Origin of the sequence: Rathayibacter sp. AY1A3, from assembly GCF_002930975.1 — a bacterium.
GTDB lineage: Bacteria > Actinomycetota > Actinomycetes > Actinomycetales > Microbacteriaceae > Rathayibacter.
In genome coordinates this window covers 1-57,671 of record NZ_PSTO01000003.1, presented here as the reverse complement: position 1 = coordinate 57,671, position 57,671 = coordinate 1, and the positions used below count along the sequence as shown (strand labels likewise).

The following is a 57,671-nucleotide window of genomic DNA, read 5'->3' as shown; positions in this document are numbered from 1 at the left end:
GGAGACCCGATGAAGTACATGCTGATCATGCGCGCGACCGATGCGGCGAAGGAGGCCTACGCCTCGATCCCGTTCGACGAGATCATCACCCGGATGGGGCAGTACAACGAGGCGATGATCGAGGCGGGCGTGCTGCTCTCGGGCGACGGCCTGGCCGACGACGTCGACTCCTCCGGCTTCGTGGTCGACTTCTCCTCCGAGCCGCCGACCGTCGTCGACGGCGCCTACGGCCCGACCGAGTCGCTCTTCAACGGCTTCTGGATCATCGGGGTCGACTCCAAGGAGCAGGCCCGCGAGTGGGCGCTGCGCTGCCCCCTGGTGCCCGGCAACCGCCTCGAAGTGCGCCGGATCACCGACGAGAGCGACTTCGCGGAGTTCGCCGACAACGAGTACGTGCAGAAGGAGGCCGGCTGGCGCGAGGACGAGGCGGCCCGCGCCTCCGGGGACTGACGCGGCGGCGGGCGTCACGCCTCCGTGACGACGCCCGCCTCGACGTGCCAGTGCCGCGTCAGCTGCACCGTCTCGAGCATCCGCCGGTCGTGGGTGACCAGCAGCAGGGTGCCCTCGTACGCCTCGAGCGCCTCCTCCAGCTGCTCGATGGCGACGAGGTCGAGGTGGTTGGTCGGCTCGTCGAGCACCAGGAGGTTCGTGCCGCGGGCCTGGAGGAGCGCCAGGGCGGCCCGCGTCCGCTCGCCCGGCGACAGCTCGCCGACGCGGCGGCCGACGTGATCGGCCTTCAGCCCGAACTTCGCCAGCAGCGTGCGGACCTCGGCGGTCGGCCACTCGGGCACCAGCGCCTCGAACGCGTCCGCGAGCGGCACCTCGGCGGCGAGCATCCCGCGGGCCTGATCGATCTCGCCGATCGCCACGCTCGCTCCGAGAGAGGCGCCGCCCTCCTCCGGCTCGGCGCGGCCGAGGAGGAGCGACAGCAGCGTCGACTTGCCGGCGCCGTTGGGCCCGGTGATGCCGATCCGGTCGCCCGCGTCGACCTGGAGCGACACCGGCCCGAGCGTGAAGGCGCCGCGGCGGGCGACCGCGCCGTTCAGCGTCGAGACGACCGAGCTCGAGCGCGGGGCGCTGCCGATCGTGAAGGCGAGCTGCCACTCCTTGCGCGGCTCCTCGACCTCCTCGAGCCGCGCGATCCGGCTCTCCATCTGGCGCACCTTCTGCGCCTGCTTCTCGCTCGACTCCGCCGAGGCCTTGCGGCGGATCTTGTCGTTGTCGGGGGCCTTCTTCATCGCGTTGCGCACGCCCTGGCTCGACCACTCCCGCTGGGTGCGGGCGCGGGAGACCAGGTCGGCCTTCTGCTCGGCGAAGTCCTCGTACTTCTCGCGGCGCTGGCGGCGCGCGGTCTCGCGCTCCTCCAGGAACGCGTCGTAGCCGCCTCCGTAGACCCGGTTGGTGCCCTGCGCGAGATCGAGCTCGAGCACGCGGGTCACGCTGCGGGCGAGGAACTCCCGGTCGTGGCTCACGAGGACCGCGCCGCCGCGGAGTCCGCGGACGAAGGCCTCCAGGCGCTCCAGGCCGTCGAGGTCGAGGTCGTTGGTCGGCTCGTCGAGCAGCACCACGTCGAAGCGCGAGAGCAGCAGTGCCGCGAGGCCCACCCGCGCCGCCTGCCCGCCGGAGAGGGAGGTCATCGTCGAGGAGGCGGCCGCGGCGCCGAGCGACAGGCCCAGGTCGGCCAGGACGACCGGGGTGCGCTCGTCGAGGTCGGCCGCGCCGCTCGCGAGCCAGCGGTCGAGCGCGAGGGCGTAGCGGTCGGCGATCGAGCCGTCGGGATCGGGGTCGGCCAGGGCGGAGGCGGCGGCGTCGAGCTCGGCGGAGGCCTCGGCGCAGCCGGTGCGGCGCGCGATGTAGCCGGCGACGGTCTCGCCCTCGCGGCGCTCGTGCTCCTGAGGCAGCCAGCCGACGAAGGCGTCGCCCGGCGAGAGCACGACGGAGCCCTCGAGCGGAGCCGTCTCGCCCGCGAGGATGCGCAGGAGCGTCGACTTGCCGGCTCCGTTCGCCCCCACGACGCCCACCACGTCCCCGGGGGCGACCGTCAGGTCGAGTCCGTCGAACAGGGTGCGGTGCGCATAGCCTCCGGAGAGGCCCTTGGCGACGAGGGTGGCGGTCACCGGTCCAGCGTAGGCGCGGGCGACTCGCTAGACGGCCTGGTGATCAGCCGGTCTAGGATGTGCGGATGAGCGACACGAGCCTGCGGAGCGGCGCCGGGTACTGGTACCCGGACGAGTCGTCCACCCGCCGCGCTGTCGAGGTGCTGAGCGCGATGCGCACGTACCGCGTCTCCGAGGTCTCGATGCGCCGCCGCACGCGCGAGCGGATGGCGATGGGCGAGACGGACCTGATCGCCATCCAGTACCTGCTCCGCCAGCAGCGCAAGGGCGAGCTGGTGACCGGCAAGGACCTGGCCTCGCACCTCTCCATCTCGTCCGCGTCGACCACGGTCCTCATCGACCGCCTGGTCCGCAGCGGCCACCTCGTGCGCAAGCCCAACCCGACCGACCGGCGCGGGATCGTCGTGGAGGCGACCGTCGACAGCGACGACGAGGTGCGCGCCACGCTCCAGGAGATGCACCGCCGGATGCTCGAGATCGCCGAGGACCTGGACGCACCCGAGGCCGAGGTCGTGGTCAACTTCCTCCGCCGGATGAGCGCGGCCGTCGACGAGATCGACGCGGAGCACGGCGACGGGCACGATACGGACGAAGCGGACGACGCGGAACCCTCCGCGGCGAAATAGCTAGACGGACTAGTAATAAGCCGAGGGGCCTATAGTCTGGCGGCATGGGTCAATTCCTCTACGGCACTCCTCCCGCCGTCATCGAGATCGAGGACCGGACCCTGGCCCACCTCCAGATCGTGATCTACGCGAAGTTCCGCCGCGACGAGCGCTTCAGCCTCACCCTCGACTCGATGCCCGAGGGCGCGCGCGGCCGCCACTCCTTCTGGATGAACCCGAACATCGCCCTGCAGTTCCACTTCGCGGGGAGCCGGCAGCCGACGATCAACCCGACCTGGGTCGAGCTCCTGATGGACGCGGCGAACAGCGGCGGCGGGCTGCGCCTGCTCCCCGAGCCCCCGTCCTGACCCGGTCCCGGTGAGGCCGACCCGGTCCGGACGACCGCGGAGCTCCCTGCACGAGGGTGGATCCGCAGCACCGCCCTCCTGCGACAGCGCACGTGCCCCCGGCCGTCCCGTCTCCTAGGGTGGAGCGGGCGCCGCGGGGCGCGCGGAGGGCGGGGGACATGCGCAGGACGGTCATCGGAGCGACGGTACTGGCCGGGGTGCTCGCGCTCGCGGGGTGCTCGGCGCCCGCCCCGGCTCCCACGGTCACGGTCACCGTGTTCGCCACGGCGACGCCGACTCCGGTGCCGGACCCGACCGTCACGGCGGCGCTCCCGCAAGCGACGGCCACGGTCTTCGCGCCGGTCCCCGAGGCGACGGTCACCTTCACGCCGAACGCGACGCCGGACATCCCCGAGACGGCCTTCGCGGTCGACAACGGCGCGGTTCCCGGAGCGAACGGCGAGCCGACCCGCGACGGGGAGGGGGACATCGTGAGCTACACCGTGGTGCAGGACGACACGTTCTTCGACATCGCGCAGCGCTTCGGGATCCCGGTGCAGCAGCTGCTCCGGATGAACCCGACGATCGCCGGAGCCGGCGAGGCGGTCTACATCAATGCAGTCGTCAACCTCGACGCGAGCACGCTGAGCTGAGCGGCGAGCCGCGGAGGCGGCCGCCCGGAGCGACCCTGCTACTGCGACTTCGGCAGGACGTGGAACGCGACGGCGAGCGATCCCGAGATCATCAGGATGCCGCCGACGAAGAGGAACCCGGCGATGTCGGGCAGCAGGAACGAGTTGCCGAGAACGAGGATCCCGCCGAGGAACAGCACGAACGAGAGGACGACGCCCAGACCAGTCATGCCCTCATCGTACGCAGGTCACGGGAGCAGGAGGTCCGCGAGCTCCTCGGCACCGGACACCAGCGCGATCGTCCCGACCGCCTCGAGCGGCGATCCGTATCCCCACTCGACCATGATCGTCGGCACGCCGTGGGCGGCGGCGCCCTGCACGTCGTGCTCGCGGTCGCCCACCATCACCGGTGCCGAGAGGTCGACGCCGAGCTCGCGGAGCCGGCGCAGCGCCTCCTCCACGACGTCGGCCTTGGCGCTGCGGACCTCGTCCTCGGAGGCGCCGCAGATCACCGTGAAGTACTGCGCCAGGCCGTAGTGCTCGAGGATGCGCGTGGCCGCCGACTCCGGCTTGGAGGTCGCGAGCGAGAGCGGCACGCCGGCCTCGGCGATGCGCGCGAGCACCTCGGGCAGCCCCGGGTAGACCGAGGAGTCGAACAGCCCGCCCGCGTTGTAGCGGCGGCGGTAGACCACGAGCGCGGCCTGCGCCTCCTCCACGGTCATCCCGCCGAGCTCGCGGAACGCCTCGAGCAGCGGAGGGCCGACGTAGGCCAGCAGCTCGGCCGGAGCGGGCACGGGTCGGCCCAGCTCGACGAAGGTCTCGACGAGGGTGCCGGTGATGCCGGGGGCCGAGTCGGTGATCGTGCCGTCGAGGTCGAACAGGATGCAGGACCAGGTGCCGGCTCGCGCGTCGAGGCCGGTGGCGGCGAGGGTCGTGTCGGACATGGCGGGCTCCTGACCTCGGAGGACGGGGTGACGCCGGCGCTGCCCCGCCGGGGGCCACACTCTACGGCCGTTCGGCGTCCAGAGCCCGTTCGACGAACGAACGGGTGACGACCTGGGCGATCGAGCCGGGGTCGAGCTGCACGGCGACGAAGTCGGCGGTGCGGATCAGCGCGAAGGCCTCGCGTCCGGGGAGGACCAGCATCTGCACCCGCGGATGCTGCTGCCGGGGGACCGCGGTGCGCACCTCGTCCGTGGAGGTGAACAGCGGCAGGACCTGCTCCCCGGTGGTCGTCGCGACGGTGCGGACGTGCGGCACGCCTCCGGGCTGGGAGCCCGTGACGTCGACCACGAGGGAGCCGTCGAGGCAGGCCTCGAGCAGCCGGTCGACGGCCTCGGCGGTGGGAGCGGCGACGAGCGCCTCCAGTGCTTCCCGAGCCTCCGCATTGCGGTACGGACCGGGTCGCGCCGGGCGTGCAGGGGGTCCGCCTCGTCGTGCCATGACTCCACGCTAACGAAGACCGGGGCGTGATCGGAATCGCCGGGTCCGGTTCCCGGGAATGCGCGCGATCGGTGTCCGGAATCGTTACGGCCGTCTGCGGACACCGTGTCCTCTATTCGACGGCTGGTGGCGAACAGCTCGATTCCGCCCTGATTGCCTCCGCTTATCCTGAACATTCCCCTCGACATGGCGCGAGAAAGGGACGAATGGCGCCATTCATGGCGCACTCGATTGTGAAAGGGGGTAATGTCTCTTCCGGTCCGGGTCGAGACAGTCCGGTCCCGCGAACTCCAGGAGGAAAAGTGGCCCAGAAGATCACGCTTGTCGACGATATCGACGGAACCCTTATCGATTCCGGTGACGGCGGTACCGTCCGCTTCAGCATCGAGGGCGCCAACTACGAGATCGATCTCGGCCCCGACAACATCGCCGAGCTCCACTCGGCGCTCGAGAAGTTCGTCTCGAGCGCCCGCCGCGTCGGCTCGCGCCCCGCGGCCGCCACGAGCGTCGCGACCGCCTCCAAGAGCGACCCCAAGCAGCTCAAGGCCATCCGCGAGTGGGCGAACGCCAACGGCCACCCGGTCTCCGACCGCGGACGCATCCCCTCCGAGGTCCAGGCCGCCTACCAGGCCGCCCACAAGTAGCGGCCGCCGGGCTCTCGGCCCGGTGAGACGCCGCATTCCCGGGCCTCGCGCCCGGTGAGCGGAAGGCCCCCGTGATCCGATCGCGGGGGCCTTCGCCGTGCCTGTCGCCGCGTCTTCGCCGTGCCTGTCGCCGTGCCTGTCAGAACAGGCGCGTGTGGGAGTCGTCGGTGCCGCGCATGGCCTCGTAGTCGAGCACCACGCAGCGGATTCCGCGGTCCTCGGCGAGAGTCCGCGCCTGCGGCTTGATCTCCTGAGCGGCGAAGACTCCCGTCACCGGGAAGAGGTGCGGATCGCGATTCATCAGCTCGAGATAGCGGGTGAGCTGCTCGACTCCGTCGATCTCGCCGCGGCGCTTGATCTCGACGGCGACGGCGGCTCCCGAGGAATCGCGGGCGAGGATGTCGACCGGGCCGATCGCGGTCATGTACTCGCGCCGGACGAGAGTGTGCCCCTCTCCGAGGAGGCCGATCTGCTCAGCGAGAAGGCGCTGGAGATGCGACTCCACTCCGTCCTTCACGAGTCCCGGATCGACGCCGAGCTCGTGCGCCGAATCGTGCAGCACCTCGTGGATCGAGACGACGAGAGCGTCGCCGGTCTTGCGGTGCGCGACGGTCCACTGCTGCGTCACTCCCGCGGCGCGCGCCTCCTCGTCGGGCTCGCCCGTGATCAGCGTGCAGGGCGGGCTCATCCAGTTCAGCGGCTTGTAGGAGCCGCCGTCGGAGTGGATGAGGACGCTCCCGTCGGCCTTGACGAGCAGGAGGCGGGTGGCGAGCGGGAGGTGGGCGCTGAGACGGCCGGTGTAGTCGACGGAGCAGCGCGCGATGACGAGACGCACCCGTCGAGGATAGACGGCGCGGCTCCGGCGGGCTCCCGGCTCAGCGCGCGGCGACGGGAGGCCGGCGGCCGAGCGGAGGAGCGGGCGGCGGCACCGAGAGCGAGGCGCGCAGCGCGACCGCGAACTCGGCCGGCGCCTCCGCCCACGGGTGGTGGCCGCTCGACTCGATGACGGCCAGGCTCGCCTGCGGCAGGAGCGCGGTGAGCGCCTCCAGAGCGGCGACGCCCGTCACCGGATCGTCCTCGCCGCCGAGGACGACCGCGGGGCAGTCGAGGCGCTGCAGAGCGTCGCGGATCGCCGCGGTGTCGTCGGAGCCGGCGGGAGGCGTGGGACCGGCAGCCCGGTCGTCGATCCCGAGCCAGGCGGTGCCGGGGGCGATCAGGAGCAGGTGGGCGATGCGCTCGGGCGCGTCCACGGCGGCGAGCAGGACGGCGCGGCAGCCGGAGTCGTGCGCGGCGAGATCGAGCTCGTCGACGCCGAGGTGGCGGCGCAGGTCCTCCACGTCGGCGGCCGTCGTGGCCGGGGGAGCGGGAGGCAGCTCCGAGGAGTCGCCCACTCCGCGCGGGTGCAGCACGAGGACGCGGCGCGTGCAGGCGATCGAGGCGAACGAGCCGAGATAGGAGGGGTGGCGCTCCGGCTCACCGGGGACGACCACCAGGGGCCGCCCCTGACCGGCTCCGTGCTCGTCGACGTGGAGCAGGGCGCCGTCGCGCGCTCGGTACCGCATCCGCTCCCCCTCCGCCGCCGTCCCGGGAAGCCTAGGGGGAGGCGCGCCGGGGCGCCCGGGCCGCATGGGGGCTTGCGGAGGCGCGTGGAGCGGGGCGGTCAGCTCCGCCGGCTGCGGGCGGCGGGGGAGGCGAGCCCGGCCACGACGACCAGGGCCAGCACCAGGAAGAGGGCGTTCAGCAGGCCGTAGTGCTCGCCGAGGAAGCCGATCGCCGGCGGTCCGACCAGGAACGCGACGTAGCCGAGCATCGCCACCGCGCTGACGCGGGCGGCCGAGTGCGGCCCCTCCGCCGCGGCCGACATGCCCACCGGGAAGCCGAGCGAGCAGCCCAGACCCCAGGCGACCGCGCCGACGACGACGAGCGCGTCGACCGGGGCGAGGATGAACAGCAGGATGCCGACGATCGCGAGCCCGGCGGAGGCGCGCAGCACCGGGACGCGGCCGAAGCGGTCGAGCACGGGTCCGCCGATCACGCGTCCGACCGTCATGGCGGCGACGAACACGCCGAACACGACGGCGGCGGTCGTCTTGTCGGTGCCGTGGCCGTCGACCATCGCCAGGGTCAGCCAGTCGTTCGCGGAGCCCTCGGCGAAGGCCATGCCCAGCATGATCAGGCCGATGAGGACGAGGCGGCCGTCGCGCCAGACGCCGAGGGAGGCGGCGACGCGCTCGCGGACCGGCGGCTTCACCGTGGTCGCCGCGCCGGAGGTGTCGAGCTCCTCGCGGACCGGGACGAAGCGGATCGCGATCACCGCGGTCACGGCGATCACCACGGCGATCGCGCCGAGGTGGACGGCGACGGGCACGGCCAGAGCGGAGGCGCCCGCGCCGATCAGTGCGCCGGCCACGGTGCCGAGGCTGAAGAAGGCGTGGAACAGCGGCAGGAGCGTCTTGCCGAAGGCCTTCTCGTTGGCCGCTCCCTCGACGTTCATCATCACGTCGACCGCTCCATTGCCGAAGCCGAGCATCGCCATGCCGGCGAAGGCCGCGGGGAGGACGCCGATGACGTCGGCCGAGACGCCCAGCACCGCGAGCCCCGCCGCCGAGACGGTGAGACCGAGCGCCATGCCGCGCCGGGCGCCGATCGCGCCCATGACCGGCGTCGAGAACGCGAGTCCGACGATCGCGCCGATCGACATCGAGAGGATCAGCAGGCCCACTCCGGCGGTCGAGAGCTGGAGCTCGTCGCGGATGGCGGGGGTGCGCGAGACCCAGGTGGCGATCGAGATCCCGCTGAGGACGAAGATCGTGAAGACGGCGTTTCGCCAGGCGACCAGCTGCGGGCGCGTGAGCGCGGACGTCGAGGTCATGGCGGTTCTCCTGGTGCGGGCGGGATCCGGACACCGGATCGAGAGGCACGGTCGAATCGATTCGAAGCGAGCCGGTCTAAGCTATCCGGAACCCCGGGGCCGGTCAACCGACGACGAGTGCGCCGCCCCCACGAGGAGGAACGTGGAACCCCGCAAGAGCCCCCGGCCGACGCTCGCCCGCGTCGCGAGCCGGGCCGGAGTGTCCCCCTCCACCGCCTCGCTGGTCTTCAGCGGCTCCGGCCCCGTCTCGGAGGCCACGAAGGAGCGGGTGCTGCGCGCGGCGTCCGAGCTCGACTACGCCGGCCCCGACCCGCGGGCGCGCTCGCTCCGCCGCGGCCGCTCGGGGATCGTGGGGGTCGTCGTGGACGAGCGGATGCTGCACGCGTTCCGCGACCCGATCAAGATCGCCATGCTCGACGGGATCGCCGACGTGCTCGGCGGGGTCGACGCCGGGATCCTGCTGCTCACCGAGACCGGCGACGGCGCGGGCCTGCTGGCGACCGCCCCGGTCGACGCGATGATCCTGGTCGGCTGCAGCCCGTCGGTCGACGACTCCGTCGCCGTGCTGCGCCGCCGGGGGGTGCCGGTCGTCGTGGTCGAGGGCCTCTCGGAGCTGGGCGGCGCCGTGATCTCGCTCGACAACCGCGAGGCCAGCCGCACCCTCGCGGAGCACCTGCGCGAGCTCGGCCACGAGCGGGTCGCGGTGGTCTCGCTCCCGTTCGCGAAGGACCGCCGCCGCGGCGCGATCCCGCCCGGCTGGCGCTCGAGCCCCAGCATCACTCCGGTCGACCGCCTCCTCGGCGTGCAGGACGTCTTCCCGGACGCGTCGGTCGTCGCCGCCGCGGCGAGCTCGGTCGAAGAGGGCGTCGCCGCGGGCCGCACGCTGCTCGAGGGGGCGGAGCCGCCGACCGCGGTCGTCGCGCAGAGCGATCTGCTGGCCGCGGGCGTGATCCTCGCGGCGGAGGAGCGCGGGCTGCGCGTGCCCGAGGACCTCTCGGTGGTCGGCTTCGACGGCGTGCAGGTGCCCGGTCTCGCGGCCGAGTACGACCTCACGACGATGGCCCAGCCCGCGGTCGAGAAGGGCCGTGCGGCGGGACGGGCCGCGGTCGCGCTCCTGGCCGACGAGGAGGCGGAGGCGGTCTGCTTCCACGCCGTCTTCCACCGCGGGAACACCAGCGCACCGCCGCGCTGACCGGAGTTGTCCACAGGCTTCTCCACAGGGGAGGAGTGCGGTCAGCGGAGCCAGACGTCGCTGCGGACCCGGAGCCCGAGGGTGACCGCGCGGGCGCCGAGGAAGCCGACGGCGAAGGCGAGCCAGAGCGCGAGGAGGCGCCATTCGGCGGGCGCGGCGGGGGCGAGCAGGGCGAGCGGGACGAAGATGGCGAGGTTCGCGAGGCCGCTGAGCGCCAGGTAGCGGCCGTCGCCGGCGCCGATCAGCACGCCGTCGAGCACGAAGACGTAGCCGCCGAGCGGAGCGGTGAGGCCCACGACGGCGATCGCCGCGGGCAGCAGCCGCAGCACCTCCGGGTCGCTCGAGAAGACGTACGGCAGGACACCGCTCAGACCGGTGACCAGCGCTCCGAGCACTGCACCCGCACCGATTCCCCAGGTCACACAGCGTTTCGTGACGGCGCGGGCCTGCTCGGCGTCGCCCGCGCCGAGGAGGCGGCCCAGCAGCGCCTGTGCGGCGATCGCGACCGCGTCGAGGGCGAAGGCGACCGTCGAGAACAGCGTCATCGCCACCTGGAAGGCGCCCAGCTCCTCCGCCCCGAGCGAGGTGGCGGTCGCGACCGCGAGAAGGATCGCCGCGCGGAGGCTCGCGGTGCGCAGCAGCATCCAGCCGCCGGATCCCGCGGACGAGGCCAGGCCAGCGAGGTGCGGCCGCAGCGGCGCGCCGACCCTCCGGGCGAGCCGCAGCGCGACTCCCGCGTAGGCCGCGAGCATGGCCCACTGCGCGATCACCGTCCCCAGTGCGGAGCCGGTTATCCCCAGGCCGGCCGGGTAGATCAGCACGGCGTTGAGAGCGGCGTTGAGGGCGAATCCGCCGGCGGCGATCACCAGCGGAGTGCGGGTGTCCTGGAAGCCGCGGAGGAGCCCGGTGAGCGCGAAGACGCCGAGCATGGCGGGGATCCCGGCCATGCTCACCGCCAGGTACCGCACGCCCGCCTCGGCCACCGCCGGTTCCGCGCCGAAGAGCGCCACGACGGCCGGAGCGGTCAGCGCGCCCACCACGGCGATGCCGGCGCCGAGGAGCAGGGCCAGCCAGCCGCCGTCGATCCCGGCCGCCACGGCCCTCCGCTCGTCGCCCTCGCCGAGGGCCCGGCCGACCCGCGGAGTGGTGCTGTACGCGAGGAAGACCATGAGGCCGACGATCGTCTGCAGCACCGTGCCGCCCAGCGCGAGCCCGGCGAGCGGGACGGCGCCGAGATGGCCGACCAGGGCGGAGTCGGTGAGCAGGAACAGCGGCTCGGCGACCAGCGAGCCCAGCGCCGGGACGGCGAGCCGGAGGATGCTGCGGTCGAGGGCGGAGGTCACCGCTCGACGCTAGCGGCTGCCGCAGCCCCGGGACGGGCGTACCGTGGGCGGGATGCAGCGCTTCGGGATCGGGCTGGCGGCCGTGGGCCGGCCGGCGTACATCACGGCAGGGCGCGACGACGACCTCGGCCCTGCGGCCGAGCGGAGCGTCGACGCGCTGCGGGAGCGCACGCACCTGCTGCTCGACGCGGCGTGGGACGCCGGCGTCCGCTTCCTCGACGCCGCGCGCTCCTACGGGCGGGCGGAGGAGTTCCTCGGCGGCTGGCTCGCCCGGCATCCGGAACGGCGTGCGGCGCTCACGATCGAGTCGAAGTGGGGCTACGAGTACGTCGGCGGGTGGGCGATGGACGCGCCGGTGCACGAGCGCAAGGAGCACTCGGTCGCGATGCTCGACCGCCAGTGGCCGCTCACGCTCGACGCGCTCGGCTCGGCGCCCGACTCCTACCTCGTCCACTCGATCACTCCCGAGAGCCCGGCCCTCACCGACCGCCCGCTGCTGGACCGACTACGCGGCCTCGCGGGCTCCGGAGTGCGCGTCGGCCTCTCCACCAGCGGACCCGAGCAGGCGCGCGTGATCGAGCTCGCCCGCGCGATCCCGGAGTCGCCGTTCAGCGCGGTCCAGAGCACCTGGAACCCGCTCGAGCAGTCCGCGGGCCGGGCGCTCGCCGCCGCGCACGACGACGGCTGGCTGGTGGTGGTCAAGGAGGCCCTCGCCAACGGGAGGCTCGTGGCGCACCCGATCGAGCACGCCGGCGCCGCGCCGGACGCCGTCGCCCTGGGGGCCGCCCTCGCGCAGCCCTGGGCCGACGTCGTGCTGAGCGGCGCGGCGACTCCGGAGCAGCTGCGGGCCAACCTGCGCGCGCAGCCTGTGGAGCTCGCGGATCTCCCGGCGCTCGCCGTGGATCCGGCCCGCTACTGGGCCGAGCGCTCCGCTCTCGACTGGACCTGAGAGCACTCGAACGAAGTGAGGCGTGCGCTCCGGCGCCGCACCGGATAGCGTTCCTCTCAGCGCCCCGTCTGCCCTCTCTGCGAGGGCTGGCGCGCGGATCGGCCCTCGTGATATCGCCCGAGGGGATCCGCCCCGGCCCGCCACCCCTCTTCGAGTGCGGGCGAATCGAGCTTTCCTCCGCGCCCTTCCGAGTACCCCCGCCGGTCCTAGCGTGACGCGCAGGTCGTCGATGCGGCCGGCTCGCCATCACCCCCAGGCGAGCGTTCGATCCTCGATCCGACGCCCAGCGGAGTGCCCCCATGTCCCGTGCCCGAACAGTCCTCCTCGTCACCGCCGCCCTCGTCGCGGGCCTGCTCACGGCGCCGAGCGCCGCGTCGGCCGCGACTCCCGGGACCACTCCCGTGACGGGCTTCGAGAGCGGCTCGCCCGCGCTCGCGACGGTGACCGGCACGGCCTCCACGGCCGTCTCCGACGACAGCACGGAGGGCGACTCGTCGCTCGAGGTCGCGTACGACGTCACCGGGGGGCTCGCCGAGCTCGGCTTCGACCCGCTGCAGGCGCCCGTCATCCCCGCGCCCGCCTCGGCCCTGACGGTCGACCTCCGCGGCGACGGCTCCTACAACACCGTCTACCTGCGGGTCCGCGACACGAGCGGCGAGACCTTCGTGCACCGCGTCGACGCGATGCGCTCGACCCAGTGGCAGACGCTCACCGTCGACCTGACCGCGGAGCCGGTGGCCCGCGACGGCGGCGACGGCAACGGAGTCATGGACGCGCCGCTCACCGTGGCCGGCGTCCTCGTGGTCCGCAACGGCGAGCAGCCGCCGACGGGCACGTTCGCCCTCGACGACCTGCGCGCGGACACCACCGGCTGGACCCTCCCCGTCGCCGCCTCGACCTACGTCGCCGCCGGGGCGAGCGCCGCGCTCTCCTTCGACGCCGGATCCGCGGGCGACTGGGAGCTGCGGCTCGCGGACGCCGCCGGGCTCTCGCGCACCCTCACCGGCACGGCCGCCGCGGCGGGTCCCGTCGCCGTCGACTGGGACGGACGCGACGACTCCGGAGCCGCGATGACCGGCGACGTGCGCGCGGTGCTCCGCCAGGACGACTCGGCCGACGGCTCCCTCGCCGCCGCGACGACGACCGGCGTCCCGTTCCTGCTCACCCTGGCCGCGGCCGACGACCCCGACGCGACCTCGGTGGTCGAGGCCTTCGACGGCGGAGACGCCGGCTGGGGAGTCGCCACCGGATCCGCCACCCTGCGCCGCGCCTCCGCGGCCGGGGGCGGCGCGACCGGCACCGAGGGCACCGACGCGCTCGCCGTCGACTACGACCTCACCGACGGCATGGCCGGCATCACGCGGACCGCTCCGCTCGACGTCGCCACCGGCCCGGTCACGGGGCTGAAGGTCGACCTCAAGGGCGACGGCAGCTACAACACGGTCTACCTCCGCGTCACCGACGCGAGCGGCGAGGCGTTCACCTACCGGATGGACGCGATGCGGCAGACCACCTGGACCACGGTGCCCATCGACCTCACCCAGGACCCGGTGCTCGCCGAGGGGGGCAACGCCGACTCCGTGCTCGACATGCCGCTGACGCTGACCGGCTTCTACGTCGTGCGCAACGGCGAGCAGTCCGCCACCGGCTCGCTCGTGCTCGACAACCTGCGCGCGGTGAGCAGCCGGTGGACGATGCCGGTCGCCGACACCGAGTTCCTCGTGCCGTCGGAGGGCGGAGTCGCGAGCCTCGCGTTCTCGGCCGCCACGGCCGGCGACTGGATGATCGTCCTCCGCGACGGCACCGGCCGCAGCCGCTCCCTCACCGGCACCCTCGCGGAGCCCGGCGAGACCGCCGTGCAGTGGGACGGGAAGGCCGACGACGGCCAGGAGATGGACGGCCCGATCCGCAGCACCTTCCTGCAGGACTCGACCCCGGACGGGCAGTTCTCCGCGTCGCGGACCCGCTCGGCGACTCCGACCCTGCTGACCGTCGCCGCGGCGCAGCCGTCGACGACCAGCGTGGTCGAGGGCTTCGAGGGCGCGGCGTCGGGCTGGAGCGTCGCGATGGGCTCGGCGGCGGTCTCGCGCACCAGCGCGCAGAAGACCCAGGGCTCCTATGCCCAGCGGATCGACTACGACGTCTCGTCGGGCCTGGTCGAGACGGTGCAGAGCACCCCCGCGACCGTGATCGCGAAGCCGGCCTCCTCGCTCCGGATCGACCTCAAGGGCGACGGCACCTACAACACCGTCTACACGCGCCTCCGCGACGCCTCGGGCGAGACCTTCACCTACCGGCTCGACGCGATGCGCTCGACGGCGTGGGCGACGATCGACGTCGACCTCACCGCTCCGGCCGCGCTGATCGAGGGCGGCGACGGCGACCAGGTGCTCGACTTCCCGGTGAAGCTCTCCGGCGTGATCATCGTGCGCAACGGCAGCCAGCCCGCCACCGGGACCGTCGTGCTCGACAACCTGCGCACCCTCGCCACCGGCTGGTCGCTGCCGACGGCCGCGACCGCGTTCTTCACCCCCGGCGCCTCGGCGACCACCTCGTTCTCCTTCACCGCGGCAGGCCCGGGCGACCACCGCCTCGAGCTGCGCGACAAGGAGGGGCGCGTGAAGACGATCACCGGGCGTGCGGCCGCGGCCGGCCCGGTCACCCTGACCTGGGACGGCTCGGACGACTCCGGGACCCGCATGCGCGGCGACGTCAGCGGCGTCTTCTCCCAGGACGGGACGGACGACGGCGTCCTCGCCTCGAACGCCACCCGCAGCGGGATCCCGCTCCTGCTGACCCTTGCGGAGATCGACGCGGACGCGAGCCTCGCGCAGTCCTTCGACTCCGCCGGGACCGACTGGGTGCAGGCCGCCGGCACCGCGACCCCCTCGACCTCGGCCACCCGCACCGAGGGTTCGGGCGCGCTGAAGATCTCCTACGACCTCTCCCGCGCCGACGCCGAGATCGAGACCGCGACGACTCCGGTGCCGCTGCTGACGCAGCCCGCGACCGCGCTCAAGGTCGACCTGCTCGGCGACAGCAGCTGGAACACCGTGTTCCTCAAGCTGCGCGACGCCACCGGCGAGATGTTCTTCTACCGCGTCGACGCGATGAGCCTCAGCCGGTGGACGACCGCGACGATCGACCTCCGGTCGCCCGCCGCGAACACCCACCTCGGCAACGACGACGGCGTGCTCGACTACCCGGTCTCGCTGGTGCGGATCAACGTGGTGCGCAACGGCGCCTCGGCCCCCGCCACCGGCACCGTCGTGCTCGACAACCTGCGCGTCCTCGACAAGGACTGGACCCTGCCGACCGCGAGCGCCGCCCGCTTCTCCCGCGAGAACGCGGCCACCACGACCGTCCGCTTCACGGCGGGCGGGCCCGGCGACTACGCCCTGGTGCTGCGCGACAGCGCCGGCCGCACCCGCACCTTCGGCGGGACCGCCGCCGCCGCGGGCGAGATCACCGCGGCCTACGACGGCACCGACGACAGCGGAGCCGCGATGGCCGGCAGCATCGCCGGACGCCTCACCTGGGACACGACCGCCGACGGCGCGCTCTCGGGAGCCGCCACGGCGACCCGCCCCTACCTCACCGGAGTGAGCGCCCGGGTCACCGAGGCGTCGCCCACGTCGATCAGCGGCATCAACAGCTTCCTCACCGAGCAGGACTCGCCCGTCGAGGCCGACCGGCAGGCCGCCCTCCTCGAGGACGCGCAGGTGCGCTGGGCCCGCGAGGAGTTCGAGTGGAAGCGCGTCGAGCCGCGGAAGGGCTTCTACGACTGGGCGAAGTTCGACCAGGCCGTCGCGATCAGCCAGGCGCGCAACGTCGACATGATCGGGAAGCTCGCCTACTCCGCGCCCTGGGCCTCGTCGGCCCCGGCCGGCACCGCGGCGGAGGACGCCCAGTACTACCCGCCGCGCAGCAACGCCGACTTCGCGTCGTACGCGGCGGCGACCGTGGCCCGGTACAAGGACCGCGTGAACGTCTGGGAGGTGTGGAACGAGCCGAACACCGACTACTACTGGCGCGGAGGCGCCACGGCCGGCCAGTACGGCGAGATGCTGAAGGCCGCGTACACGGCGATCAAGGCCGTGGACCCGACCGCGACCGTGCTGGTCGGCGGGCTCGACCAGTTCAGCGACCCGTTCATGGCGGGCGTGCTGGCGGCCGGGGCGGGCGACTCCTTCGACGGACTCGCGATCCACACGTACACGGTCGACGGAGCGCCCGAGACGGGAGCGATCCCGACCTACCTCGACGCGGCGCAGAACTTCCTCACCCGCAGCGCGCCGGGCCGGAGCCTGTGGATCACCGAGGTCAGCTGGGCGACCTGCACCACCTGCACCGGCGCCACCAGCGAGGCCGATCAGGCGTCGTACCTCTCGCGCTCCTACCTCGACGCCGCGGCCCGCGGGATCAAGGCGATCGCCTGGTACAACCTCGTCGGAGGCCCCGACCCGCAGGCGCCGCTGGACACCTTCTCGGTGACCGAGCGCTCCGGCCGGCAGAAGCCCGCGTACGCGGCGCTGAAGGAGGTCGGCGCGGTCCTCGCGACCGGCACCGCGGTCGGCCGGGCGAGCGCGACCGCCTCCGCCTCGCCGGTGAAGGTCGACGACCTCGCCTCCACGAGCGGATGGGCCGTGGCGCCGATCGGCGGCGGGACCGCCTCGCTGGCCGCGACGTCGACCGGCTACTCCGGCTCGGGTGCGCTGAAGCTGACGTACGACTTCTCCGGCGCCTCGAAGGGCGCGCAGCTGCACACCTCGCGCACCCTCCCCGGCTCGCCGACAGCGGTCTCGGTCTGGGTCAGCGGCGACGCGAGCACCAGCCCCGTCTACCTGAAGCTGCAGGACGCGACCGGGGAGACCTTCCAGGGCCTCGTCGGCAACGTCGGCGGCTCGCCGTGGCAGAAGATGACGCTGTTCTCGGACGGGCTGAACGCGAACTACACGCACTCCGGCGGCGACGGGGACGGGGTGTGGGACTACCCGGTGAAGCTCGTGGACGCCTTCGTCTACAAAGCGATGTCGGGCATCTCCTCCGGCACGGTCTCGATCGACGACGTGACGGCCGACTACGGAGTGAATCTGCACGGGACGGTGCTGCAGACGCCGACCGAGACGGTGCAGGCGCTCTACACCGCGGGCCCGTCGACGGCCTCGGTGCAGGTCTCGGGGGCGACGGCGTCGATCCGGACCACCGCGGGCAGCACGGCGCTGACCGTCGCCGACGGCCACGCGACCGCGACGCTCGGCCGGACGCCGGCGTTCGTGGTCTCGGCGCCCGCGGTGACCCGCCCCGGCGGCACGACGACGCTCGACTGGATGACCGGCGACGGTGCGACGACCAGTGTCGCGGTGCTCACGGCGTCCGGCGGAGTCGCGAAGCAGCTGACCTCGTCGATCCGCCACCTCGCGGGCCGGCAGACCCTCGCCTGGGACGGACGTCTGACGAACGGCGCCGTCGCCCCGGCCGGGTCGTACAGCATGCGCATCACGACGACGACGCTCGACGGACGCACCAGCGTGCAGAAGGTCGCGTTCACGCAGCCCTGACGCGGATCGCTGCGGGACGGCCGCTCCTCGACTCTCCAGAAGTTGTCGCACTCGGGTGTCGAGTGCGACAACTTCTGGACAGTGGGGGAGCGGCGGCCGGCGCTCAGAGGGCGGCGAGGATGGCCGCGGCCGTCGCGGCGTCCGTCACGAGCGTGTTGATCAGCGAGCCGCGGACGGCGCCGATGATGCTCGCGGTCTTCTCCGCCCCGACCGCCACGCCCACGGCGTGCGGCACGGCGGCCAGGTCCTCGCGCGAGACGCGGACCATCCGGTCGCTGCCCGGGAACTCGAGGGCGCTCCCGTCGGCATGGAAGAAGTTGAGGCAGACGTCGCCCGCCGCGTCGTCGAAGAGGCCCTCGTCCGAGGGCAGGCCCGACGACAGGTTGTCGCGCGTCGCCGTCGGTGCGCCGATCCCGAGCAGAGCGCCCTTCGCGGTGCTCCACAGCTTCCGCACCTCGAGGAAGGCGGGGTCCTCCTCGAGGCCGGAGCGCATCGCGGGACTCGGGAACGACTGGGCGAAGAGGAAGCTGGACCGCGCTCCGCTGGCTTCGGCGGCCATCCGGGTGATCTCGTTGGTCTGGAACCAGGGCTGCGGCTCCGCCTGCCCGCCCACGGCCGGGACCATGGTGACCCCGGGGAGCCGGGGGAGCAGGCCCGACCGGGCGATGTCGTGCACGGTCCGGCCGAGGGACATCAGCAGGGCGTCGCCGCTGCGCAGCTCCATCTCGGCGAGGGCGGCGGCCACGGGGACCGCGAGGTCGCGGCCGAGCGTGGAGGCGTGCGTGACCGCGGCCAGGTGGACGGAGCGGAGCCCCAGGGCGTCGCGCAGGGCGTCGGCCGTGCCGGCGGTCGCGTCCTCGAACGGGTCGACGACGGTGATGCGCACGAGGCCGAGCCGGCGGGCCTCCGCGATGAGGCGGCTCACCGTGGGGCGGGAGACGTCGAGGCGGGAGGCGATCTCGACCTGGGTGGCATCCTCCACGTAGTACATCCGCGCCGCCTGGAAGACGACGTCGAGCGGGAACCTCTCGTTCCGGGACGACGGGGAGGGCGGAGTCACGTGCGACATTCTCTCCTGTTCCCGGCCGCTCCGCAGAGGGGCCGTCGGCCGCGACCGCCGGCCCGGAGGGGGGCCGGGCCGGCGGTCGCGGACGTCATTCGGTCGGGATCACTCCGAGAGGGTGAAGGGCTCGGTGACCTTGTCGGCGTTGTCCTTGGTGATCAGGATGCAGTCGAAGGCCTGCTTCTCCTCCGAGGCGCCGGTCTCGCCGGTGCGGAGGAAGGAGTCGGCCTGCTTGACGGCCTCCGCGGCGAAGGTCGCGACGGGCTGGAGCACGGTGTACTGCAGCTCGCCGGCCTTGACCGCGTCGATCGCGTCGGGGGAGCCGTCGAAGCCGCCGACCTTGACCTGGTCGAGCTTGCCCGCCTCCTTGAGCGCGGCGATCGCGCCGAGCGCCATCTCGTCGTTGCCGGAGATGACGCCGGTCACGTCGGGGTTCGCCTGCAGGATCGACTGCATCTTGTCGTGGCCCTGCGTGCGGTCCCAGTTGCCGACCTGGTTCGCGACCTCGACGAGGCCGGGGTACTGCGAGATGACCGTGGCGTAGCCGTTGGAGCGGGTCTGCGCGTTGTTGTCGGAGGGGGATCCGAACAGCTCGGCGTAGTTCCCGGTGTCGCCCACGTCGGCCACCCACTGCTGGGCGCCGAGCGCGGCTCCCTGCGCGTTGTTCGAGACGAGCTGCGCCTTCGCGAGCCCGGTCTCGTTGATCTCGGCGTTCACGAGGATCACCGGGATGCCGGCGGCGTCCGCCTTCTTCACCGCTCCGACCGATCCGTCGGCGTTCGCCGGGTCGAGGATGATCGCGACCGACTTGTTCGTGATGGCCGTGTCGATGAGCGTGCTCTCGGTGTTCGTGTCGCCCTTGGAGGCGCCCACGTTCGCGGTGTAGCCCAGCGACTCCGCCTCGGACTTCGCCACATCGCCCTCGGTCTGCCAGTAGGGGTTGGCGGGGTCGTTGACGATGATCGAGATCAGCCCGCCCTCCGAGGAGCCCGTGCCCGCGGAGGACCCGGAGGAGGAGGCGCCCGAGTCGGAGGAGCATCCGGAGAGGACGAGGGTGAGCCCCGCGCCCGCGGCGAGCACCGTTGCCAGCTTGCGGTTCATTGTTGTTCCTTTCACTGTGGTCCGATCGGCGGTGGCCGATCGAGGTCTTCTCGGGCGGATCGGCCTAGGCGGCCGGGGTGCCCGATGTCTGGGGGACGGGCAGGGGTGCGCCCGAGTCGGAGGCGGGCCGCGGGCCGGAGCCGGCCCCGCCGCGCCGGGGCCTCCCGCGGTACTGCACCGCGTTCAGCAGGACGGCGAAGACGATCACCGCGCCGGTGAAGACGGTCTGCCAGTACGACGAGACGCCGATGATCACGAGGCCGTCGGAGAGGAAGCCGATGACGAACGCGCCGAGCAGCGTGCCGCGGACCGTGCCGACTCCTCCGGTGAGCGCGGCGCCGCCGATCACGACGGCGGCGATCGCGGTGAGCTCGTACGAGCTGCCGGCGGTGGGGCTGGCGCTGGTGAGCTCGGAGGAGAGGATGAGCCCGGCGATCGAGGCGAACAGGCCCGACAGCACGTAGACGCGGACCTTCACCCGCTTCACCGGGACGCCCGAGAGCTCGGAGGCGCGCTCGTTGCCGCCCGAGGCGTAGAGCCAGCGGCCGAACACCGTGCGGTTCAGGAGCAGGCTGACGACGACCGCGACGACGATCATGATCACGACGCCGATCGGCAGGCCGAGCAGGCGGTTGAAGCCCAGCCAGTCGAATCCGGTGTTGCCGAGCTCGGGCTGCCCCGCCAGATCGTTGTAGGTGAGCCCGTCGGTCATCAGCAGGCCCACGCCGCGGACGACGTAGAGCATGCCGAGGGTGGCGACGAACGGCGCGACCTTGAACCGCGCCACGAGGACGCCGTTGACCAGGCCGATCAGCGCTCCGGCTCCGCAGGAAAGCACGACGACCACCCAGAGAGCGGGGTAGAGCGTCACTCCGCCGATCTGCACCCCCTGCATCAGGAATCCGGCGATCACGCCCGAGAAGCCCAGGGTGGAGCCGACCGAGAGGTCGATGCCGCCGTTGAGGATGACGAGGAGCATCCCGATGGCGAGGATCGCGTAGACCGCGACGTGCGAGGACATCGTGAGGAGGTTGCCGACCGTGAAGTAGTTCGGCGAGAGGATCGAGAACACGACGATGATCGCGATCAGGGCGAAGAACGCGCGCCCCTGCAGCAGCAGTCGGCCGAGGTCGAACCCGTCCTTGAAGAGCGCGGGGCGTCGCTGCCCGGTCGCGGTGGAGGTCATTGAGGGCTTCCGTTCGGTAGTGGTCACGAGATCACGGCCTCACCGGAGGCGGCCATGATGTCTTCTTTGGAGACGTCCGAGCCGAACTCGGCCGAGATCCGGCCGCGGCTCATCACGACGATCCGGTGGGCGATGCTCAGGCACTCGCCCACCTCGGAGGTGGTGTAGACGACGGCGAGGCCCTCGCGGGCGCGCTCGGCGAGGAGCTTGAAGACCTCGGCCTTGGCGCCGATGTCGATGCCGCGGCTGGGCTCGTCGAGGAGGATGACGTCGGGGCGGGTGGCGAGCATCTTGCCGATGACGACCTTCTGCTGGTTGCCTCCGGAGAGGGAGCCGATCATCGCCTCGCCGCCCGCGGTCTTCACGTGCACCGTCCGGATGGAGTCGGCGACGAGGTCCGCCTCGCGGCGGGGGGAGAGGAAGAGGCCCCTCACGAAGGAGCCGATGCTCGCCAGCGAGAGGTTCCGCCCGACGGTCATGGTCTGCACCAGGCCGTCGCGCTGGCGGTCCTCGGGCACGAGGCCCAGGCCCGCGTCGATGCGCTGCGCGATCGACATCCCGGCGAGGTCCCGGCCGTCCTTGGAGACGGTGCCGGCCGTCACGGCGGTGCGGCCGGCGACGGCCTCGAGCAGCTCGGTGCGCCCCGCCCCCATCAGTCCGTAGAGGCAGACGATCTCGCCCTTGCGGACGTCGAGGTCGATCCGGTCGACGACGTCGCGGCCGGGGACGGACGGGTCGGCGACGCTCACGCCGCGCACCGAGAGGGCGACGTCGCCGAACGCGTAGCCGGTGGGCGGGGAGCCGAGGTCGAAGCCCTCGCCGACCATCGCCCGCACGACCCAGGCGAGGTCGATGTCGGCGGCCGGCGCGGTCGCGGTGACCGAGCCGTCGCGGAGGACGACGGCGTGGTCGGTGATCTCGAGCGCCTCCTCGAGGTGGTGCGAGATGTAGACGATCGAGACGCCCCGGGCGGTGAGGTCGTGGATGACGGTGAAGAGCACCTCCACCTCGGCGGCGCTGAGAGCGCTGGTCGGCTCGTCCATGATTAGGATCCGCGCGTCGACCGAGAGGGCTCGGGCGATCTCGATCAGCTGCTGCTGGCCCAGGCGGAGGTCCGAGACGAGCGTCAGCGGGTCGATGTCCTCGCCCAGCTCGTCGAGGACGGCGCGGGCACGGCGGGCCTCCTCGGCGTAGTCGACGCCGGAGGGGCCGGTGATCTCGCGGCCGAGGAAGATGTTGTCGCGCACCGAGAGGTTGGGGGCGAGGCTCAGCTCCTGGTGGATGATCGAGACGCCGTGCTCGCGGGCGTCGACCGTGTCCTCGAAGGCGACCGGGACGCCGTTCAGGACGATCCCGCCCGAGGTGGGCTGCTCGACTCCGGACAGGATCTTCATCAGCGTCGACTTCCCGGCGCCGTTCTCGCCGAAGAGGGTCGTGACCTGGCCGCGGTGGACGGAGAAGCCGACGCCCTTGAGCGCGCGGGTGGCTCCGTAGGTCTTGACCACGTCGACGGCCTCGAGCACGACCTCGCCGATGCCGGCGACGGGGGCCGGCGCGCTCACTGGACCACCAGCTCGGACGGCGTGACGAGCCACCCGGCGGGGTTGATCAGCTGGAAGGCTCCGGTCACCTGGATCGTCCTGCCCTCGAGCGCGGTCGTGTCCACCGGGCCGAGGACCGTGGTCTTCAGCTGCTCGTTGAGGGCGCTCGCCGCGTCCTGGTAGGCGATCTGGTTGGTGAACTGGCCGAACTCGATGGTGCCGGTCGCGTCGCGGAGGTCGGTGCCGTTGATCGCCGGGCCGGTCTGCACGCGGATGAGCACGTCGGCGGGGACGCCCTCGACGGTGACGGGGTAGATGCCGTTCTGTCCTGCGCCGACCGTGCCGGTGAAGGTGGTCGAGAACTCGGGGCCGGTGCCGCCCGGGACTCCGTACTGCGCGGCGGCGGCGGTGCTGTCGGCCGCGATCGCCGCGGCGAGGGTGGGGGCGTCGATCGCGCGCTCGGCGATGCCCTCCTGGACGACCGGGAAGTTCTCGGCGGCCCACGCCTCGGCGGAGAAGGCGGCCGGGCCGGCGCCGAGGTCCGAGTCGGCACCGACGACCTTGGTGCTGAACGCCATCGCGGCGATCGCCACGACGACGACGCCGCCGAGGATCAGCGTGCGGCGCGGGAGGCGGCGCGCGCCCCGGGCCGGGGCGGCGCTCATCGCCGCACCGCCGTGATCGGCGAGCGTCCGCCGATCGGGAGCCGGCTCGGGGCGGGAGGGAGTGCACGCATCATCGCGGAGGTCCATTCACTGGTCGGGGAGTGCTGCAGCGACGACGTCCGGGGGGCGGCTCCGTCGCTGCGGGAGACCGAGCGCGTCGGCCTCCGACGAAGAAATTATGTTCACCACACAATTTCCGCAAGGTCCGAGACCGGATTGCTCCTCGATCCGCAGGTCGGATCCAGGAACAGAAATTCTGTTCTTGACAACTGTTCCGGATCGCGTAGGTTCTGGAAGGCCGCGACGAAGCGGCCCCGCGAACCGACGGAGGCTCCCCCATGACCACCACGACCCCTTCCCCGCAGACGCTGGGAGACACCGGCTCCGACGTGCCCGACACCATGCGCGCCGTCGTCGTCCACGGCCCGGAGGACTACCGCCTCGAGACCGTGCCCGTGCCGGTCCCCGCCGAGGGCGAGCTCCTGCTGCGCGTCGACGCCGTCGGCGTCTGCGCGAGCGACCTGAAGTGCTACCACGGCGCCGCCAAGTTCTGGGGCGACGAGAACCGCCCCGCCTGGGCCGAGCGCGACCGGATCGCCGGACACGAGTTCGTCGGCACGGTCGTCGCCGGCGACGACGCGGCACTCGCCAAGCGCGGCGTCGCGCTCGGCGACCGCATCGCCTGCGAGCAGATCGTCCCCTGCTGGGAGTGCCGCTACTGCCTGATGGGCGCCTACTGGATGTGCGGACCGCACGACATGTTCGGCTTCAAGGGCTTCGACGGCGCGATGGCCGAGTACGTGCGGGTCCCGACCCGCGCGCTCACCCACCCGGTCAGCCGCGACCTCGCCCCGCAGGTCGCCGCGTTCTGCGAGCCCCTGTCCTGCGCGATGCACGCGGTCGAGCGCGGCGGCATCACGTTCGGCGACGTCGTCGTCATCGCCGGCGCCGGCCCGATCGGCCTCGGCGCGATCGCGGGCACCCGCCAGAAGAACCCGAAGCTCGTCATCGCCCTGGACATGAGCGACGACAAGCTGGCCCTCGCCACCAAGGCGGGCGCCGACATCGTGATCAACATCACGAAGCAGGACGCGGTCGCCGTCGTCAAGGAGCTCACCGGCGGCTACGGCGCCGACGTCTACATCGAGGCGACCGGGCACCCGTCGGCCGTCTCGCAGGGCCTCAACCTCCTGCGCAAGCTCGGCACCTACGTCGAGTACTCGGTCTTCGGCTCCAACGCCTCCGTCGACTGGTCGATCATCAGCGACGACAAGGAGCTCAACGTCCTCGGCGCCCACCTCGGCCCGAACTGCTGGCCCGCCGCGATCAAGCTGCTCGAGAGCGGCGTCCTGCCGATGGACGAGATCTGCACGCACCAATTCCCGCTGGAGCAGTTCCAGGAGGCGCTCGACCTCGTCGCCGACAGCGCGGGAGGGTCGGTCAAGGTCTCCATCGTGCCGTCGCTGACCGAGGCGGTCGTCGCGGCGGATGCGCGGAGCTGACCCGCATGACGACGATCTACGACGATCCCGACGAGTTCGCCGAGGACCAGCTCGCCGGCTTCCTCGCCCTCTACGCCGACCGACTCCGAGGAGTGCCGGGAGGCGTCGTCACGCACCGCACCGAGGGCGCCGCGCCCCAGGTGGCGGTCGTGATCGGCGGCGGTTCCGGCCACTACCCCGCCTTCTGCGGCACCGTCGGCCCGGGCCTGGCGACGGGCGCCGTGGTGGGCAACATCTTCACCTCGCCCTCCGCGGCGCAGGCGTACTCCGTCGCGAAGGCGGCCGACCAGGGCCGGGGCGTGGTGTTCAGCTTCGGCAACTACGCCGGCGACATCATGAACTTCGGCATCGCGGCCGAGCGCCTGCGCAAGGAGGGCGTCGACACCCGGATCGTCGTGGTCACCGACGACATCGCGTCAGCCGAGGAGATCGAGAGGCGCCGCGGCATCGCGGGCGACTTCTCGGTGTTCAAGGCGATGGGAGCCGCGGCCGCGGAGGGTCTGACCCTCGACGAGGTCGAGCGGGTGGGGAACGCCTGCAACGCCGCCACCCGCACACTCGGCGTCGCGTTCTCGGGCTGCACGATGCCCGGTGCCGCCGAGCCGCTGTTCAGCGTGCCGGAGGGGCACCTCGGCCTGGGACTCGGCATCCACGGCGAGCCGGGCATCCGCGACGTCGAGCTGCTGCGCGCCGCCGATCTGGCCGACCTCTTCGTCGACCGGCTGCTCGCCGACCGGCCGGAGGGAGGCGCGACCCGCGTCGCTCCGATCCTGAACGGGCTCGGCACCACGAAGTACGAGGAGCTGTTCCTGCTCTGGCGCCACATCGCGCGGCGCCTCGAGGAGGCCGGCGTGCAGACCGTCGAGCCCGAGGTCGGCGAGCTCGTCACGAGCCTCGACATGGGCGGCGTCTCGCTGACCCTGCAGTGGCTCGACGACGAGCTGGAGCGCTTCTGGCGCGCCGACGCGTACACGCCGGCGTACCGCCGCGTCGCGGCTCCCGTCGCCGCCCTCCTCGTCCCCGCGAGCGGCGCCGACGCCGAGGCCGGAGCGGAGGAGTCCGCCCCGCCGGCGACCGCCGCCGCCGTCGCCCTGGCCGCAACGGTGCGCGAGGCGCTCGCCGCCGTCCACGAGCTGCTGCGGCGCGAGGAGGAGACGCTCGGCCGGATCGACGCGGTCGCGGGAGACGGCGACCACGGCCGCGGGATGCTCAAGGGCATCGGAGCCGCGACCCGGCGCCTCGACCGGATCGACGGGGGTGCGGGCGGAGCCTGGCTCCTCTCGCGCGCCGGCCAGGCCTGGGCGGAGCAGGCCGGCGGCACGTCCGGCGTGCTGTGGGGGGCGGCGCTCGAGGCGCTCGCCGCCTCGCTGACGGACTCCCGTGAGGAGTACCCGCCCGCCGCCGTCGTCGACGGCGTCGACGCCTTCGCGGAGTCGATCGTCGACCTGGGGCGCGCGAGCGAGGGGGACAAGACCATGCTCGACGCCCTCCTCCCGTTCGCCCGCACCCTGCGGGAGCGCGTTCACTCGGGCTCCCCGCTCGTCGAGGCGTGGCGGGAGGCGGCCGGGACCGCCGTCGCCCGCGCCGCGGCGACGGCGGACCTGCGGCCGAAGGTCGGCCGCGCACGACCCCTGGCCGAGAAGAGCCTGGGCACACCGGACGCCGGAGCGACGTCGATGGGGATGATCCTGACCACGGTCGGGGACGTCCTCGGCGCGCGCGCGTCCGCGAGCAGAGGAGTACCGGCATGAGCCGCACCTACCGGATCGTCGTCGGATCGGACGACGCGGGCTTCGACTACAAGGAGGCGCTGAAAGCGGATCTCCTGGCCGACGACCGCGTGTCGCTGGTGACCGACGTCGGCGTGGACGCCGCGACCCACACCGACTACCCCGACATCGCGGTCACGGCCGCCCTGATGGTCGCCGACGGCGCCGCCGACCGCGCGCTGCTGATCTGCGGCACGGGGCTCGGAGTCGCGATCGCGGCCAACAAGGTGCCGGGGATCCGCGCGGTCACCGCGCACGACTCCTTCTCGGTGGAGCGCTCGGTGCTCTCCAACGACGCGCAGGTGCTGTGCATGGGGCAGCGGGTGATCGGACTCGAGGTCGCCCGGCGGATGGTCCGCGAGTGGCTGGGCTACGAGTTCGATCCGTCGAGCGCGTCGGCGGGCAAGGTCGCGGCGATCTGCGGGTACGACGGCAGCGCGCCGGTCGGGGTGGACGCCTGAGGGCGGGGAGGGCCCGCGGGCGGGATCAGTCCCGGCCGCGCCGTCCGAGGCGGTGCACGGTGTCCCGGGTCTCGCGGTAGAGCCGGCGGTAGTCGGAGTAGGCCTCGTCGTGGAACGCGGCGGTCGCCGGATCCGGACGGAGCCTCGCCGCCGGCGGGTTCCACGCGTCGATGTCGACCTCGGTCACGAGCCCCGCGGCGAGTACGGCCGAGCCGTAGGAGGCTCCGATCGACACCGTCGGGATCACCTGCTCGAGGCCGCAGACGTCGCTGACGATCTGCGGCCAGAGCGGCGTGGACGCTCCTCCGCCCGCCCCCACGAGGCTCTCGACCGGGACGCCGTGCCCGGTCAGCACCTCGAGGTGGTGCCGCACGGCGTAGGCCGTCGACTCGAGGACGGCGCGGTAGAGGTCGCCGCGGGTGTGCGAGAGCGAGAGCCCGATGATCACGCCGCGCGCCTCGGGATCGGCGATCGGGGAGCGCTCGCCCGCGAAGTAGGGGAGCGCGAGCAGCCCGTTCGCCCCGGTCCCGGAGCGCTCGGCCTCGTCGAGGAGCTCGGCCCGGTCGGCGCCGGTGAGCCGGCGCACCCAGTCGGTGACGGCGCCGGAGGTGGCCGTGCCCCCGGCGGCGGTCGGCTCGCCGGGCCCGGCGCCGACGGTCGTCCACAGACCGTCGAGCGGAGCGGGCTCGGCCATCGGCGCGACCAGGAACATCGTCGTCCCGTACTGCAGGAACACCCGGCCGGGGCGCCGCTTCCCGGCGCTCAGCGACTCCGACCACGCGTCGATGCTCCCGAAGACGACCGGGACGCCCTCGGGCAGCCCGGTCTCCGCGGCGGCCCGCGGGGTCACGCGGCCCGCGGTGTCGCCGGGCCAGCCGAGCCTCGGCAGCGCGAGCCCGGGCGCGAGCAGCTCGGCCCACTCCGGGATCCAGGCCTCCGCCGTCACGTCGTAGAGCGGCGTGCACTGGCTGGCGGAGTGGTGGTCGAGGACGTACTCGCCGGTCAGCAGCTCGACGATCCGCGATGAGGGCATGGTGAAGCGCGCGGCGCGCGCCCAGAGCTCCGGCTCCGAGCGCGCGGCCCACGCGAGCTTGAGCCCGGCGGCCTGCGCCGAGAGCCCCGAGCCGGTCCGCGCCCGCATGGCGCTCTCGCCGCCCAGCAGCGCGTGCACCTCATCGATCAGGCCGACCGCGCGGGTGTCCACGCCGTAGAGGATCGCGGGGCGCAGCGGCCGGCCGTCGGCGCCGGTCAGCAGGACGCACGGCCCCATCCCGCTGACGCCGACGGCGACCACGTCGGACCCCGGCGCGGCGGCCCTGAGCTCGGCGGCCAGCCCGCGGAACTCGTCCCACCAGACGTCGGAGTCCATCTCGACGAGCCCGCGGCCGGGCCGGTCGACGGAGTGGGCGCGGGACGCCTCCGCGACGACGGCGCCGTGCGCGTCGACCAGGACCGCCTTGCTGCTCGAGGTGCCGATGTCGACTCCGAGGACGACCTCCACGCTGCGACCTCCCTCGGCTCCGGCGGCCGCGGCCACCGCCATGGAGCTTACGGGCGGGCCCGGTCGTCCTTCCCGCCGTCGCGCTCTCCGGGAGCGTCCTCCCGGAGGATCCCGAGGAACGCGGCGAAGGCGCCGTGCGCGTCGACCGAGTCGTCGAGGAGCCACTGCAGCTGCAGTCCGTCCATCACGGCCACGAGGAGCGCGGCGGCGTGGTGGGGCGGGAGGCTCGCCCCGTCCCCGGAGCCGGCCGCCTGCTCGAGCTCCTCGCTGTACATCCCGCGCACCCGCGCGTAGCGCTCGAGGAAGAAGGCGTGGGCCGGGTGGTCGCGCGCGACGGCCTCGCCGGAGACGGTCGTGAACACCTCGGTGATCGACGGCTCCTCGAGCACCTGGTCGAAGAGGGAGCGGAGGGAGTCGAGCAGCTCGTCGCCGCGGGTGTGCGCGTGCTGGTCCGCGTGCTCCCGGTCGCGCTGCTCCAGCACGGCGATCAGGAGCTCGTCCTTCGTGGCGAAGTGGTGCCGCAGCCCCGTGAAGGTGATCCCGGCCTCCTCCGCGATGCCCCGCATGGAGGCGCCGCTGAAGCCGAGCTGCGCGAAGACGCGTCGCGCGGCGCTGAGGATGTTCGCGCGCTGGGCCGCGGACTTCGCGTAGGGCCCGCGCGCTCCGGTGCTCGCCACGAGGTCAGCATACGCATTTCGGCCAAAATGTTGCACGTGAGCTGTTTTGTGGGTTAGCTTCTCGCTGTTCGACGATGACGCGGATTGGATCGCCATGGCCCTCACCCCCCAGCACCGACCGATGACGGCCCTGGCCGACACCTGGATCGGGGTCAACTTCTGGTCCCGCGCGGGCGGACCCCTGATGTGGCGCTCCTTCGATCCGGAGCTCGTGGCCGAGGAGCTGCAGACGGTCGCCGACCACTCGCTGACGATGACGCGCTCGTTCTTCTTCTGGCCCGACTTCCACCCGGAGCCGTACCGCATCGACGAGGACCTGTGCGACTCCTTCGCGACCTTCCTCGACCTGCACCTTGCAGCAGGGCTTCGGACCATCCCCACCTTCCTCGTCGGCCACATGTCCGGCGAGAACTGGGACCCGGCCTGGCGCAACGGGCGCGACCTGTACCAGGACGTCTGGATGGTGGGCCGCCAGGCCTGGTTCATCCAGGAGATGACGCGCCGCTTCACCGAGCACCCCGCGGTCGCCGGCTGGCTGATCTCGAACGAGATGCCCCTCTACGGCGGCGGCGGCGGGCTGATGAGCCCCGCCGAGCAGGTCGACCAGGGCGCCGTCCGGACCTGGGCGGAGCTGATGGTCGCCGCCGTGCGCGCCGCCGGCGGGCACCAGCCCGTCTCCCTGGGCGACGGCGCGTGGGGCGCCGAGGTCATGGGCCAGGACAACGGCTTCCGGCTGAGCTGGTCGGCGCCGCTGTCCGACTGGCTGGGCCCGCACTCGTACCACATGAGTGACGACCCGGTCCGGCAGAACCTCATCCCCGCCGTCAACGCCGAGCTGTGCGCGCCGTTCGGCAAGCCCGTGCTGCTGGAGGAGTTCGGCGTGACCACCGAGTTCTCGGCCGACGCGAACGCGGCCGACTACTACCGCCAGGTGCTCCACTCCACGCTCGCCGCGGGCGCCACCGGCTGGCTCGGCTGGAACAACACCGACTTCGACCTCGACGACCAGGCCCCCTACACGCACCGCCCCTTCGAGCTGCACTTCGGGCTGACCACGGTCGACGGCACTCCCAAGCCCGCGTTCGGCGAGCTCGCCTCCTTCGCCGCGACCGTGCGCGAGCACGGACTGGACCACTGCCGCCGCGCCGACTCCCGGACCGGCCTGGTCGTCAGCGCCTACCTCGACGGCGGCTACCCGTTCTGGGGGCCGGAGGAGGCGCCCGCGATGCGCGACGCGATCATCGAGGGGTACATCGCGGCGCGGCTCGCCGACCTCGCGCCGGCGATCGTCCGCGACGCCGCCGACCTCCCCGCGCTGCCGCTGCTGCTCGTGCCCTCGGCGAAGGCGATCACCACGCCCGGAGCCCGCGCGCTCGAGGCGGCGGCCCGCGCCGGCTCCACCGTGTGGGTCACCTTCTGCTCCGGGGACACCCTGAACCAGCGCGGCTGGTGGTGGCCGGGCGTCGACGCGACCTTCGGCGTCCGCCACGCGGCGCGCTACGGGCTCGCCGAGCCGGTCGCCGGAGACTCCGTCTCCTTCACGTTCGAGCGGGACTTCGGCTCGATCCGGGCCGGGGAGGAGCTCGTCCTCCCGGTCGGCGGCTCGAGCGTCGCCCGGGCCCGGCTCCCGATCACGGCCGACGACGACCGCGTCGTCGCCCGCGACGGCGAGGGCCGCCCGGCGATCGTCCTCCGGGAGGTCGGCGAGGGGAGGCTGGTGCTCTGCACCTATCCGCTCGAGCTGTTCGCGGCGCGCACCCCCTTCGTCGACCGCGGCGACCTCGTCCGCCTCTACGACGCGCTCGCCGAGATCGCCGACGCCCGCGGGGAGGCCGCCGTCTCCGCCCCCGACGTCTACGCCGACCTGCTCCTGCGCGAGGACGGCGTCCGGTTCGCCGTCGTCGTCAGCGAATCGGAGGAGGAGCGCGACGTGGTCGTGCGCGTCGGCGCCGACCGCCGGCCCCTCCTCCTCCGCCCCTTCGGCGCCGCGATCCTCCCCTTCGGACCGCTCCCCGCCTCCTGAGCACCGTCTCCGCACTCCCCGCACCGCCCTCGATGATGAGAAAGGCACCTCCCGCCATGACCCCCCACCAGCCGCGCCGCCGCCCCGCCCGCCGCGCGATCCTCGCCGTGATCGCCGTCACCGGCCTCGCCCTCGGCACCACCGCCTGCTCGACGAACGGCGGCACCGGCTCGAGTGCCGCCGACGCCGACAGCATCTCCACCCTCAGCCTCTACACGGCCGACAGCCCGAGCGGGCGGTGGCTCGCGTCGATGGCTGAGAAGTTCGAGGCCGAGTCCGGCATCGCGGTGACGAACGAGTTCGTCGTCCAGACCGACCTGCCGACCACCTACGGCAAGAGCGTCGTCGCCGGCACCGAGCAGGACCTGGTCATGACGAACCTGGTCGGCGACCCCACCACCTGGCTGCAGAACGGCGCCACGGTCGACGTCACCTCGTACATCGACGACTGGGGCCTCGGCGACGTCTTCTCGGACAGCGCCCTCGGCTCCTGGACGAACAAGGACGGCCAGGTGCAGGCCTTCCCGCTCGAGGGCTACAACTGGCCCATGTGGTACAACATGGACCTCTTCGAGAAGGCCGGGATCGACAGCCCGCCCACCACCTGGGACGAGCTGATCGCCGACTCGAAGGCCCTCCGCGCCAGCGGCGTCCAGCCGTTCGTGGTCGGTGCCGCCGACTACCCGGCACCCGCCGTCGTGACGCTGGTGGCCCTCTCGCTCCTCAGCGAGGAGGACGTGACCGCGCTCTACGAGAGCGGCGACTGGTCCGGAGAAGCGGGTCAGAAGATCGTGAACGGGCTCATCGAGCTGCGCGACGCGGGCGTCTTCGCCGACGACTCCGCCGGGCTGAAGTACCCCGACCAGATCGCGTCCTTCGGCGCGGGCCAGGCGGCGATGCTCTTCGATGGGAGCTGGGGCTACAGCAACGCGCAGAGCTCGTTCCCCGACGCCGACATCCGGCTCGGCGGGTTCCCGCTCGCCGACGGCAGCCCGATCTCGAAGCCCGTCAGCTTCGCCGGGCAGTCGACCGGCGTCTGGGTCAGCCCCAACGGCCAGAAGAAGATCGACGCCGTCCAGAAGTACATCTCCTTTCTCTACCAGCCGGAGAACCTCGCGCAGTTCGTGGACATCGGCTTCGTCTCCCCGGCCCGCGACGGCTACCTGACCCTGGACGAGTCGGCCCTGCCGCCGCTCAACGTGGCCTCGCAGAAGGAGCTGCCCTCGACCACCACCGTCTACCAGCCGACCTACAACCTGCTCTCCCCGACCGTCACCTCCGCCTTCTTCCGCGCGAGCACGCAGGCCTTCGTGGCCGGCACCAGCGCCGAGCAGCTCACGCAGACCCTGGAGCAGGCGTGGCAGGCGCAGTAGCGGTCGCCGCCGTGCCGCGGGTGCGCAGCCCGCGGCGCGGCGGCCTCGGCCAGGTGCTCGAGGTCTCGCCGGCGCTGGCCTGGTACGGCGCGTTCATGGTGGTCCCGCTGGTCGCGATGATCGTGCTCAGCTTCTTCACCTGGAACAGCCTGGTCGCCACTCCGGTGTACAGCGGCTTCTCGAACTACGCCGGCCTCTTCCAGGACAGCATCCTGCGGGTCGCCGTGGTCAACACCGTCCTCTACGTCGGCGTCGGGCTCCTGCTGATCATCCCGCTCGGGTTCCTCCTCGGGTTCTTCCTCAGCCGCCGACCGCCGGGTCACGCGATCCTCTCCATCGTCTTCTTCACGCCGTGGATCGTCTCTGCGTCGGCCCGGGCGATGATGTTCACCGGCCTCTACCAGCCCCGAGGGGCGATCAACAGCGTCCTCTCCGCGGTCGGCCTGGGCGATCTCCAGCGGCTCTGGCTGGCCGATCCGTCCACCGCGCTCTGGGCCGTGATCGGCACGGAGGCGTGGGCCGGCATCGGCGCGACCGCCGTGATCTTCTCGGCCGCCCTCGGACGGATCCCCGACGAGGTCTACGAGGCGGCCCGCCTCGACGGGGCCGGCGTCGGTCGCGAGATCCTCTCGATCGCGCTGCCGATGTCGAAGGACTTCGTCGGCCTGATGACGATGCTGCAGTTCCTGTGGCTCTTCCTCGGCTCCGCGGGCACCGTGCTGCTCCTCACCAACGGCGGACCGGGCTCGAGCACGATGACCCTCGCCTTCTACCTCTACGACCAGGCCTTCGTCTCCGGCCGGATCGGCTACAGCCAGGCGATCGGCGTCGTGGGCCTGCTGGTCGGCCTCCTCGGGATGGGCATCATCCGCTTCGCCTTCCGCACCAAGGAGTGACCCCGTGCGCACCTCACGCCTCCGCAGCGCTCTCGGCTGGACCGCCGCCTACCTCCCGGTCCTCGTCTACGCCGCGCTCATCCTCGTCCCGCTCTACTACCTGCTGGTCAGCGCCTTCAAGACCACGAGCAGCATCGCGCTCGACCCGCTCGGGCTCCCCGGCGGCTTCTCGCTCGAGAAGTTCCTCGACGCGGACGCCGCCGTGCAGCTGTTCGCCGCCTCGGGGAACTCGCTCGCAGTGACGATCGGCGCGGTGCTGCTGACGATCCTCCTCGCCGCGCCGGCCGCCCACGGCATCGCCCGCCGCGCGACGCGGTTCTCGGCCGGAGCGCAGCTGGCGTTCGGGCTGGCGTTCCTCATCCCGCAGTTCGCCGTGCTCGTGCCGACGTACCTGCTGGCCGTCCGCACCGGGCTGATCGCCGTGCCGCTGGTGTTCCTGGTGCTGTTCTACGCCGCGATGAACGTGCCGCTCGCGGTGCTCCTGCTGATCCCCTTCTTCACCGCCGTCCCGAAGGAGATCGAGGAGTCGGCCGAGCTGGACGGAGCGGGGCTGGTGCAGCGGCTCCGGCACGTCCTGATGCCGATCGTCGCGCCGGGCCTCACGACGGTGGGGATCCTGTGCTTCCTGGCCGCGTGGAACGAGTACATCTTCGCCCAGGTGATCACCACGAACGCCTCCTACACGGTGCAGGTCGCTCTGCCGCTGCTGCGCAGCGAGGGCGCGTTCCAGGGGGCGGACGTCGACCTGGCACGCCTCGCGGCGGGCGTCCTGATCAGCGTGGTGCCGGTCTTCGTGCTCTACGCGATCCTCCGCGGCCGGCTGATCGACGCGTTCGCCGCGGGAGCGGTGAAGGGGTGACGCGCGCGGGACGGGCGAGGAGAATGCGGCGATGACGATGCGGGCGCGGATCCTGGCCGCGGTGCTGCGGCTGCCGGCCGCGACCGGGCGGGCGGAGGTCGCGCGCGGCGTCCGCCTCCCGATGCGCGACGGGGTCGAGCTGCTCGCGGACGTGTGGACGCCGGCGCCCGGCGGGGAGGCGTCGCGGGCCGCCGTGCTCGTGCGGACCCCGTACGACCGGCGCGGGCTCGACGCGATCGCCGAGCTCCTGGCGCGGAGGGGCCACCCGGTGGTGGTGCAGAACTGCCGCGGCACCTTCGGCTCGGGCGGCCGCTTCGTCCCCTTCCGCGACGAGGCGGCCGACGGCGCCGACACCCTCGGCATTCTGCGGGCGCGCGGCTGGGCGACGAGGCCCGTCGCCCTGATCGGCGCGAGCTACCTCGGGCACACCGCCCACGCCGTCGCCGCCGAGGCCGACGCCCTGGTGCTGGCGGTGACGGCCGCCGACTTCCGCTCCACGGTCATCCACCCCTCCGAGGTGTTCGCGCTCGAGACGGGGCTCATCTGGAGCGCCGGCCTGCTCACGCAGGAGCTGCCGCTGCTGCGCCGCACGCTCGCGCGCCTCGCGATCCTCCGGCGCATGCCGCGGGCGCTCCTGGCACGCGCGGAGGACGCCGACCGCCTCCTCCTCGGTCACCACTACCCGCCGTACCAGGACTGGGTGGAGCACGACGCGCCCGGCGACCCGTGGTGGGAGCCCGTCGACCACCGGCCGGGTCTGGGCGCGCTCGCTCCCTCCGTGCTGATCGGGGGCTGGTACGACCCGTTCCTGCTCGGGCTGCTCGAGGACCACCGCGCGCTGGTGGCGGCCGACCGGCCGACGCGGCTCGTGATCGGGTCGTGGACGCACGGCTCGCCCGGCGTCCTCGCCGCGCTGCTCCGGGAGTCGATGCGCCTCCTCGGCCCGGAGGCGGCCCCGGCGTCGTCGCCGGTGACCGTGCACGACCGGGGCGCGAGGCGCTGGGCGGACCTCGCGAGCTGGCCGCCCGCCACCCGGCAGCGCGCCCTCGCCCTCGACGGCGGCGGCCGCCTGACCGCGCGGCCGACGGGGAGCACTCGAGTGCAGTGGCGCGTCGATCCGCTCGACCCTCCGCCTCCCGCCGGCGGCCGGACGCTCACCCCCGACTTCGCCGGCCGCCGCGGTCAGCGCATCCGCGAGCGGCGGGCCGACGTCGCCGTCTTCTCGACGCTCCCGCTCCGGCGAGCGGTCGTCCTCGCCGGAGCGCCCTCCGTGACCCTCCGCGTGCTCGCCGACGGTCCGGAGGAGTGGTCCGTGCGCCTCTGCGACGTCGACCGGCTCGGCGTCTCGCGCAACCTCTGCGACGGCTACCTGCGTCCGACCGGAGCCGGCGGGGAGCGGACGCTGAGCATCCCGCTGTCGCCCCTCGCGCACACGGTCCGGCGCGGCCACCGGCTTCGTCTTCAGATCACCGGTTCGGGTTATCCCGTCCATCCCGCGCTCGCCGCCGACAGCGGGAGCCGCACGGTGCTCTCCGGCCCCGGCGCGCGCAGCGAGCTGCTGCTCCCGGTCCTCGAGGGCGGCTGGGAGGCCGCGCACGCGGAAGCGCACCGCCCCCGGAGAGACGGTGCGCTTCTGCGGCGAATCAGACCGCGACGAGCCAGGTGAGCTGCGAGTGCGGCTCGACGATCAGCGGGCCGAGCTCCCTGTTGAACTCGGCTCCGTAGTCGGCCGAGATGTGCGCCTGGAAGGCGTCCTCGTCGCGGTAGACCTCGTAGACGAAGAACCGGGCCGGATCGTCCTCCCGCCGGTAGGGCGTGAACTCGACATTGCCCGGCTCCCGGCGGACCAGGACGGCGAGGTCGGCGATCATGCCGGCGACCGTCTCCTCGTGACCGGGCTTCGCGGTGAACTCGGCGTAGAGGATGCGAGCGCTCATGCCGTCGCCGCCCCGGTCATGATCGCGACCGCATCGGTCATCGAGTGCGACTGCGGGGTGATCGTCGCGGCCTTCTTGCCGAGGCGCTGGATGTGGATCCGGTCGGCCACGTCGAACACGTGCGGCATGTTGTGGCTGATCAGGATGACCGGGATGCCGCGGTCGCGCAGATTGCGCACGAGCTGCAGCACCTGGTTCGACTCGCGGACTCCGAGGGCGGCGGTCGGCTCGTCGAGGACGACGACCTTCGAGCCGAACGCGGCGGCGCGGGCGACGGCCACGGCCTGGCGCTGTCCTCCGGAGAGGTTCTCGACCGGGACCGTGACGTCCTGGAGGGTCGAGATGCCCAGCTCGGTCAGCTCGGCGCGCGCCTCCTTGCGCATGCCGGCGGTGTCGAGCATCCGGAAGACGGAGCCGAGGATCCCCTTCTTGCGCTTCTCGCGGCCGAGGTAGAGGTTCGAGGCGACGTCGAGCGCCGGGGAGACGGCGAGGTTCTGGTAGACCGTCTCGATGCCGGCGCCGCGGGCGTCCTGAGGGCGCTTGAAGGTCACCGGCTGCCCGTCGAGGAGGATCTCGCCCTCGTCGGGGATCTCGGCGCCGGTGAGGCACTTGATCAGCGTCGACTTCCCGGCGCCGTTGTCGCCGATGATGGCGAGGACCTCGCCGGGGTAGAGCTCGAGGCTGACGCCGTCGAGCCCGACCACGCGGCCGAAGGTCTTGACGAGGCGCTTGGCCTGCAGGACGGGGGTGCGGGCGGCGGCGGGAGCGGTGCCCGCGGCGTCGATGAGGGTCACTTGCGAACCTTCCGGATCCACTGGTCGACCGAGACGGCGACGATGATGAGGACGCCGACAGCGAGCGTCTGGTAGAGGACGTCGAGCCCGGCGAGCGAGAGCCCGTTGCGGAAGACGCCGACGATGAGGGCGCCGAGGAGCGTGCCCCAGACCGTGCCGCGCCCGCCGAAGAGGCTGGTGCCGCCGATGACGACCGCGGTGATGGAGTCGAGGTTGAGGTCGGCTCCGGCGTTCGGGCTCGCCGCGTTGGTGCGGCCGATCTGGATCCACGCGCCGATGGCGAGGATCGCGCCGGCGGCGAGGTAGACGCTCATCAGGACGCGGTTCACGCTGATGCCGGCCAGGCGGGCGGCCTCCTTGTCGTCGCCCACCGCGTAGACGTGGCGGCCCCAGGCGGTCTTGCCGAGGATGAACGCGATCACGATGTAGACGAGGAGCATCAGCAGGACGCCGTAGCTGATGCGGACGCCGAGGATGTCGAAGGTGCCGCCGGTGGAGGGCAGCAGAGCCGGCATGTCGGTGCCGCGGACCGTCGAGCCGCTCGAGTAGAGGAGCGTGAGCGCGACGAAGATGTTGAGCGTGCCGAGCGTGACGATGAACGGGGGGAGCCGGAGCTTCGTCACGAGCAGGCCGTTGAAGGCGCCCGCTGCGAGGCCGACGATCAGGCCCAGGAGCAGGGCGACGACCGCCGGGAGCCCGTTCTCGGTCGCGGTCTGCGCGATGACCATCGAGGTGAGGACCATGACCGCGCCGACCGAGAGGTCGATGCCGGCGGTGAGGATGATCAGCGTCTGCGCGACGGCGAGGGTGCCGACCACCGCGACCTGCTGCGTGATGAGCGAGAGGTTCGACGGGTCGAGGAAGCGGTCGTTCAGGAGCCCGAAGACGATGACGGCCAGGACGAGGACGACCGCCGGGCTGACGGCCGGATAGCGGTGCAGGACTCCGCGGACGCGGTCCAGCGGCGTGCGGCGGTCGAGGAACTCGCTCGCGAGGTCGAGTGCGGAGGTCGGCGGATTCGGGTCGGTGGTCTTCTGAGCCACGATGGCCTTTCTGGAGTCGCTGGGAGCGGGAGGAGGAGGGCGGGGCGCCGGAGCGCCCCGCCCGCGGTGGGCTACTCGCCCCAGCAGATCCCGGCGGCGTCGTCGGAGGTGATGCTGTCGAGGCCGTCGACGGGGGTGTCGGTCACCAGCTGCGAGCCGGTGTCGAAGAAGTCAAGGCCCTCGCTGGTGCTGGGCTTGGTGCCGTCCTCGGCGAGCTGGGCGATCGCCTCGACGCCGAGCTGGGCCATCTTCACCGGGTACTGCTGCGCGGTGGCGCCGATGAGACCCTCCTTGACGTTCTTCACGCCGGCGCAGCCGCCGTCGATCGAGACGAGCAGGACGTCCTTCTCCTTGCCCGCGGCCTGGAGGGCCTGGTACGCGCCGTAGGCGGCGGGCTCGTTGATCGTGTAGACGACGTTCACGTCGGGGTTCTTGGACAGGAGCGTCTCCATGGCGGTGCGGCCGCCGTCCTCGGCGCCCTGGGTGGCCTCGTTGCCGACGATCTCGTAGTCGCCGCCGCTGTAGCTGCCGGTCTTCGCCTCGTCGCCGTTGGTCTGGTCGTCGGCGACGTCGATCCCCATGCCGGTGAGGAAGCCCTGGTCGCGGTTGTAGTCGACCGAGACGACCTTGTCGTCGAAGAGGTCGAGCATCGCGATGGTCGCCTTCTTCCCGTCGAGCTGCGCGGCGGTCCACTCGCCGATGGCCTCGCCGGCCTTGAAGTTGTCGGTGGCGAAGGTGATGTCGACGGCGTCCGCGGGGTCGGGCGCCGTGTCGAGGGCGATGACGAAGAGACCGGCGTCGCGCGCCTTCTGGATGGCGTCGACGACCGAGGGGCCGTTCGGGGTGATCAGGATGCCCTTGTCGCCCTTCGAGATCGCGTTCTCGATGGCCTGGATCTGGGTGTCCTCGTCGCCGTCCTCCTTGCCTGCGGCGAGCGTGAGGTTCACGCCGGCGGAGGTGGCCGCCTCCTTGGCGCCGTCCTCCATCGCGACGAAGAAGGGGTTCGTCGTCGTCTTGACGATGAGGGTGACGCCGACGCCGTCTCCGCTGCCGGCGGTGGAGCCGGCGTCGGACGAGCCGGGGCCGGAGCTGGAGCAGGCGGTCATGCCCAGGGCCGCGAGGATCGCGACGGAGCCGAGGCCGATGTACCGGGTGAGGCGAGGGGAACGGTTCGTCATTGAAAGTCCTGTTCATAGGGCGGGAGCAGCCTCCCGACAACGATGTCAGAGGTAGGTCTATCGGGTCGGTGACGCTAAGGTCAAGCGATCCTCCAGAAAGCGAGACCCGACCGTGACATCGTTGTCAGATCGAAGCGGCGCCGGTGCAGGCCGCCGTCCGACCATGAAGCACGTCGCCGCTCTGGCCGGAGTGGGCATCAAGACGGTCTCCCGGGTCATCAACGGCGAGCCGAACGTGTCGGCCGCCACGATCGAGCGGGTGCAGGCCGCCGCCTCGCAGCTGCAGTACCAGCCGGATCTGCACGCCGGGAACCTCCGCCGCTCCAACGGGCGCACGAACACGCTCGGACTGCTGGTGGGCAGCGTGGCGAACCCCTTCTCGGGTGCTCTCCACCGTGCCGTCGAGGATCTCGCGAACGAGCGCGGGGTCGCGGTCTTCGCCTCGAGCCTCGATGACGACCCCGCCCGTGAGCGCTCCTCGGTGAACGCCTTCGTCTCGCGGCGCGTCGACGGGCTCATCCTGACCACGGTCGCGCCGAGCCAGGCCTACCTGGGCGTCGAGGTCGACCGCGGCACGCCTGCGGTGTTCGTCGACCGCGTCCCCTCGGGGATCACGGCGGACGCGGTGATCACCGACAACGCCGCCGGCATCGCCCGCGCAGTGGGGCACCTCGCCTCCTTCGGGCATCGCCGCATCGCGTTCCTGGGCGACCGGCCCGAGATCTTCACCGCGCAGGAGCGGGAGCGCGGCTTCCTCGAGGAGATGAGCCGGCTCGGCCTGCCGGTGCCGCCCGCGTACGTGCGCCACGGCGCCCACGACGAGCACGCGGCGGAGGAGATGGCGACCGCTCTGCTCGACCTCGAGGTGCCGCCGACCGCCATCGTCGGCGGGCAGAACCTGATCACGATCGGCGTGCTCGCCGCGCTCCGCCGTCGTGGCGCGCACGGAAGGGTCGCCCTGATCGGCTTCGACGACATCCCCCTGGCGGAGCTCCTCGAGCCCGCCGTCTCGGTGATCGCGCAGAACCCCGCGGTCATCGGGCGGACGGCCGCCGAGCGGGTGTTCCTCCGCCTCGACGGCGAGGACGAGCCGGCGCAGACGTTCGTGATCCCCACCGAGCTGATCGCCCGCGGCTCCGGCGAGGTGCCCTGCCCCGACTGAGAGGCGGTGGGACGGGATCTGATCTTTCTCGCAGACCGCTCTTGAATTGTCCGGAGGACAGTCCGTAGATTGCCCAGCAATTGACAACGTTGTCACTCGTGACACGCGCAACGAAGGGCGTTCTTCCGTGCTTTCTCCTCATCGCTCGCTCCCACGGCGCAGCGGCCTGGTGGCCGTCGCCGCCGCGCTCTGCCTCGTCGGCGGCGGGCTCTCCGTCCCCGCTGTCTCCGCCGCTCCGCTCGACGCGGCAGCGGAGACCTACCGTCCGGCGATCCACTACTCGCCGACGAAGAACTGGATGAACGACCCGAACGGGCTCGTGTACTACGAGGGGGTCTACCACCTCTACTACCAGTACAACCCGCAGGGGACGCGCTGGGGGAACATGAGCTGGGGCCACGCCACCAGCACCGACCTCACGCACTGGACCGAGCAGCCGCTCGCGATCCCGGGCGATGCGGAGTCGGACATCTTCTCCGGCTCGATCGTCGTGGACAAGGACAACACCTCCGGATTCGGAACCGCCGAGAACCCGCCCCTGGTGGCGATGTACACGGCCGCGTACAAGACGGGGGAGCAGGCGCAGGCGCTCGCGTACAGCACCGACGCCGGGCAGACGTGGACGAAGTACGAGGGCAACCCGGTCATCGACCGTGACCAGAACGACTTCCGCGACCCGCACGTGTTCTGGTACGACGGCGGCACTCCGGAATCCTCCTACTGGGTGGTCGTCACCGTGGAGGCCGACGACCACAAGGTCCTCCTCCACAAGTCGACGGACCTCAAGAACTGGACCGAGCTCAGCGAGTTCGGCCCGGCCAACGCGACCGGAGGCGTCTGGGAGTGCCCGGACCTGTTCCCGCTGGCGGTCGACGGCGACCCGTCGAACATCAAGTGGGTCATGGTCGTCAACCTCAACCCGGGGGCGGTGGGCGGCGGCTCCGGCGGCCAGTACTTCGTCGGCGACTTCGACGGCACCACCTTCACCTCCGAGTCGACCGTCGGCTCCGACACCCTCCCCGAGGGCACGACCCTCGCCGGGTTCGACGACGGGACGTACAACGGCTGGACCGTGGACAACGAGCCCGGCAACGGGAAGAACGGGCCCTTCGGCTCCGCCCCCGCCACCGGTCCGATCGACGGCCAGCAGACCGTCACCGGCTTCTCGGGGACGGGACTGATCAACGGCTTCAACGACGGCGACTGGCCGGTCGGCTCGATGGAGTCGCCCGCCTTCACGGTGGACCAGGACCACCTGAACTTCCTCGTCGGCGGCGGCAACCACCCGCACGTCGACGGCACGCAGCTCGCCAACGACCCGCCCGCCGGGAGCGAGCTGCTCTTCGAGGGCTTCGAGTTCCCGGACCAGCAGGGCCTCGCGGACAACGGCTGGGCAGTGACCGGCGACCTCGTCGGCGGCACCAACCCCTCGACCAGCGGCGGCGAGTTCTTCCTCGGCCAGAAGCGGATCAACACCTTCGACGGCGGACCGAAGGGCGACGACAACCTCGGCACCCTGACCTCGCCGGAGTTCACGATCGACAAGAGCCACCTGAGCATGCTCGTCGGCGGAGGCTTCCGCCCCGAGGGAGACGCCCAGACCCTCGAGGTGCAGCTCGTCGTCGACGGCGAGGTCGTGCAGACCACCGCCGGCACGAACGACGGCGCCCTGAACTGGAAGAGCTGGGACGTCTCGGCCTACCAGGGGAAGGCGGCGCGGATCGTCGTCGTGGACGACGCGACCGGCGGCTGGGGTCACCTGACGGTCGACCACATCGTGCTCGCCGACGCTCCGGCCCAGGTCCGCTCCAACGAGACGAGCGTGAACCTCGTCGTCGACGGGGAGATCGTCCGCACTGCGACCGGCAGCGACAGCGAGACGCTGGACTGGAAGAGCTGGGACGTCGCGGACCTCGCCGGCCGCACGGCGCACCTGCAGGTCGTCGACAACAACCGCGCCGGCTGGGGCCACATCCTCGCCGACCAGTTCATGCTCGCCCACGAGCCCGCGCAGAGCCGCCTCGTCGACTACGACTGGCTCGACTGGGGCCGCGACTACTACGCAGGGGTCACCTTCGACAACGCGCCCGACGACAAGCGGATCATGATCGCGTGGATGAACAACTGGCAGTACGGCGAGGCCATCCCGACCGGGACCTGGCGAGGAGCGATGGCCCTCCCGCGTGAGCTCTCCCTCGAGACCGTCGACGGCGCCCCGAAGCTCGTGCAGAAGGTCGTCGATCAGACCGCGGCCCTCGAGCGCGGCGACGAGGCGTTCACGCTGGGCGCCACGGACATCGCCGACGGTGAGACCGCACTCCCGGCTGCCGCCGAGGGCAGCGTCTACAAGCTCGACGCCGTCTTCAGCGCCGGGGACGCGGACTCCTTCGGCCTCTCGGTCCGCAACTCCGCCGACGGCTCCCAGCGCACGCCGATCACCTATGACGTCGCGTCCGGTCAGCTGAGCGTCGACCGCACCCGCTCGGGCGACGTCGGCTTCGACGCCGACTTCCCGTCGGTCGAGACCGCACCCGTGGCGCTCGACGACGGCGAGCTGCACCTCGAGCTCTACGTCGATCACGCCTCCGTCGAGACGTTCGCGCAGGGCGGCCGCGCGACGATCACCGATCAGGTCTTCCCCGACCCGAGCAGCACGGGAGTCTCGCTCCTCTCCTCCGGAGGGACGGCGCGCCTCGAGAGCCTGACGGTCACACCGCTCACTCCGTCGATGTTCACCGATCCGGCGGCGGTCGCCTCGCTGACCCCCGCGGGCGCGGCGCAGACCGTCGAGACCGGAGCGGCGATCACCGGCCTCGGAGTCACCGCAGCGAACGCGGCCGGCGAGCCGGTGGCGGGCGCGGACGTCGCGTACACGATCGAGGGTCCGGCCCGCTTCGCCGACGGAGGCACGACCGCCGCCGCGACGACCGGCGCCGACGGCTCCGCTCCGCTCCCCGCGGCCACGGCGGGCCCCGGCACGGGTGCCGTCTCGATCACCGCGGTCTCGGGAGGCGTCAGCCGGCTCCTCCCCGTCGTCACCGTCGTCGCCCCGGCGACCCGGGTCGACGTCGACGTGACGATCACCGGCGTGAAGCGCGGCGGCTCGGTCGTGCTGACCGCCACCGCGACCAACGAGGGGAGCACGCCGGTCCGTCTCAGCATCCCGACGGCCTTCGGTGAGCTGAAGGTCGCTTCGCTGGCGGCGGGCCGCACGAAGACGGTCTCGGTCGACACGCACCTCTCGCGGGTGCCGTCGGGCTCGTTCCGCGTGACGGCGACCGCCCCGGACGGGACCCGGGAGACCTTCCGGGTGGCGTACCGCGGCACCGGCAAGTAGCGGCGAGGAGGGGCGGCGGCTCCGGGCTGGACCCGGGGCTGCCGCCCCTTTCCCGCGCCCGCTGCCGGCCGACGGACGAGCCTGTCGCGCGAACGGGACTCCGATGCGTCACGAGCGGTCGTCACGCGCGCCCGGAAGCGACCGTTCGTGACGCCTCGATCGCGAGCCGCGGAACGTGTGCGGGGAACGCCGGACGGAGAGGGGCCGTCAGGCGAGCGGCTCGCGGTCGCGCGTCAGCGGGGCCGCCCGCAGCGCCCGCATGTAGATCCCGTACCGCCGCAGCTGGCCGGCCGACGCCGCCGCGCGTCCGGGGCGCAGGCCGGACAGCCGGTACACCAGCATCCGCGACGCCATCCCCGCGAGCACGACCGCCCGCCAGACCTGCTGCTGCAGGTCCGAGCGCGCCATCCGCCAGCCGTAGAGGTCGAAGAGGTTGACGATCCAGGCGGTGCCGACGCGGCCGTCGACGTCGCTCGAGGAGCCGCCCATCGCGTGCAGGGCGTGCAGGCGCGGATCCAGGACCACGCGCAGGCCCTCGGCGCGCAGGCGGAGGCAGATCTCGACGTCCTCGGCGTACATGAACCAGCGGTCGGTGAGTCCGCCGACGCGGTCCCAGACGGCCAGCGGGATCATCAGGCAGCCGCCGCTCACCCAGTCGACGTCGCGCGGGCGGCCGTGCAGGTCGGCGGCGAACAGGTAGTGGCCCTCGAAGGAGGGGAAGCGCCGGCCGAGGCGCGAGAGGCCGGTCTGGTGCAGGAGCATCCGGCGGACCGTGGGGGCGTGGCCGGCGGCGACGATCACGACGTCCTCGCCCTCGTTCTCGAGGAGAGGGGAGACGGCGCCGATCGTCGGATCGCTGTCGAGAAGTGACGCGAGCGAGCCGACGACCTCCGCCGAGATCTGCGCGTCCGGGTTCAGCAGCAGCAGGTGCCGGCCGGTGGCGTGGGCGGCGCCGAGGTTGACGGCCCGCGAGAATCCGGCGTTCTCGGTGTTCTCGACGACATGGACGTCCGGGTACTCGGCGCGCAGCACGGCGACCGTCTCGTCGCGCGAGAGGTTGTCGACCACCAGGATCTCGACGCTCTCGTCGCGGCCGGCGAGCGCGTCGAGGCAGGAGCGGATGACGCCGATGCTGTTGTAGGTGACGATCACGATCGACACGGACGGCCCGCTCACGGCAGCACCGCCACCATCGCGGCGCGCAGCCGGGCGACCACGGCGTCCCAGCTGTAGTACTCGAGCACCGGAGCCGGATCGAGCGGCTCCGGCGGGTCGGCGACGAGCTCGCGGATCGACGCCGCGATCGCCGGCACGTCGCGCGGATCGACCAGGCGGGCGTGCTCGCCGAGGATCTCGCGGAACACGGGGATGTCGCTGGCGAGGATCGGCGTGCGGCAGGCCAGGGCCTCGAGGGTCGGCAGGCCGAAGCCCTCGTCGAGGGTGAGGAAGAGGAACAGTGCGGCGTTCTCATAGAGCCAGCGGAGCTCCTCGGTCTCGATCCGCCCGAGCAGGCGCACTGAGCCGTCGTCGAGCGCGGCGCGCACGGCCGGAGGGAACTCGGTTCGGACGCCCGAGGCCTCGCCGACGACGAGGAGCGGGAAGGAGGGGGAGAGCACTCCCGAGGCGAGAGCGGCCTCGATCGTGGTCGCGAGGTTCTTGCGCGCGTTGAGGCGGCCGACGGCGAGGAGGAAGCCGTCGAGGCCGTCGACGCCGGCGGGCGCCACGGGCTCCGCGGCGGCGAACGCCCGGTTGAGGCCGAGTCCGACGGGCACCGCGCTCGTCGCGGCGGAGGTGCGGACGATGCGGCGCGACTCCGCGACGCTGCTCGCGATCACCACGTCGGCGCGGCGGACGCTGAGCGGCATGAGCGAGAAGTAGGCGCGCTCCCTCCGCGTGAACCACTCCGGATTCGTGAGGAAGAGGAAGTCCTGGATGAACACCGCGGACCGCCCCGTCAGGGGGGTGAAGTTGTGCGCCAGTGTGATGTCCGGACGCAGTCGGAGAGAGAGCAGAGAGAGTTCGATAACGGCGCTGATCCCCTGCGGCCGGAGTCTTGTCGGCACTACTCGGGCGAGTCCCGCTAACTCCCGTCTCGCCGTCTCCACCCCCGTCAGGGGGACGGCAATGACAAGGGAATCCTCAGGAAAGAGTCGCGCCCAGGAGAAGGTGATCTCTCGCATGACCTCACGGTTGGAGATCGGGCCGCGAATCCACCAATTACCATCGAGCAGGACCCGTAGGGATCCTCGGTGCGAACCTGTGCCGGGCATTCGACCCCTGTCTGGGAATGGGTTCTCATGGATGTCCCGACTGTAGCGAACGGACTCCTGCACCGGACGCCCACGAGTACCGGCCCGAGGGTCGCCGCACCGAGGAGAGGGCCCCATGAGAGCTCGACGCCGCACTGCACTCGTCCGCTGGGCCGTCGCCGCGCTGGGGGCGGTCGTGGTGCTCAACGCGGTCGTCGTCGCCCAGACGCAGGTGGGCTTGGACGCGACCGCCGACTTCCTGAGCTCGGTCACGGCGCTGACCAACATCCTCTCGATCGCCGCCTTCGCGATCGCGGGCCGGAGCGCCTGGCGATCCGCGCGATCCGGGGGCAGGAGGAGTGCTGCGGCACCGGGGGAGTCGCGGGCCGTCACCGCGATGCGCACCCTCAACACCGCCACGCTGCTGAGCATGTCGGGCCTGTTCCTGGTGATCTACGGGCCCGCCGTGCTCGGCGACCCGGCCCAGCTGAACCCGAGCACGGTGGTCCTGCACGTGCTCGTGCCGGCGCTCGCGCTGGTCGAGCTGCTCGCCGTCCCGGGCGCCCGCCCGGTCGACCTCCGGCTGGTCTGGGCGGTGATGGTGTTCCCCGTCCTGTGGTTCGCCTACACCTTCGTCCGGGGCGCTCTCACGTCGCGCTACGTGTACGAGTTCCTCGACCCGGAGCTCTCCGGCGGGGAGCGGATCATCGTCGGGATGACCGTCCTGATCCTCTCGATCTTCTTCCTGATGGGTGTCGCGATCCTGTCCCTCCAGCGGTGGCGAACGGCGGTCCGTTCGCCGCTAGTATGAGCGCGAATACCCGCCTTCGGGGGTGTGGCAACACCGTCGGACAACTGCTGTGCACCGTCGCATCGCCTGGTATTGCGACAGCAGAGTTTCGTCGGGTGCGCCCCTTTCTCACGGCGCCGCACAACAAAGGGAGAACCGGGACATGGGCAGGTCGGTCGCCATTATCGGCACGCGGGGCTATCCCAGTTACTACGGGGGATTCGAGACAGCCGTCCGACGTCTCGCGCCATACCTGGCGGAGCAGGGATGGGAGGTCACGGTCTACGGAAGGCCGGGCACCACGGCCCTGCAGGACCCGGACCGCGACGAGCGGGTGATCACCCGGCAGACGCGGGGCGTCGAGAGCAAGTCGCTCAGCACCCTCTCCTACGGACTCACGGCCGCTCTCGACGCGGCGAAGCGCAAGCCCGACGTCGCCCTGGTGCTCAACTGCGCCAACGGCTTCTGGCTGCCGATCCTCAAGCAGCGCGGCATCCCCACCGTCGTCAACGTCGACGGCATCGAGTGGGACCGCGCCAAGTGGGGCCGCTTCGCGAAGTTCGTCTTCCACCAGGGCGCGGTCTGGACCGCCCGCCACGGCGACCGCATGGTCTACGACGCCGCGGCGATCGAGACGCGCTGGAAGCGGGAGTTCGGCCGCGACGGCGACGTCATCCCCTACGGCGGCGACGTCCCCCCGGAGCACCCGGTCGAGCCGGGGCTCACCCACCGCGGCTACGCGCTGATCGTGGCGCGCTTCGTCCCCGAGAACACGGTGCCCGAGTTCATCGAGGCGGCCGAGCGGATCGCGCGGACCCACGACGTGGTCGTCGTCGGCTCCTCCGGCTACGGCGGTCCGATCGACCAGGCGGTCAGCGCCCTCGCGCAGCAGAACGCGCGGGTGCACTGGTTCGGGCACGTCAGCGACGACACCCGGCTCCACTCCCTCTGGCAGCACGCCGGGGCCTACTTCCACGGGCACAGCGTCGGCGGCACCAACCCGGCTCTCGTGCAGGCGATGGCCTGCGGGGCTCCGGTCGTCGCCCGCGACACCGTCTTCAACCGCGAGGTGCTCCAGGAGGCGGGGCGCTTCGTCGCTCCGACCCCGGACGCGATCGCCGAGGGCGTGCTCGCCGTGCTGAACGACCCGATCGAGCAGGAGCGGCTCTCGTACCGCGGGCACCTGCGGGCCGTGCACTCCTACTCCTGGGCCGAGGTGAACGCCGGCTACGAGCGCTCGCTGCTCAGCGTCATCGCCGAGCGGGCCTCCGCGGGAGCGAGCAGGAGCCGGGCGTGAGGGCCCCGCGCGACCTCGGCTATGACGACCTCCTCATCAGCTACCACGTCGGCCCGCTGACGGGCGTGACCGCGGAGCGTGTGCGCACCGCGCTGCGCGACCTCCTCCTCTCGCCCCGCGGCGCCGTGCTCCTGCGGCGCCGCACCCGCCTCCGCGGGTGGCGCCGGATCGACGTGGCCGCCGCCCTCGACGCGGCCGAGCGCGCCGTGCGGGTCGTCGACGGCCCGCTCGAGCGCGAGGACCTGGCGCACCGACTGCTGGCGCCGCAGTTCGCGCCGGGCGAGCTGCCGGTCCGGATCCTGTTCGACGGCGCGACGGTCGGCTTCACCCTCCCGCACAGCCTCTTCGACGGCACCGGAGCGACCGCGGTCGTCGCGCTCGTGATCGAGAAGCTGGGCGTCCCGGGGGCCGACGGCACCGCTCCGAAGCCGCTCGCCGCCGCTCCGCTGCGCGAGATCGTGGAGCGCTTCGAGCTCACCGGTCTCGCCGGCGCCAGGAGGGCCCGCGACACCTTCCGCACCCTGACCGCCGCGACCGGCACCGGCTACCAGCTCGACGCGACCCTCTCGAAGGAGGAGTCGGACCGCCGCGCGCGCCTGGTGACCGCGGTGCTCGGCCCCGAGACTCTGCGGGCGATCGCCGCGACCCCGGAGCAGGCGCGCGACGGCCGGCGCCCCGCCCGCCCGCCGGTGTCGCTCAAGACCGCGAGCCTCGTGCTCCGCTGCCTGCAGGACTGCGCCGCCGACGGCCTCGACTTCCGCGTCGTCGTCCCGGCCGACGCGCGCCGCTGGGTCGCGAAGGGCACCGAGGTCGGCGGCAACCTCTCGCCCTCCCTCCCGCTCGGCCGCCTCCGCGCCGACGACTGGTCCGCGACCTCGCTCCTCGAGCGGCTGTCCGCGGCCACCAGGTCGGGCCTCCCCGCGACCTGGCTGCTCGCGAGCGCGCTGCTGAGCATCAAGACCCTCGTGCAGCACCCGCTGGCACCCCTGCGCCCGCCGCGCGGGACGCCCCGCGTGCCGTGGGAGATCCACGTCTCCCTCCCCTCCACCGAGGTGCCCGTCCCGGAGGAGCTGCTGCCGCGGATCGCGCCGGACACCATGGTCGGCGGGATGCCCGCCCACCTGCGCTTCCCGCTCGGCGTCTGGGTCGAGATCGCGCCGCTGCGCGACAGCCTGCACCTGACCGTCCACGACGAGACCGGCACCTTCGCTCTCGACGGCTTCGAGGAGCGGCTGCTCGCCGCCGTCGGCGCCCGGGCCGCGGAGGCCTCGTGAGCGGGCTGGTGCGCCTCCTGAACTCCCCGATCACCATGCTCGCGAGCCGCCTCTCGGTGGCGGCGCTCGGGCTGGTCAGCGCCCCGCTCATCGCGCAGGCCCTCGGCCCGAGCGGACGCGGCGAGACGGCCGCGGCCCTCGCCTCGATGTACCTGATCCCGATCGTGCTCGCGCTCGGGATGCCCCTCGAGATCCGCCGGCGCGTGCTCGCCGCGGCGGGCGACCTCGGCGCGGTGCGCACTGCCCGGCGGCTCGCGCTGCTGACCGCGATCCCGGCGGCACTGGTCGCCTGGCTGCTCACCTCGACCCTCCTCTCGGCGCTCGACGAGGCGGCCACGATCGCGGTGTTCGTCGCGATCACCGGCACCCCGCTCATGGTCTGCTGGATGATCGACATCGGCGTCGTCGGGGCGCAGCGCCGCTTCGGAGCGGTCGCGCTGCTCCAGGCCACGCAGCCGCTGGTCTACGTCGGCGGGATCGTGGTGCTGTTCCTCCTCGACTCGATCACCGTCTCGGGCGTGATCTGGTCGAACTTCGCCGGCTCCGTGATGACCGCGCTGATCGGCTCGCTGCTCAACCGACCCCGCGGAGCCGCTCCGGCGCCCTGGCGGCCGCTCGTCCGCGGCTCCGTCACCTTCTACGGCGCGCAGGCCTCGGACGCCGCGTACCAGCGCCTCGACCAGGTGATCATGCTGCCGCTGATCGGCTCGCACCAGGCCGGTCTCTACTCGGTCGCCGTGACGATCGGCACGCTGCCCGTGTTCCTCGCGCACGCGGTCGCCGCTCCGGTCTTCTCGGACATCAGCCGGACGGAGGGGGGCGCCCGCGTCACCGCGACCGGCGACGCGCTGCGCTCGGCCTTCGCGGTCGGCCTGGCCTCGGCCGTGTTCCTCGCCGTCGTCACCCCCTGGGGCGTGCCGTTCCTCTTCGGCGACGAGTTCGCGGAGGCGATGCCCGCGGTCTTCTTCGCGATCCTCGGCTCCGTCTTCGTGGTCGTCACCGTCAGCGCCGGTGAGGTGCTCTCGGCGCGCAACCGCGGCATCAGCCTCACCGTCGCGCAGGGCGCCGGGCTGATCACCTGCCTCGTGCTCCTGTTCGCCTTCGGCCCGGCGAACGGCGCGATCGCCGCCGCCATCGCCAACGCGAGCGGGATCCTGATGGCGCTGGTGGTGATGGTGCTCGCGATCCGGCCCCCGGCGCGGACCATCGTCCCGCGGCCCTCCGACGTGCCGCTGGTCCTCCGCCGCCTCACGATGCGGGGCGGCGCGGCATGACCCGCACCGCGGCGCCGCTGCCCCGGGCCGGCTCCCGCACGGTCGCCCGCGGACCGGTGCGCACCCGCCGCACGCTCCGCGCCCTCCTCGGCCGTGACGGGCTCGGCCTGCCGTGGCTGGGCGTCCTGCTGCTGGTCTTCGCCCTCCCCGCGAACGGAGTCGCCTCCGCGTTCCTGCCGGGCGCCTCGGCGACCGCGTTCGGCGCGATCAAGGACGCCACGATCCTCGGGCTCTTCCTGCTCGTGCTGGTCAGCGGGCGGATCAAGCGGGTGCCGGTGCCGATCGTCGTGCTGGTGCTGATGATCGTCGGCCTCGGCGCCGTCTCGGCCGTGTGGACCGAGAACCCGATCCAGGCCGCGTACGGCTGGCGCAACGACTTCCTGCCGTTCCTCGCGCTCATCGTGGTGCCCGCGGTGCTCGAGAAGCGCCACCTCGGAATCCTCGCGACCGCGTTCGTCGTCGCGCTGCAGCTCTCGTCGATCACGACGATCCTCACCTGGAACCAGGGGCTCGACTGGCTGTTCACCCTCGGGGTGTTCCCGCTGGCTCCCGGGACGCCGTTCCCCTCCTCCCTCTTCGTCGCCGGCAGCATCGTGCCCCGCGGCTTCAGCCCCTACAGCGCCCCGAACGAGAGCGCCGTCGCCGTCACGATCGCGCTCGCCGTGCTGTGGACCCGCCCCCGATGGCCGCTGTGGCTGAAGGGCGCTCTGACGCTCCTGCCGCTGGTGGCCGTCTACCTGACGCAGTCCCGGAGCGGCTACATCGGCCTGGCGATGCTCGCGGTGACCCTGGTGGCCTGGGCGCTGTTCCGCGCGAAGCCGATGCTGGTGTGGGCGATGCTCACCGTGACCACGGCCGCGGCCGTCGGCGGAGTCACGCTCTACCTCTACATCGACAAGGTGATCTCGCACGTCGCCGACCCGTCGCTGATCGGCCACAGCGACAGCCTGCTCGAGAACATCCCGCTGCTCGTCGCGCACCCGTTCGGCTTCGGCCTCGGCAAGGTCGGCCCGCGCGCGCAGCTGTACTCGACCGACAGCGTCCTCGTCGAGAGCTTCTTCCTCGTGCTCGCGATCGAGTCGGGGATCATCGTGATGCTGCTGTTCGCGGCGCTGCTGGTGTACCTGTTCCTCCGCGGGCTGCGCGCGCCGACCCTCGACGGCTTCCTGCCCACGGCCGTGGTCGCGGGCACGCTGGTCAGCTACACGGTGCTGCCGACGCTCCAGGAGGGTCCGGTGGCGTACACGCTCTGGATCGTCTGCGGCATGGGCGTCGTGGCGGGGCGGGCCGAGCAGGCGGTGCGCGCGGGCACCGCCCGGGTCCGCGAGCCCTCACCCTCGCGCAACGCCGCCCACCTCGACGGGCCGCGCGCCGGCACCGGGGCCCACGTCGTCACTCCCCGCGGGGAGGGGCGCCGGCACCGGCTGCAGCGCGCCCGGGTCTCAGGCGGACGCCGTCGCCGCGGCGGTGACGACCGTGCTGCGGGGAGCCTGCGCGACCACGGTCCCGAGGACGTCGCCCCCGACGTCCCGTAGCCGGTCGGCCGCGGCGACGAGGTCGGCCGAGGACGAGACCCCGGCGCCCGCGACGAGGACGGTCGTGGCGACCATCTTGCCCAGCAGCACCGCGTCGGTGGCCGAGAGGATCGCGGGGGAGTCGACGATCACGTGGTCGTAGCGGCGCGAGAGGTGCGCGATCACGCGCTCCATCGCGGGGGTGCCGATCAGGTCGCTCGGGTTCGCCTGGCTGCCGCCGGCCGTGAGCACCGTGACGCCCTGCGCGCTGACGGGCAGTGACCCGTCGGCGGGCAGGGTGCCGGTGCGGAGCAGGTCGGCGAGGGTCGGTCCGCCCGTGGGGACGCGGAAGACCGTCGACTGCGCCGGGTCGCGCAGGTCGGCGTCGATCAGCACCACGGTGCGGCCGATCTGGGCGATCGAGACGGCGAGGTTCGCGGCCACCGTGCTCTTGCCGTCGCCCTCGCGGGCGGAGGTGACGAGCAGGGTGCGCTCGTGGGTGCCGGAGCCGAAGAGGAGCGTCGTGCGCAGCATCCGGAACGACTCGGCGACGGCGCTGCGGCCGTCCACGACGAGGGGGGAGCGGCGGACGGCCGTGTCGAAGGGGATCGACTCGAGCACCGGCAGGGTGGTGCCGGCGGCGACGTCCTTCGCCGAGCGGATGCGGGAGTCGCCGAGCGAGCGCAGCACGACGACACCGACGCCGAGGATGAGGCCGGTCGCTCCGCCGAGCACGAGGTAGACGAGCAGGTCGGGGCTGAGCGGCGAGCCCGGCACGGACGCCGCCTCGAGCACCTTCACGTCGACCCGGCTCGCGCCGCCCGTGACGGGGCGCTCGATCTGCGCGACGTAGCTGCGCAGGCTCTCGGCGACCGCGTCGGCGATCCGCGCGGCCTGCTGGGCGTCGGCGTCGACCACGTCGATGCTCATGATGACCGTGCCGGGGAGCGCGGCCGGCGTGACCTCGCCCGCCAGGTCGCCGACGGTCATGTCGAGTCCGAGGTCGTCGATGACGGGCTGCAGCACCGAGCTCGAGTCGACCAGCGCGACGTAGGAGGCCACCCGGGCCTCGGCGCTGGTGAAGGACGCGCCGACCTCGGCGCTGGACTGGTTGTCGGCGGTCGCGACGGAGACGAACACGGTCGTCTGCGCCCGGTACTCCGACTCCGACGCCATGGTCGCCACGGAGGCGGCCGCGAGGCCGAGGGCGACGAAGATCGAGATGACGAGCCAGCCCCGGCGGAGAAGACGTCCGTACTCGCGAATTCCCACAGTGCCGTCCTTGTCGAGGAGGGACCCGGCGGACCGGATCGAGACGATGAGCGTGCTGGTGTCGATCCTGGCAGAACCGCGCCGCGTGTCATCGGCGCCGGGCCGAGCCGGCACCCCCGGACAGGCGCGGGAGAGGGCCAGCGGCGGGATCGGGGGGTCAGGGCTGTCGGGCCCCGCCCGATCGGCGTCGCGAGACGACGGACGGCCACTCGTCCGGAGCGCCTCCGCTCCCGTCACGGGCCGCTCCCCGGCCGCGCCTACTTCTTGTAGCTCCTGGTGACGGTGTTGTTCGCGGGGGTGGGGTCGCCGATCGCGGTGGAGCTCTTGGCGGTGATCGTCGACGTGCCCGCCCGGGGGGTGAGGACGACGGTCCGGGTGGTGCTCTGCCCGGCTCCGAGGGTGGGGATCTTCCAGGTGAGGACGGTCGTCCCGGCGATCCTGCCGGGGGTGCGGGTGGCGCCTCCGGTGTCGGTGACGCTGGTGGGGACGATCATCTGGATGACGGTGGATCCGGTGTCGCGGGTGCCGACATTGGTGACGGTGGCGGTCGCGGTGAGGGTCTTCCCGGTGATCCTCGTGGCGGTGGGGGTGAGGGCGACCTTGAGGTCGGCGCGGCTGCCCGGGACGACCTTGACGATGCGGGTGGCGGCCGCGGCGGCCCAGGCGCGGTCACCGGCCTGAGCGGCGGTGACGGTGCAGGCGCTGGTCCCGGTGAGGGTGACGGTGCCCGCCGAGGTGACGGTGCACGGGCCCGTGGCGGTGTAGGTCACCGCGAGTCCGGAGGAGGCTCGCGCGGCGAGGGAGTAGGCGACTCCGGTGGCGGGGGTCGCCGAGGTGTTCGCGGTGAACGCGACGGTCTGCGGCTTCTTCTGGATCGACGCGGCGGTCACCACGAGGGTGCGGGTCGCCTGCGGGGCGGCGTTCCGGTCGGCGTCGCCGGCCTGATCCAGGGTGAGCACGCAGTCTCCCGGAGCGGCGAAGGTCACGGTGCCGTTCGCGACGGTGCAGGCCGCGGAGGCGGTCCCGAGGACGATCGGGGCGCTCGACGCGCCGCCGGTGACGGTCGGAGTCCACGTTCCTCCGACGACCGCCGCGGGAGCGGTGGAGGTGAAGGCGACCGTCTGCGCAGCCCTGCCGATCGTGAAGGCGCGGTCGGCGCGAGCAGCGGCGTGCGCAGCGTCGCCGGCCTGCTCGAGGGTCAGGGTGCAGGTGCCGGCGTGGTCGTAGGAGACCGAGCCCCCGGAGACCGAGCAGGCCCCCGAGGCGGTGAGGCGGGGATCCGCGGAGGAGGGGCCTCGGACGATCACCGGCGTGGACGATCCGCCGACGACCGCGTCGCCCGGAGCCTCGCCGCCGAACGAGACGGACCCGGCGGCCAGGCCCACCGCGATGGTCTGCGAGACCTGCGGAGCGGCGAGATGACCGGAGTCCCCGGCCTGATCGGCCGTGACGGTGCAGGTGCCGGCGCCTCCGAAGGTGACGACGCCGTCCGTCAGGGTGCAGGCGCCCGAGGCGGCGAGCACGACCGGCTGCTCGGACGCGCCGCCCGTCGCGGCGGGCGTGTAGGTGCCGCCCGGGACGGCGGGGGAGGGGGGAGTGGAGGTGAAGGCGATCGTCTGGGCCGGAAGGGTCACCTGAACGGTGCCGGCGACGTTCGGAGCCTGCTGATAGGTGGAGTCGCCCTGCTGGAACGCGTAGTACGAGCAGGTGCCGACAGCGGTGAGGAGGATGTCGACGGAGCCCGGATCGACCCGGGTCGTGCGGCAGGCGTCGTACGCGACGGCGAAGGCGGGCAGGCCCGAGCTCGTGGTCATCGTGAGGGTGACGGTGTCGCCGACGGCTCCGGTCGTGGGAGGGGTCGAGGCGAGGGTGATCGTCTGGGGTCCCTTCCGCACCGTGAAGGTGGACGACCGCTGCAGAGCGGGCGCGTAGTCCGCGTTCCCGAGCTGGTCGGCGGTGACGACGCACTCCTCGCCGACCTCGGTGAAGGTCACCACGCCGTCGGCGATGGTGCAGCCGCCGGTCGCGCCGTAGGTCGTGGGGAGCCCCGACGTGGCTGTCGCGACGGGGGAGAAGGTGGCGGAGCGCGCGGTGTCGATGCCGTGCGGGTAGTCGTAGACGATGCTCTGCGGGAGGCGGTCGACGGTGAACGATCCGGTGCGCTGCGGCGCGGGGAGGTAGAGCTCCGAGCCCTCCTGGTCGAAGTGGATGGTGCAGGTGCCCGGGCGGAGGTTGCGCACGGAGGTGCCGCCGATGATCGAGCAGACCTCCGGGGTCGTGCTCGTGACCGTGACCGGCAGACCGCTGCCGGCACTGGCGCGGAGGTCGGCGTCCTCATCCGTCGTGAGAGCGCTCGTGGGGAGGCGGAAGTCGATGCTCTGCGCCTTCCGCACCACCTCCTCCACCGGCTTCGCGACCACCGTGAAGCTCGTCTCGACCGCCGGGGCCGCCGCGTAGCGCTGGTCGCCGGGCTGGCCGGCGCGGACGACGCAGGTCCCCGCGGCGACGCCCGCGAACACGGACCGGCTCAGTCCCTCGAAGAGGAACGGAGTGCCGTCGAGCCGGCAGACCTCCGGCGTCGTGGTCGTGAAGTCCACCGGGAGACCCGAGGTGGACGTCGCGGTCACCGAGTAGGAGCCGGTCGAGTACGCGTAGCCCGCCAGAGCGAACGCGACCGACTGGGACCTGGGCGAGAGAGTCCTGGTGCGGACGACGTCCGGAGCCGCGGTCCAGCCCGTGCCCCCGGCCTGGGAGGCGGTGATGGAGCAGAGCCCGCCGACCCGGCCGACCGCGCGTCCCGCGGTCACCGTGCACACGTCAGGAGTGGTGCTGACGTAGGTCACCGGCAGACCCGAGGACGCGGTGGCCTGCAGGACGAGGTCCCGACCGTCGGTGTCGAGGCCGGTCAGCTCCGGGAACGCGATCGTCTGCCCGGTCTGCGCGGTGAGGGTGAAGGTCGAGCGCGTGATCGGTGTCCGTGCGTAGACGACGGGATCCCGGTTGTACCCGTTGAATCCGGTGTAGAGCGCGCGGATCTCGTGGCTCCCGCGCGCGAATCCCTCCGGGACCTCGATGCTCACGGTCTCGGACGTCTCCGCACCGGTCAGCGCGACGGTGCCGAGCGGTCGCTGCGTCTGGCCGGTGAACTCGGTGAACGAGATCGATCCTCCGCCGATCTGGTCCGGCTTCCTCGTGTAGCCGGTGTCGACGTCCCGGTACGAGTTCTTCGAGAGAGTGGCGGTGAGGGTCGTGGGGACGTCGATCGCGGTCGTCGACGCGCTCACCGTCATGGTGGCGTCGGGGAGCCAGGCGACCAGTGCGTCGCCGACCTTGTAGGGGCTGAGCCCGGGATCGGCGATCGGCCAGCTCCCTCCGCCTCCGCCTCCGCCGCCGGCTGCTCCCAGGTTCGTGTAGATGAACTCGCCGCCGCCCGCTCCGCCTCCGCCGCCGCCCGCCGATCCGGCGCCGCCCTGTCCGCCGCTGGCGTAGACGTCGCCCGAGGCCCGCGCGCCTGCTCCGCCGAAGCCGTGAGGGTCGGCGCCCAGGCCGTCCCAGAACATGTGCCCGGTCCCGCCGCTCGCCTCCGAGCCGAACGTCGGGACGGCATCGAGGAAGCCGCCGAGGTAGGCGGTGTCGCCACCGCTGCCGCCGGTCCCCGGGGTGTCGATCGTCGCGCCGCCGCCGCCGCCCCCGGGGAAGCCGCCGGTGCCGTGGCCCGCTTCGCCCGGCCGGCCGGCGGCACCGCCGTCGGAGCCGTCGTACAGGATGGTCGCGTTCGATCCGCTTCCTCCGCCCGCGGCGACGGCGATGACATCGCCGCCGACGGGGTCGCAGTTCTCGTCGGGTTCGCTGAAGGACACCCACTTGGCGTCCCCACCCCCCTCGAAGCCCCCGCTCCGGAGGCTTCCCCAGTAGATCGTCTGACCGGGCGTCACCTTCACGTCGTAGAGCGTGAAAGCCGCGCCGGCGCCGCCGGTGCCCCCGGTGTTCCCCACGCTGTCGAAGTCCTGACCGTCGGCTCCTCGGTTGCCCCGGGCGGTGACGTCGGCGGTGTGGACGTTCGCAGGCACAGTGAACCTGCCGTCCGTCGTGCACGCGTCGTAGAACCGATTGGCGGAGGCGGGGGGTGCGCCGACCAGCGCGCCCACGGCGACTCCCACCACGGCACCGACCGCCGGGCCGACTGCGGCGCCCACCGTTGCTCCGTCCCCGATGCCCACGACCGCGC

At 72.6% G+C, this 57,671-nt stretch carries 46 protein-coding genes; 23 read left to right on the top strand and 23 right to left on the bottom strand.

The window, feature by feature from the left end:
- Positions 1 to 9 precede the first annotated feature (9 nt).
- A complete protein-coding gene (locus C5C10_RS02085; protein ID WP_104328396.1) occupies positions 10 to 450 on the top strand; it encodes a YciI family protein in 441 nt (146 codons plus the stop codon).
- Between the two features lie 14 nt (positions 451 to 464).
- Here the strand turns inward: C5C10_RS02085 and C5C10_RS02080 are convergent, their stop codons facing one another.
- The gene (locus tag C5C10_RS02080) at positions 465 to 2,117 is read right to left on the bottom strand and encodes an ABC-F family ATP-binding cassette domain-containing protein (RefSeq protein ID WP_104222629.1); all 1,653 of its coding nucleotides are present in this window, start codon (positions 2,115 to 2,117) and stop codon (positions 465 to 467) included.
- Positions 2,118 to 2,182: 65 nt separating this feature from the next.
- Here C5C10_RS02080 and C5C10_RS02075 point away from each other — a divergent pair, with 65 nt between their 5' ends.
- From C5C10_RS02075 to C5C10_RS02065, 3 genes are all read left to right on the top strand, one after another.
- Complete coding sequence (locus C5C10_RS02075; RefSeq protein WP_104250276.1) at positions 2,183 to 2,743, top strand: MarR family winged helix-turn-helix transcriptional regulator; 561 nt, start codon at positions 2,183 to 2,185, stop codon at positions 2,741 to 2,743.
- A 44-nt stretch (positions 2,744 to 2,787) separates the two neighbouring features.
- Positions 2,788 to 3,090, top strand: a complete 303-nt coding sequence (locus C5C10_RS02070) for an ATP-dependent DNA ligase (RefSeq protein ID WP_104225758.1) — start codon at positions 2,788 to 2,790, stop codon at positions 3,088 to 3,090.
- 158 nt (positions 3,091 to 3,248) lie between these two features.
- Complete coding sequence (locus C5C10_RS02065) at positions 3,249 to 3,722, top strand: LysM domain-containing protein (RefSeq protein WP_104328395.1); 474 nt, start codon at positions 3,249 to 3,251, stop codon at positions 3,720 to 3,722.
- Between the two features lie 38 nt (positions 3,723 to 3,760).
- Here the strand turns inward: C5C10_RS02065 and C5C10_RS17700 are convergent, their stop codons facing one another.
- From C5C10_RS17700 to C5C10_RS02055, 3 genes are all read right to left on the bottom strand, one after another.
- Positions 3,761 to 3,931 carry a hypothetical protein gene (locus C5C10_RS17700; protein WP_159911733.1) on the bottom strand — a complete coding sequence of 57 codons (171 nt, stop codon included), beginning with the start codon at positions 3,929 to 3,931 and terminating at the stop codon, positions 3,761 to 3,763.
- An 18-nt stretch (positions 3,932 to 3,949) separates the two neighbouring features.
- Complete coding sequence (locus C5C10_RS02060) at positions 3,950 to 4,645, bottom strand: HAD hydrolase-like protein (RefSeq protein WP_104222626.1); 696 nt, start codon at positions 4,643 to 4,645, stop codon at positions 3,950 to 3,952.
- 61 nt (positions 4,646 to 4,706) lie between these two features.
- Positions 4,707 to 5,144, bottom strand: coding sequence for an SseB family protein (locus tag C5C10_RS02055; RefSeq protein WP_104222625.1), 438 nt, complete (start codon positions 5,142 to 5,144; stop codon positions 4,707 to 4,709).
- Positions 5,145 to 5,446: 302 nt separating this feature from the next.
- Here C5C10_RS02055 and C5C10_RS02050 point away from each other — a divergent pair, with 302 nt between their 5' ends.
- On the top strand, positions 5,447 to 5,788 hold the full coding sequence (locus tag C5C10_RS02050; RefSeq protein WP_104222624.1) for an Lsr2 family protein: 342 nt from the start codon (positions 5,447 to 5,449) through the stop codon (positions 5,786 to 5,788).
- A gap of 139 nt (positions 5,789 to 5,927) precedes the next feature.
- On the opposite strand, the gene nucS is transcribed toward C5C10_RS02050, so the two are convergent.
- The 3 genes from nucS to C5C10_RS02035 all read right to left on the bottom strand — a co-directional run bounded on the left by nucS (position 5,928) and on the right by C5C10_RS02035 (position 8,660).
- Complete coding sequence (nucS, locus tag C5C10_RS02045; RefSeq protein WP_104222623.1) at positions 5,928 to 6,623, bottom strand: endonuclease NucS; 696 nt, start codon at positions 6,621 to 6,623, stop codon at positions 5,928 to 5,930.
- 40 nt (positions 6,624 to 6,663) lie between these two features.
- Positions 6,664 to 7,350 carry an alpha/beta fold hydrolase gene (locus tag C5C10_RS02040; RefSeq protein WP_181073368.1) on the bottom strand — a complete coding sequence of 229 codons (687 nt, stop codon included), beginning with the start codon at positions 7,348 to 7,350 and terminating at the stop codon, positions 6,664 to 6,666.
- A 98-nt stretch (positions 7,351 to 7,448) separates the two neighbouring features.
- Positions 7,449 to 8,660 carry an MFS transporter gene (locus C5C10_RS02035; RefSeq protein WP_104225755.1) on the bottom strand — a complete coding sequence of 404 codons (1,212 nt, stop codon included), beginning with the start codon at positions 8,658 to 8,660 and terminating at the stop codon, positions 7,449 to 7,451.
- A gap of 142 nt (positions 8,661 to 8,802) precedes the next feature.
- Here C5C10_RS02035 and C5C10_RS02030 point away from each other — a divergent pair, with 142 nt between their 5' ends.
- Positions 8,803 to 9,852, top strand: coding sequence for a LacI family DNA-binding transcriptional regulator (locus tag C5C10_RS02030; protein WP_258060357.1), 1,050 nt, complete (start codon positions 8,803 to 8,805; stop codon positions 9,850 to 9,852).
- Between the two features lie 41 nt (positions 9,853 to 9,893).
- On the opposite strand, the gene C5C10_RS02025 is transcribed toward C5C10_RS02030, so the two are convergent.
- Entirely contained in the window at positions 9,894 to 11,195 is a 1,302-nt protein-coding gene (locus C5C10_RS02025; protein ID WP_104328393.1) for an MATE family efflux transporter, read from the bottom strand.
- Between the two features lie 52 nt (positions 11,196 to 11,247).
- On the opposite strand from C5C10_RS02025, the gene C5C10_RS02020 reads away from it, so the two are divergent.
- Both C5C10_RS02020 and C5C10_RS17475 read left to right on the top strand, forming a co-directional pair.
- A complete protein-coding gene (locus C5C10_RS02020) occupies positions 11,248 to 12,144 on the top strand; it encodes an aldo/keto reductase (RefSeq protein ID WP_104328435.1) in 897 nt (298 codons plus the stop codon).
- Between the two features lie 299 nt (positions 12,145 to 12,443).
- Complete coding sequence (locus tag C5C10_RS17475; protein ID WP_146082088.1) at positions 12,444 to 17,705, top strand: FlgD immunoglobulin-like domain containing protein; 5,262 nt, start codon at positions 12,444 to 12,446, stop codon at positions 17,703 to 17,705.
- 103 nt (positions 17,706 to 17,808) lie between these two features.
- On the opposite strand, the gene C5C10_RS02010 is transcribed toward C5C10_RS17475, so the two are convergent.
- The 5 genes from C5C10_RS02010 to C5C10_RS01990 form a co-directional block, all read right to left on the bottom strand.
- On the bottom strand, positions 17,809 to 18,765 hold the full coding sequence (locus C5C10_RS02010) for a sugar-binding transcriptional regulator (RefSeq protein WP_219813144.1): 957 nt from the start codon (positions 18,763 to 18,765) through the stop codon (positions 17,809 to 17,811).
- Positions 18,766 to 18,873: 108 nt separating this feature from the next.
- Complete coding sequence (locus C5C10_RS02005; RefSeq protein WP_104237983.1) at positions 18,874 to 19,869, bottom strand: D-ribose ABC transporter substrate-binding protein; 996 nt, start codon at positions 19,867 to 19,869, stop codon at positions 18,874 to 18,876.
- A gap of 64 nt (positions 19,870 to 19,933) precedes the next feature.
- Positions 19,934 to 21,055 carry an ABC transporter permease gene (locus C5C10_RS02000; protein WP_104237982.1) on the bottom strand — a complete coding sequence of 374 codons (1,122 nt, stop codon included), beginning with the start codon at positions 21,053 to 21,055 and terminating at the stop codon, positions 19,934 to 19,936.
- Between the two features lie 23 nt (positions 21,056 to 21,078).
- On the bottom strand, positions 21,079 to 22,617 hold the full coding sequence (locus tag C5C10_RS01995; protein WP_104314064.1) for a sugar ABC transporter ATP-binding protein: 1,539 nt from the start codon (positions 22,615 to 22,617) through the stop codon (positions 21,079 to 21,081).
- Positions 22,614 to 23,261 carry a DUF2291 family protein gene (locus C5C10_RS01990; RefSeq protein ID WP_104328434.1) on the bottom strand — a complete coding sequence of 216 codons (648 nt, stop codon included), beginning with the start codon at positions 23,259 to 23,261 and terminating at the stop codon, positions 22,614 to 22,616. The genes C5C10_RS01995 and C5C10_RS01990 overlap by 4 nt, the downstream gene beginning before the upstream one ends.
- A gap of 338 nt (positions 23,262 to 23,599) precedes the next feature.
- Here C5C10_RS01990 and C5C10_RS01985 point away from each other — a divergent pair, with 338 nt between their 5' ends.
- The 3 genes from C5C10_RS01985 to C5C10_RS01975 are packed head-to-tail and all read left to right on the top strand — an operon-like array spanning position 23,600 to position 26,993.
- Positions 23,600 to 24,763, top strand: coding sequence for a zinc-binding dehydrogenase (locus C5C10_RS01985; protein WP_104328392.1), 1,164 nt, complete (start codon positions 23,600 to 23,602; stop codon positions 24,761 to 24,763).
- 5 nt (positions 24,764 to 24,768) lie between these two features.
- Positions 24,769 to 26,514: a dihydroxyacetone kinase family protein gene (locus C5C10_RS01980; protein ID WP_104237979.1), complete on the top strand. Its 1,746-nt coding sequence runs from the start codon at positions 24,769 to 24,771 to the stop codon at positions 26,512 to 26,514.
- Positions 26,511 to 26,993, top strand: a complete 483-nt coding sequence (locus tag C5C10_RS01975; RefSeq protein WP_104328391.1) for a ribose-5-phosphate isomerase — start codon at positions 26,511 to 26,513, stop codon at positions 26,991 to 26,993. Before C5C10_RS01980 ends, C5C10_RS01975 begins: the two co-directional genes overlap by 4 nt.
- 25 nt (positions 26,994 to 27,018) lie before the next feature.
- On the opposite strand, the gene C5C10_RS01970 is transcribed toward C5C10_RS01975, so the two are convergent.
- Together C5C10_RS01970 and C5C10_RS01965 are read right to left on the bottom strand one after the other, a co-directional pair.
- The gene (locus C5C10_RS01970) at positions 27,019 to 28,494 is read right to left on the bottom strand and encodes an FGGY-family carbohydrate kinase (protein ID WP_258060355.1); all 1,476 of its coding nucleotides are present in this window, start codon (positions 28,492 to 28,494) and stop codon (positions 27,019 to 27,021) included.
- A 47-nt stretch (positions 28,495 to 28,541) separates the two neighbouring features.
- Positions 28,542 to 29,171, bottom strand: a complete 630-nt coding sequence (locus C5C10_RS01965) for a TetR/AcrR family transcriptional regulator (RefSeq protein ID WP_219812429.1) — start codon at positions 29,169 to 29,171, stop codon at positions 28,542 to 28,544.
- A 94-nt stretch (positions 29,172 to 29,265) separates the two neighbouring features.
- Here C5C10_RS01965 and C5C10_RS01960 point away from each other — a divergent pair, with 94 nt between their 5' ends.
- Genes C5C10_RS01960 through C5C10_RS01940 form a run of 5 tightly spaced genes read left to right on the top strand, consistent with a single transcriptional unit; the run spans position 29,266 to position 35,988 of the window.
- On the top strand, positions 29,266 to 31,194 hold the full coding sequence (locus C5C10_RS01960) for a cellulase family glycosylhydrolase (protein WP_104328390.1): 1,929 nt from the start codon (positions 29,266 to 29,268) through the stop codon (positions 31,192 to 31,194).
- Positions 31,195 to 31,250: 56 nt separating this feature from the next.
- Positions 31,251 to 32,567, top strand: a complete 1,317-nt coding sequence (locus tag C5C10_RS01955; protein ID WP_104328389.1) for an ABC transporter substrate-binding protein — start codon at positions 31,251 to 31,253, stop codon at positions 32,565 to 32,567.
- Positions 32,552 to 33,463, top strand: a complete 912-nt coding sequence (locus tag C5C10_RS01950) for a carbohydrate ABC transporter permease (RefSeq protein ID WP_146079653.1) — start codon at positions 32,552 to 32,554, stop codon at positions 33,461 to 33,463. Before C5C10_RS01955 ends, C5C10_RS01950 begins: the two co-directional genes overlap by 16 nt.
- 4 nt (positions 33,464 to 33,467) lie before the next feature.
- Positions 33,468 to 34,322 carry a carbohydrate ABC transporter permease gene (locus C5C10_RS01945; protein WP_104238954.1) on the top strand — a complete coding sequence of 285 codons (855 nt, stop codon included), beginning with the start codon at positions 33,468 to 33,470 and terminating at the stop codon, positions 34,320 to 34,322.
- Positions 34,323 to 34,353: 31 nt separating this feature from the next.
- Positions 34,354 to 35,988, top strand: coding sequence for a CocE/NonD family hydrolase (locus C5C10_RS01940; RefSeq protein ID WP_104328388.1), 1,635 nt, complete (start codon positions 34,354 to 34,356; stop codon positions 35,986 to 35,988).
- Here the strand turns inward: C5C10_RS01940 and C5C10_RS01935 are convergent.
- The 4 genes from C5C10_RS01935 to C5C10_RS01920 all read right to left on the bottom strand — a co-directional run bounded on the left by C5C10_RS01935 (position 35,966) and on the right by C5C10_RS01920 (position 39,274).
- A complete protein-coding gene (locus tag C5C10_RS01935) occupies positions 35,966 to 36,259 on the bottom strand; it encodes a putative quinol monooxygenase (protein WP_104250283.1) in 294 nt (97 codons plus the stop codon). The two genes, C5C10_RS01940 and C5C10_RS01935, sit on opposite strands and share 23 nt — an antisense overlap.
- On the bottom strand, positions 36,256 to 37,053 hold the full coding sequence (locus C5C10_RS01930) for an ATP-binding cassette domain-containing protein (RefSeq protein ID WP_104238957.1): 798 nt from the start codon (positions 37,051 to 37,053) through the stop codon (positions 36,256 to 36,258). Before C5C10_RS01930 ends, C5C10_RS01935 begins: the two co-directional genes overlap by 4 nt.
- Positions 37,050 to 38,096 (bottom strand): ABC transporter permease, encoded by a 1,047-nt coding sequence (locus C5C10_RS01925; RefSeq protein WP_104256431.1) that lies wholly within the window; start codon positions 38,094 to 38,096, stop codon positions 37,050 to 37,052. Before C5C10_RS01925 ends, C5C10_RS01930 begins: the two co-directional genes overlap by 4 nt.
- A gap of 71 nt (positions 38,097 to 38,167) precedes the next feature.
- Positions 38,168 to 39,274: a substrate-binding domain-containing protein gene (locus tag C5C10_RS01920; RefSeq protein ID WP_104238959.1), complete on the bottom strand. Its 1,107-nt coding sequence runs from the start codon at positions 39,272 to 39,274 to the stop codon at positions 38,168 to 38,170.
- Between the two features lie 163 nt (positions 39,275 to 39,437).
- Between C5C10_RS01920 and C5C10_RS01915 the strand changes: the two genes are divergently transcribed.
- Positions 39,438 to 40,436: a LacI family DNA-binding transcriptional regulator gene (locus C5C10_RS01915; RefSeq protein WP_104256432.1), complete on the top strand. Its 999-nt coding sequence runs from the start codon at positions 39,438 to 39,440 to the stop codon at positions 40,434 to 40,436.
- Between the two features lie 127 nt (positions 40,437 to 40,563).
- Positions 40,564 to 43,773, top strand: a complete 3,210-nt coding sequence (locus C5C10_RS01910; protein ID WP_258060354.1) for a GH32 C-terminal domain-containing protein — start codon at positions 40,564 to 40,566, stop codon at positions 43,771 to 43,773.
- A 207-nt stretch (positions 43,774 to 43,980) separates the two neighbouring features.
- On the opposite strand, the gene C5C10_RS01905 is transcribed toward C5C10_RS01910, so the two are convergent.
- Together C5C10_RS01905 and C5C10_RS17695 are read right to left on the bottom strand one after the other, a co-directional pair.
- Positions 43,981 to 44,934: a glycosyltransferase family 2 protein gene (locus C5C10_RS01905; RefSeq protein WP_181073367.1), complete on the bottom strand. Its 954-nt coding sequence runs from the start codon at positions 44,932 to 44,934 to the stop codon at positions 43,981 to 43,983.
- 11 nt (positions 44,935 to 44,945) lie between these two features.
- The gene (locus C5C10_RS17695; RefSeq protein WP_181073366.1) at positions 44,946 to 45,713 is read right to left on the bottom strand and encodes a glycosyltransferase family 1 protein; all 768 of its coding nucleotides are present in this window, start codon (positions 45,711 to 45,713) and stop codon (positions 44,946 to 44,948) included.
- Between the two features lie 445 nt (positions 45,714 to 46,158).
- On the opposite strand from C5C10_RS17695, the gene C5C10_RS17690 reads away from it, so the two are divergent.
- The 5 genes from C5C10_RS17690 to C5C10_RS01875 all read left to right on the top strand — a co-directional run bounded on the left by C5C10_RS17690 (position 46,159) and on the right by C5C10_RS01875 (position 52,192).
- The gene (locus tag C5C10_RS17690) at positions 46,159 to 46,833 is read left to right on the top strand and encodes a Pr6Pr family membrane protein (RefSeq protein WP_181073365.1); all 675 of its coding nucleotides are present in this window, start codon (positions 46,159 to 46,161) and stop codon (positions 46,831 to 46,833) included.
- Positions 46,834 to 46,975: 142 nt separating this feature from the next.
- Positions 46,976 to 48,109 carry a glycosyltransferase gene (locus tag C5C10_RS01890; protein ID WP_104282774.1) on the top strand — a complete coding sequence of 378 codons (1,134 nt, stop codon included), beginning with the start codon at positions 46,976 to 46,978 and terminating at the stop codon, positions 48,107 to 48,109.
- On the top strand, positions 48,106 to 49,383 hold the full coding sequence (locus C5C10_RS01885; RefSeq protein ID WP_104328385.1) for a hypothetical protein: 1,278 nt from the start codon (positions 48,106 to 48,108) through the stop codon (positions 49,381 to 49,383). The genes C5C10_RS01890 and C5C10_RS01885 overlap by 4 nt, the downstream gene beginning before the upstream one ends.
- Complete coding sequence (locus C5C10_RS01880) at positions 49,380 to 50,657, top strand: lipopolysaccharide biosynthesis protein (RefSeq protein WP_104328384.1); 1,278 nt, start codon at positions 49,380 to 49,382, stop codon at positions 50,655 to 50,657. The genes C5C10_RS01885 and C5C10_RS01880 overlap by 4 nt, the downstream gene beginning before the upstream one ends.
- A complete protein-coding gene (locus C5C10_RS01875; protein ID WP_104328383.1) occupies positions 50,654 to 52,192 on the top strand; it encodes an O-antigen ligase in 1,539 nt (512 codons plus the stop codon). The genes C5C10_RS01880 and C5C10_RS01875 overlap by 4 nt, the downstream gene beginning before the upstream one ends.
- Here C5C10_RS01875 and C5C10_RS01870 read toward each other — a convergent pair.
- Together C5C10_RS01870 and C5C10_RS18340 are read right to left on the bottom strand one after the other, a co-directional pair.
- Positions 52,100 to 53,443, bottom strand: a complete 1,344-nt coding sequence (locus C5C10_RS01870) for a polysaccharide biosynthesis tyrosine autokinase (RefSeq protein WP_146082086.1) — start codon at positions 53,441 to 53,443, stop codon at positions 52,100 to 52,102. The genes C5C10_RS01875 and C5C10_RS01870 overlap by 93 nt on opposite strands.
- Positions 53,444 to 53,700: 257 nt before the next feature.
- On the bottom strand, positions 53,701 to 57,639 hold the full coding sequence (locus tag C5C10_RS18340; RefSeq protein ID WP_181073364.1) for a DUF11 domain-containing protein: 3,939 nt from the start codon (positions 57,637 to 57,639) through the stop codon (positions 53,701 to 53,703).
- Positions 57,640 to 57,671 lie beyond the last annotated feature (32 nt).

What these genes read in the sequence shown, in the direction of transcription:
- C5C10_RS01985 (WP_104328392.1), top strand. Translation starts at nt 23,600, where the DNA reads ATGACCACCACGACCCCTTCCCCGCAGACGCTGGGAGACACCGGCTCC.
- C5C10_RS01955 (WP_104328389.1), top strand. Translation starts at nt 31,251, where the DNA reads ATGACCCCCCACCAGCCGCGCCGCCGCCCCGCCCGCCGCGCGATCCTC.
- C5C10_RS02055 (WP_104222625.1), bottom strand. Translation starts at nt 5,144, where the DNA reads ATGGCACGACGAGGCGGACCCCCTGCACGCCCGGCGCGACCCGGTCCG.
- C5C10_RS01975 (WP_104328391.1), top strand. Translation starts at nt 26,511, where the DNA reads ATGAGCCGCACCTACCGGATCGTCGTCGGATCGGACGACGCGGGCTTC.
- C5C10_RS01940 (WP_104328388.1), top strand. Translation starts at nt 34,354, where the DNA reads ATGACGATGCGGGCGCGGATCCTGGCCGCGGTGCTGCGGCTGCCGGCC.
- C5C10_RS02040 (WP_181073368.1), bottom strand. Translation starts at nt 7,350, where the DNA reads ATGCGGTACCGAGCGCGCGACGGCGCCCTGCTCCACGTCGACGAGCAC.
- C5C10_RS17700 (WP_159911733.1), bottom strand. Translation starts at nt 3,931, where the DNA reads ATGACTGGTCTGGGCGTCGTCCTCTCGTTCGTGCTGTTCCTCGGCGGG.
- C5C10_RS02070 (WP_104225758.1), top strand. Translation starts at nt 2,788, where the DNA reads ATGGGTCAATTCCTCTACGGCACTCCTCCCGCCGTCATCGAGATCGAG.
- C5C10_RS01980 (WP_104237979.1), top strand. Translation starts at nt 24,769, where the DNA reads ATGACGACGATCTACGACGATCCCGACGAGTTCGCCGAGGACCAGCTC.
- C5C10_RS17475 (WP_146082088.1), top strand. Translation starts at nt 12,444, where the DNA reads ATGTCCCGTGCCCGAACAGTCCTCCTCGTCACCGCCGCCCTCGTCGCG.
- C5C10_RS01890 (WP_104282774.1), top strand. Translation starts at nt 46,976, where the DNA reads ATGGGCAGGTCGGTCGCCATTATCGGCACGCGGGGCTATCCCAGTTAC.
- C5C10_RS01990 (WP_104328434.1), bottom strand. Translation starts at nt 23,261, where the DNA reads ATGAGCGCCGCCCCGGCCCGGGGCGCGCGCCGCCTCCCGCGCCGCACG.
- C5C10_RS02065 (WP_104328395.1), top strand. Translation starts at nt 3,249, where the DNA reads ATGCGCAGGACGGTCATCGGAGCGACGGTACTGGCCGGGGTGCTCGCG.
- C5C10_RS01960 (WP_104328390.1), top strand. Translation starts at nt 29,266, where the DNA reads ATGGCCCTCACCCCCCAGCACCGACCGATGACGGCCCTGGCCGACACC.
- C5C10_RS02005 (WP_104237983.1), bottom strand. Translation starts at nt 19,869, where the DNA reads ATGAACCGCAAGCTGGCAACGGTGCTCGCCGCGGGCGCGGGGCTCACC.
- C5C10_RS02020 (WP_104328435.1), top strand. Translation starts at nt 11,248, where the DNA reads ATGCAGCGCTTCGGGATCGGGCTGGCGGCCGTGGGCCGGCCGGCGTAC.
- C5C10_RS01875 (WP_104328383.1), top strand. Translation starts at nt 50,654, where the DNA reads ATGACCCGCACCGCGGCGCCGCTGCCCCGGGCCGGCTCCCGCACGGTC.
- C5C10_RS02035 (WP_104225755.1), bottom strand. Translation starts at nt 8,660, where the DNA reads ATGACCTCGACGTCCGCGCTCACGCGCCCGCAGCTGGTCGCCTGGCGA.
- C5C10_RS17690 (WP_181073365.1), top strand. Translation starts at nt 46,159, where the DNA reads ATGAGAGCTCGACGCCGCACTGCACTCGTCCGCTGGGCCGTCGCCGCG.
- C5C10_RS02085 (WP_104328396.1), top strand. Translation starts at nt 10, where the DNA reads ATGAAGTACATGCTGATCATGCGCGCGACCGATGCGGCGAAGGAGGCC.
- C5C10_RS01915 (WP_104256432.1), top strand. Translation starts at nt 39,438, where the DNA reads ATGAAGCACGTCGCCGCTCTGGCCGGAGTGGGCATCAAGACGGTCTCC.
- C5C10_RS01920 (WP_104238959.1), bottom strand. Translation starts at nt 39,274, where the DNA reads ATGACGAACCGTTCCCCTCGCCTCACCCGGTACATCGGCCTCGGCTCC.
- C5C10_RS02075 (WP_104250276.1), top strand. Translation starts at nt 2,183, where the DNA reads ATGAGCGACACGAGCCTGCGGAGCGGCGCCGGGTACTGGTACCCGGAC.
- C5C10_RS02000 (WP_104237982.1), bottom strand. Translation starts at nt 21,055, where the DNA reads ATGACCTCCACCGCGACCGGGCAGCGACGCCCCGCGCTCTTCAAGGAC.
- C5C10_RS01935 (WP_104250283.1), bottom strand. Translation starts at nt 36,259, where the DNA reads ATGAGCGCTCGCATCCTCTACGCCGAGTTCACCGCGAAGCCCGGTCAC.
- C5C10_RS02060 (WP_104222626.1), bottom strand. Translation starts at nt 4,645, where the DNA reads ATGTCCGACACGACCCTCGCCGCCACCGGCCTCGACGCGCGAGCCGGC.